The organism is Pseudoneobacillus rhizosphaerae (assembly GCF_917563885.1).
Classification (GTDB): Bacteria; Bacillota; Bacilli; order Bacillales; family Cytobacillaceae; genus Pseudoneobacillus; species Pseudoneobacillus rhizosphaerae.
This window is the reverse complement of the sequence record NZ_CAKJTG010000009.1, coordinates 1-57,671: the sequence shown is the minus strand read 5'-3', so window position 1 is coordinate 57,671 and position 57,671 is coordinate 1. Positions and strand designations below refer to the sequence as shown.

General features: G+C 35.5%; 63 protein-coding genes and 1 other annotated feature (1 of these 64 running past the window's edge). Of the genes, 56 read left to right on the top strand and 7 right to left on the bottom strand.

All coding sequences use genetic code 11. The features are described 5' to 3' along the window. The 9 genes from hisG to mntR form a co-directional block, all read left to right on the top strand. Positions 1-563 carry the 3' portion of an ATP phosphoribosyltransferase gene (gene hisG, locus LRP83_RS09515; RefSeq protein ID WP_230496463.1) on the top strand. It extends 82 nt beyond the left edge of the window, so only the last 563 of its 645 coding nucleotides appear in the window; the start codon falls outside the window, past its left edge; the stop codon is at positions 561-563. Positions 564-587: 24 nt separating this feature from the next. After that, entirely contained in the window at positions 588-1,853 is a 1,266-nt protein-coding gene (hisD, locus tag LRP83_RS09510; protein ID WP_230496462.1) for a histidinol dehydrogenase, read from the top strand. 43 nt (positions 1,854-1,896) lie between these two features. Continuing rightward, positions 1,897-2,484 (top strand): imidazoleglycerol-phosphate dehydratase HisB, encoded by a 588-nt coding sequence (gene hisB, locus LRP83_RS09505; protein ID WP_230496461.1) that lies wholly within the window; start codon positions 1,897-1,899, stop codon positions 2,482-2,484. Beyond that, entirely contained in the window at positions 2,485-3,123 is a 639-nt protein-coding gene (gene hisH, locus LRP83_RS09500; RefSeq protein ID WP_230496460.1) for an imidazole glycerol phosphate synthase subunit HisH, read from the top strand. Continuing rightward, positions 3,120-3,851: a 1-(5-phosphoribosyl)-5-[(5-phosphoribosylamino)methylideneamino]imidazole-4-carboxamide isomerase gene (gene hisA / locus LRP83_RS09495; RefSeq protein WP_230496459.1), complete on the top strand. Its 732-nt coding sequence runs from the start codon at positions 3,120-3,122 to the stop codon at positions 3,849-3,851. The genes hisH and hisA overlap by 4 nt, the downstream gene beginning before the upstream one ends. A 1-nt stretch (position 3,852) precedes the next feature. Continuing rightward, positions 3,853-4,611, top strand: coding sequence for an imidazole glycerol phosphate synthase subunit HisF (gene hisF, locus LRP83_RS09490; RefSeq protein ID WP_230496458.1), 759 nt, complete (start codon positions 3,853-3,855; stop codon positions 4,609-4,611). Further along, a complete protein-coding gene (hisIE, locus tag LRP83_RS09485; RefSeq protein ID WP_230496457.1) occupies positions 4,608-5,258 on the top strand; it encodes a bifunctional phosphoribosyl-AMP cyclohydrolase/phosphoribosyl-ATP diphosphatase HisIE in 651 nt (216 codons plus the stop codon). The genes hisF and hisIE overlap by 4 nt, the downstream gene beginning before the upstream one ends. Before the next feature lie 97 nt (positions 5,259-5,355). Then, the gene (locus LRP83_RS09480) at positions 5,356-7,524 is read left to right on the top strand and encodes a DNA topoisomerase III (RefSeq protein ID WP_230496456.1); all 2,169 of its coding nucleotides are present in this window, start codon (positions 5,356-5,358) and stop codon (positions 7,522-7,524) included. A 91-nt stretch (positions 7,525-7,615) separates the two neighbouring features. Further along, a complete protein-coding gene (gene mntR, locus LRP83_RS09475; RefSeq protein ID WP_230496455.1) occupies positions 7,616-8,035 on the top strand; it encodes a transcriptional regulator MntR in 420 nt (139 codons plus the stop codon). 32 nt (positions 8,036-8,067) lie between these two features. On the opposite strand, the gene LRP83_RS09470 is transcribed toward mntR, so the two are convergent. Then, complete coding sequence (locus tag LRP83_RS09470) at positions 8,068-8,280, bottom strand: DUF3892 domain-containing protein (protein ID WP_230496454.1); 213 nt, start codon at positions 8,278-8,280, stop codon at positions 8,068-8,070. A 93-nt stretch (positions 8,281-8,373) separates the two neighbouring features. On the opposite strand from LRP83_RS09470, the gene LRP83_RS09465 reads away from it, so the two are divergent. After that, positions 8,374-9,063, top strand: coding sequence for a class I SAM-dependent methyltransferase (locus LRP83_RS09465; RefSeq protein ID WP_230496453.1), 690 nt, complete (start codon positions 8,374-8,376; stop codon positions 9,061-9,063). Between the two features lie 517 nt (positions 9,064-9,580). On the opposite strand, the gene metA is transcribed toward LRP83_RS09465, so the two are convergent. Continuing rightward, positions 9,581-10,489: a homoserine O-acetyltransferase MetA gene (metA, locus tag LRP83_RS09460; protein WP_230496452.1), complete on the bottom strand. Its 909-nt coding sequence runs from the start codon at positions 10,487-10,489 to the stop codon at positions 9,581-9,583. A gap of 170 nt (positions 10,490-10,659) precedes the next feature. Between metA and LRP83_RS09455 the strand changes: the two genes are divergently transcribed. From LRP83_RS09455 to LRP83_RS09395, 13 genes are all read left to right on the top strand, one after another. After that, complete coding sequence (locus LRP83_RS09455) at positions 10,660-12,345, top strand: formate--tetrahydrofolate ligase (protein ID WP_230496625.1); 1,686 nt, start codon at positions 10,660-10,662, stop codon at positions 12,343-12,345. A 50-nt stretch (positions 12,346-12,395) separates the two neighbouring features. Then, positions 12,396-12,923, top strand: a complete 528-nt coding sequence (locus LRP83_RS09450) for a hypothetical protein (protein WP_230496451.1) — start codon at positions 12,396-12,398, stop codon at positions 12,921-12,923. Between the two features lie 132 nt (positions 12,924-13,055). Further along, positions 13,056-13,898, top strand: coding sequence for a DegV family protein (locus tag LRP83_RS09445; RefSeq protein WP_230496450.1), 843 nt, complete (start codon positions 13,056-13,058; stop codon positions 13,896-13,898). Between the two features lie 166 nt (positions 13,899-14,064). Next, positions 14,065-14,664: an HD domain-containing protein gene (locus LRP83_RS09440; protein WP_230496624.1), complete on the top strand. Its 600-nt coding sequence runs from the start codon at positions 14,065-14,067 to the stop codon at positions 14,662-14,664. Further along, positions 14,661-16,538: an ABC-F family ATP-binding cassette domain-containing protein gene (locus LRP83_RS09435; protein ID WP_230496623.1), complete on the top strand. Its 1,878-nt coding sequence runs from the start codon at positions 14,661-14,663 to the stop codon at positions 16,536-16,538. The genes LRP83_RS09440 and LRP83_RS09435 overlap by 4 nt, the downstream gene beginning before the upstream one ends. A 4-nt stretch (positions 16,539-16,542) precedes the next feature. After that, positions 16,543-17,676, top strand: a complete 1,134-nt coding sequence (locus LRP83_RS09430; RefSeq protein WP_230496449.1) for a conserved virulence factor C family protein — start codon at positions 16,543-16,545, stop codon at positions 17,674-17,676. 137 nt (positions 17,677-17,813) lie between these two features. Beyond that, positions 17,814-18,251 carry a BrxA/BrxB family bacilliredoxin gene (locus LRP83_RS09425; protein ID WP_230496448.1) on the top strand — a complete coding sequence of 146 codons (438 nt, stop codon included), beginning with the start codon at positions 17,814-17,816 and terminating at the stop codon, positions 18,249-18,251. A gap of 51 nt (positions 18,252-18,302) precedes the next feature. Beyond that, a complete protein-coding gene (locus LRP83_RS09420; protein ID WP_230496447.1) occupies positions 18,303-19,076 on the top strand; it encodes a class I SAM-dependent methyltransferase in 774 nt (257 codons plus the stop codon). A 97-nt stretch (positions 19,077-19,173) separates the two neighbouring features. Then, complete coding sequence (locus LRP83_RS09415) at positions 19,174-19,764, top strand: YpjP family protein (protein WP_230496446.1); 591 nt, start codon at positions 19,174-19,176, stop codon at positions 19,762-19,764. A gap of 139 nt (positions 19,765-19,903) precedes the next feature. Then, positions 19,904-20,638: an anthrax toxin lethal factor-related metalloendopeptidase gene (locus LRP83_RS09410; RefSeq protein WP_230496445.1), complete on the top strand. Its 735-nt coding sequence runs from the start codon at positions 19,904-19,906 to the stop codon at positions 20,636-20,638. Between the two features lie 282 nt (positions 20,639-20,920). Next, complete coding sequence (locus tag LRP83_RS09405) at positions 20,921-21,430, top strand: CarD family transcriptional regulator (protein ID WP_230496444.1); 510 nt, start codon at positions 20,921-20,923, stop codon at positions 21,428-21,430. 113 nt (positions 21,431-21,543) lie between these two features. Next, positions 21,544-22,347: a thymidylate synthase gene (locus LRP83_RS09400; RefSeq protein WP_230496443.1), complete on the top strand. Its 804-nt coding sequence runs from the start codon at positions 21,544-21,546 to the stop codon at positions 22,345-22,347. After that, entirely contained in the window at positions 22,344-22,829 is a 486-nt protein-coding gene (locus LRP83_RS09395) for a dihydrofolate reductase (protein ID WP_230496442.1), read from the top strand. The genes LRP83_RS09400 and LRP83_RS09395 overlap by 4 nt, the downstream gene beginning before the upstream one ends. Before the next feature lie 57 nt (positions 22,830-22,886). Here the strand turns inward: LRP83_RS09395 and LRP83_RS09390 are convergent, their stop codons facing one another. Further along, on the bottom strand, positions 22,887-23,117 hold the full coding sequence (locus tag LRP83_RS09390) for a hypothetical protein (protein ID WP_230496441.1): 231 nt from the start codon (positions 23,115-23,117) through the stop codon (positions 22,887-22,889). Positions 23,118-23,502: 385 nt separating this feature from the next. Here LRP83_RS09390 and LRP83_RS09385 point away from each other — a divergent pair, with 385 nt between their 5' ends. From LRP83_RS09385 to msrB, 10 genes are all read left to right on the top strand, one after another. Then, complete coding sequence (locus LRP83_RS09385) at positions 23,503-23,697, top strand: twin-arginine translocase TatA/TatE family subunit (RefSeq protein ID WP_230496440.1); 195 nt, start codon at positions 23,503-23,505, stop codon at positions 23,695-23,697. 67 nt (positions 23,698-23,764) lie between these two features. Beyond that, complete coding sequence (gene tatC / locus LRP83_RS09380; protein ID WP_230496439.1) at positions 23,765-24,508, top strand: twin-arginine translocase subunit TatC; 744 nt, start codon at positions 23,765-23,767, stop codon at positions 24,506-24,508. A gap of 175 nt (positions 24,509-24,683) precedes the next feature. Continuing rightward, positions 24,684-24,935, top strand: coding sequence for a DUF2535 family protein (locus LRP83_RS09375; protein ID WP_230496438.1), 252 nt, complete (start codon positions 24,684-24,686; stop codon positions 24,933-24,935). A 125-nt stretch (positions 24,936-25,060) separates the two neighbouring features. After that, complete coding sequence (locus LRP83_RS09370; protein WP_230496437.1) at positions 25,061-25,903, top strand: DegV family protein; 843 nt, start codon at positions 25,061-25,063, stop codon at positions 25,901-25,903. A 224-nt stretch (positions 25,904-26,127) separates the two neighbouring features. Then, complete coding sequence (locus tag LRP83_RS09365) at positions 26,128-27,693, top strand: ATP-binding protein (RefSeq protein ID WP_230496436.1); 1,566 nt, start codon at positions 26,128-26,130, stop codon at positions 27,691-27,693. A 147-nt stretch (positions 27,694-27,840) separates the two neighbouring features. Then, positions 27,841-28,398 (top strand): SCO family protein, encoded by a 558-nt coding sequence (locus LRP83_RS09360; RefSeq protein ID WP_435531343.1) that lies wholly within the window; start codon positions 27,841-27,843, stop codon positions 28,396-28,398. 267 nt (positions 28,399-28,665) lie between these two features. Then, the gene (locus tag LRP83_RS09355; RefSeq protein WP_230496434.1) at positions 28,666-29,346 is read left to right on the top strand and encodes an SGNH/GDSL hydrolase family protein; all 681 of its coding nucleotides are present in this window, start codon (positions 28,666-28,668) and stop codon (positions 29,344-29,346) included. Positions 29,347-29,348: 2 nt separating this feature from the next. Beyond that, positions 29,349-29,930 carry a YpmS family protein gene (locus LRP83_RS09350; protein ID WP_230496433.1) on the top strand — a complete coding sequence of 194 codons (582 nt, stop codon included), beginning with the start codon at positions 29,349-29,351 and terminating at the stop codon, positions 29,928-29,930. Between the two features lie 38 nt (positions 29,931-29,968). Continuing rightward, positions 29,969-30,517 (top strand): peptide-methionine (S)-S-oxide reductase MsrA, encoded by a 549-nt coding sequence (gene msrA / locus LRP83_RS09345; RefSeq protein WP_435531342.1) that lies wholly within the window; start codon positions 29,969-29,971, stop codon positions 30,515-30,517. Beyond that, a complete protein-coding gene (msrB, locus tag LRP83_RS09340) occupies positions 30,507-30,941 on the top strand; it encodes a peptide-methionine (R)-S-oxide reductase MsrB (RefSeq protein WP_230496431.1) in 435 nt (144 codons plus the stop codon). Before msrA ends, msrB begins: the two co-directional genes overlap by 11 nt. 43 nt (positions 30,942-30,984) lie before the next feature. Here msrB and LRP83_RS09335 read toward each other — a convergent pair whose 3' ends face one another. Then, positions 30,985-31,557: a DUF502 domain-containing protein gene (locus LRP83_RS09335; RefSeq protein WP_230496430.1), complete on the bottom strand. Its 573-nt coding sequence runs from the start codon at positions 31,555-31,557 to the stop codon at positions 30,985-30,987. A 239-nt stretch (positions 31,558-31,796) separates the two neighbouring features. On the opposite strand from LRP83_RS09335, the gene LRP83_RS09330 reads away from it, so the two are divergent. The 11 genes from LRP83_RS09330 (at position 31,797) to LRP83_RS09280 (ending at position 44,698) form a co-directional block, all read left to right on the top strand. Further along, positions 31,797-33,263 carry an NAD(P)/FAD-dependent oxidoreductase gene (locus tag LRP83_RS09330; RefSeq protein WP_230496429.1) on the top strand — a complete coding sequence of 489 codons (1,467 nt, stop codon included), beginning with the start codon at positions 31,797-31,799 and terminating at the stop codon, positions 33,261-33,263. Between the two features lie 253 nt (positions 33,264-33,516). Next, a complete protein-coding gene (locus LRP83_RS09325; RefSeq protein ID WP_230496622.1) occupies positions 33,517-34,869 on the top strand; it encodes an aspartate aminotransferase family protein in 1,353 nt (450 codons plus the stop codon). 2 nt (positions 34,870-34,871) lie between these two features. Continuing rightward, positions 34,872-35,564 carry a CoA transferase subunit A gene (locus LRP83_RS09320; RefSeq protein WP_230496428.1) on the top strand — a complete coding sequence of 231 codons (693 nt, stop codon included), beginning with the start codon at positions 34,872-34,874 and terminating at the stop codon, positions 35,562-35,564. Next, the gene (locus LRP83_RS09315; protein ID WP_230496427.1) at positions 35,549-36,214 is read left to right on the top strand and encodes a 3-oxoacid CoA-transferase subunit B; all 666 of its coding nucleotides are present in this window, start codon (positions 35,549-35,551) and stop codon (positions 36,212-36,214) included. Before LRP83_RS09320 ends, LRP83_RS09315 begins: the two co-directional genes overlap by 16 nt. An 86-nt stretch (positions 36,215-36,300) precedes the next feature. Continuing rightward, the gene (locus LRP83_RS09310; RefSeq protein ID WP_230496426.1) at positions 36,301-37,566 is read left to right on the top strand and encodes a peptidase; all 1,266 of its coding nucleotides are present in this window, start codon (positions 36,301-36,303) and stop codon (positions 37,564-37,566) included. 18 nt (positions 37,567-37,584) lie between these two features. Then, complete coding sequence (gene gabT, locus LRP83_RS09305; RefSeq protein ID WP_230496425.1) at positions 37,585-38,916, top strand: 4-aminobutyrate--2-oxoglutarate transaminase; 1,332 nt, start codon at positions 37,585-37,587, stop codon at positions 38,914-38,916. Between the two features lie 21 nt (positions 38,917-38,937). Next, entirely contained in the window at positions 38,938-40,356 is a 1,419-nt protein-coding gene (locus LRP83_RS09300) for an aldehyde dehydrogenase family protein (RefSeq protein WP_230496621.1), read from the top strand. A 90-nt stretch (positions 40,357-40,446) separates the two neighbouring features. Then, entirely contained in the window at positions 40,447-41,316 is an 870-nt protein-coding gene (ablB, locus tag LRP83_RS09295; protein WP_230496424.1) for a putative beta-lysine N-acetyltransferase, read from the top strand. Between the two features lie 71 nt (positions 41,317-41,387). Beyond that, complete coding sequence (locus tag LRP83_RS09290; RefSeq protein ID WP_290369526.1) at positions 41,388-42,782, top strand: sigma-54 interaction domain-containing protein; 1,395 nt, start codon at positions 41,388-41,390, stop codon at positions 42,780-42,782. 193 nt (positions 42,783-42,975) lie between these two features. Beyond that, complete coding sequence (kamA, locus tag LRP83_RS09285) at positions 42,976-44,406, top strand: lysine 2,3-aminomutase (protein WP_230496423.1); 1,431 nt, start codon at positions 42,976-42,978, stop codon at positions 44,404-44,406. 10 nt (positions 44,407-44,416) lie between these two features. Further along, on the top strand, positions 44,417-44,698 hold the full coding sequence (locus LRP83_RS09280; protein ID WP_230496422.1) for a YokU family protein: 282 nt from the start codon (positions 44,417-44,419) through the stop codon (positions 44,696-44,698). 531 nt (positions 44,699-45,229) lie between these two features. On the opposite strand, the gene gltX is transcribed toward LRP83_RS09280, so the two are convergent. After that, a complete protein-coding gene (gene gltX, locus LRP83_RS09275) occupies positions 45,230-46,894 on the bottom strand; it encodes a glutamate--tRNA ligase (RefSeq protein WP_230496421.1) in 1,665 nt (554 codons plus the stop codon). Between the two features lie 48 nt (positions 46,895-46,942). Next, positions 46,943-47,182, bottom strand: a binding site (T-box leader). A 318-nt stretch (positions 47,183-47,500) separates the two neighbouring features. Here gltX and LRP83_RS09270 point away from each other — a divergent pair. From LRP83_RS09270 to LRP83_RS23215, 12 genes are all read left to right on the top strand, one after another. Beyond that, positions 47,501-47,923 (top strand): NUDIX hydrolase, encoded by a 423-nt coding sequence (locus LRP83_RS09270; protein WP_230496420.1) that lies wholly within the window; start codon positions 47,501-47,503, stop codon positions 47,921-47,923. Positions 47,924-47,991: 68 nt separating this feature from the next. Beyond that, entirely contained in the window at positions 47,992-48,513 is a 522-nt protein-coding gene (locus LRP83_RS09265; RefSeq protein ID WP_230496419.1) for a GNAT family N-acetyltransferase, read from the top strand. Between the two features lie 27 nt (positions 48,514-48,540). After that, positions 48,541-49,080, top strand: a complete 540-nt coding sequence (locus LRP83_RS09260) for a ribonuclease FAU-1 family protein (RefSeq protein WP_230496418.1) — start codon at positions 48,541-48,543, stop codon at positions 49,078-49,080. Between the two features lie 275 nt (positions 49,081-49,355). After that, positions 49,356-49,958 carry a GNAT family N-acetyltransferase gene (locus LRP83_RS09255; RefSeq protein WP_230496417.1) on the top strand — a complete coding sequence of 201 codons (603 nt, stop codon included), beginning with the start codon at positions 49,356-49,358 and terminating at the stop codon, positions 49,956-49,958. 366 nt (positions 49,959-50,324) lie between these two features. Then, positions 50,325-50,849 carry an NUDIX hydrolase gene (locus LRP83_RS09250; protein WP_354002336.1) on the top strand — a complete coding sequence of 175 codons (525 nt, stop codon included), beginning with the start codon at positions 50,325-50,327 and terminating at the stop codon, positions 50,847-50,849. A 95-nt stretch (positions 50,850-50,944) separates the two neighbouring features. Continuing rightward, on the top strand, positions 50,945-51,589 hold the full coding sequence (locus LRP83_RS09245) for a zinc dependent phospholipase C family protein (RefSeq protein WP_230496416.1): 645 nt from the start codon (positions 50,945-50,947) through the stop codon (positions 51,587-51,589). Between the two features lie 23 nt (positions 51,590-51,612). Then, complete coding sequence (locus LRP83_RS09240) at positions 51,613-52,017, top strand: NUDIX hydrolase (protein WP_230496415.1); 405 nt, start codon at positions 51,613-51,615, stop codon at positions 52,015-52,017. Positions 52,018-52,125: 108 nt separating this feature from the next. Continuing rightward, a complete protein-coding gene (locus tag LRP83_RS09235; protein ID WP_230496414.1) occupies positions 52,126-52,581 on the top strand; it encodes a GNAT family N-acetyltransferase in 456 nt (151 codons plus the stop codon). Positions 52,582-52,700: 119 nt separating this feature from the next. Further along, positions 52,701-53,162 (top strand): GNAT family N-acetyltransferase, encoded by a 462-nt coding sequence (locus tag LRP83_RS09230; protein WP_230496413.1) that lies wholly within the window; start codon positions 52,701-52,703, stop codon positions 53,160-53,162. 91 nt (positions 53,163-53,253) lie between these two features. Then, complete coding sequence (locus LRP83_RS09225; RefSeq protein WP_230496412.1) at positions 53,254-53,682, top strand: GNAT family N-acetyltransferase; 429 nt, start codon at positions 53,254-53,256, stop codon at positions 53,680-53,682. 159 nt (positions 53,683-53,841) lie between these two features. Further along, complete coding sequence (locus LRP83_RS09220; protein ID WP_230496411.1) at positions 53,842-54,015, top strand: hypothetical protein; 174 nt, start codon at positions 53,842-53,844, stop codon at positions 54,013-54,015. Positions 54,016-54,030: 15 nt separating this feature from the next. Then, entirely contained in the window at positions 54,031-54,462 is a 432-nt protein-coding gene (locus tag LRP83_RS23215) for a YdcF family protein (protein WP_290369532.1), read from the top strand. Positions 54,463-54,637: 175 nt separating this feature from the next. Here LRP83_RS23215 and LRP83_RS09205 read toward each other — a convergent pair whose 3' ends face one another. Both LRP83_RS09205 and LRP83_RS09200 read right to left on the bottom strand, forming a co-directional pair. Next, complete coding sequence (locus LRP83_RS09205; protein WP_230496409.1) at positions 54,638-56,200, bottom strand: restriction endonuclease; 1,563 nt, start codon at positions 56,198-56,200, stop codon at positions 54,638-54,640. A gap of 349 nt (positions 56,201-56,549) precedes the next feature. Next, a complete protein-coding gene (locus LRP83_RS09200; RefSeq protein ID WP_230496408.1) occupies positions 56,550-57,533 on the bottom strand; it encodes a site-2 protease family protein in 984 nt (327 codons plus the stop codon). Positions 57,534-57,671 lie beyond the last annotated feature (138 nt).

Genomic DNA, 57,671 nt, shown 5'->3' with positions numbered 1-57,671 from the left:
ATCTCCCACCTGAATTTAAAGATTCAAGAAGATTAATTATTGAAGTTGAAGTCGAGAACTTCCGATTTATTTTGGCAAAACCAATGGACGTACCTACCTATGTTGAGCATGGTGTAGCTGATTTAGGAATAGCAGGAAAAGATGTAATGATTGAGGAAGAAAGAGATGTTTATGAGCTGTTAGATTTAAAAATAAGCCACTGTTATTTAGCGGTAGCAGGTCTCCCTAATACAAAAATGAACAATGTGGCACCGAAAGTGGCAACAAAATACCCAAATGCCGCAGCTGCGTATTTCCGCGAACAAGGTGAGCAAGTAGAGGTTATTAAATTAAATGGGTCGATAGAACTTGCTCCAATTATTGGCTTATCTGACCGGATAGTGGATATTGTATCCTCTGGAAGAACGCTTAAGGAAAATGGGCTAGTAGAATACGAGAGAATTGCCGATATTACCTCTCGTTTAATTGTTAACCCTGTAAGCTATCGAATGCAGGATAAACGAATAAACGATTTAGTAGATAGATTGAATCACGTGATAAATTCTGAAAGCATTAATTCGTAAAATGCTGACAAAAGGGTGGTATAAGTGAAAATTAAACGAGTGAGTGAATCGGTCTCTATTAAACGTTCTATTGAGAGTGGAACACAAGAGCAGTTATTGCAAGTAAAAGCTATCATTGAGGAAGTCAGAATACGAGGAGATGAAGCAGTTAGGGAATTTACTGAAAAATATGATGATAGCTATCTCGAACTCTTTTCCGTTACACAAACGGAATTTGACGAAGCATTTGAAGTAATTGAGGAAAATATGGTGGATGTAATAAAGGAAGCTGCAGAAAATATTCACTCTTACCACATGAAACAGCTTCGCCCTTCATGGATGACAACTGAAGAAAATGGGACTATTCTAGGACAAAAAATAACTCCTCTTGATTCAGTCGGTGTCTATGTACCAGGAGGGACAGCGGCCTATCCTTCATCAGTACTAATGAATGTTATACCTGCGAAGGTGGCAGGAGTTGAGCGAATAGTAATGGTTTCACCACCAGGGGAAAATGGGAAAATACCACCGGCAGTACTAGTTGCTGCAAAAGTAGCGGGAGTTAAAGAGATATATAAAATTGGTGGAGCCCAAGCAATTGCTGCCCTTGCATATGGAACTGAACAGGTTCGACCAGTAGATAAGGTTGTTGGCCCAGGAAATATCTATGTTGCTTTAGCAAAGAAGGAAGTATTTGGTGATATCGATATCGATATGATTGCTGGTCCAAGTGAAATAGTTATTCTTGCTGACCAAACAGCTCGACCAAACGAGGTGGCAGCCGATTTATTATCACAAGCAGAGCATGATGAAAGAGCTTCTAGTGTGTTAGTTACTCCTTCGCAAGAATTAGCAGAAGCGGTAGCCGAGGAAGTGAAAAGACAATTAATTGAACTACCTCGAAAAAAAATTGCTGAAAAATCTATTCAAGATTATGGCGTCATTTATGTGACAGAATCTATGGATGAAGCGATTTCAATCGTAAACGAGTTAGCCCCAGAGCATTTAGAGATTTTAACAGAAAATCCAATGGAGTATCTTGGGCAAATAAAGCATGCAGGAGCCATTTTTTTAGGTAGATTCAGTAGTGAACCAGTGGGGGATTATTTTGCAGGAACAAACCATGTGTTGCCGACTAATGGAACTGCACGATTTTCCAGTCCATTAAATGTAGAAGATTTCCAAAAAAAATCTAGTGTTATTTACTATAGTGAAAAAGCACTGAATCAAAATGTACATAAAATAGCAGCTTTCGCCCGTTTGGAAGGGCTGGAAGCACATGCTAGAGCCGTTGAGGAAAGATTTAAATAGTCAATCAAATACTAGTTAATGGAATAGGTTCGGAGGTAATGAAATGTCTAGAGTTTCTAGTTTTAAAAGACAAACAAATGAAACAAATATTGAACTGACTTTGAATATTGATGGTGAAGGTCAAGCTAACATAAAAACCGGCGTACCTTTTCTCAATCATATGTTAGATTTGTTTGCTAAGCATGGACAGTTTGATTTAACGGTCGATGCATCCGGAGATACCGATGTGGATGATCATCATACAACAGAGGATATTGGTATTTGTTTAGGTCAAGTATTGCGTGAAGCGCTAGGTGATAAAAAGGGAATCAAACGCTATGGAAATGCCTTTGTCCCCATGGACGAAACATTAGCCCAGGTGGTAGTAGATTTAAGTAATCGTCCTCACTTTGAAATGCGTGCCCAATTTCCAAGTCAAAAGGTTGGGACATTTGATACAGAATTAATTCATGAATTCATGTGGAAACTGGCGCTTGAAGCTAAAATGAATCTGCATATCATTGTTCATTACGGTCAAAACACCCACCATATCATTGAAGCTATATTTAAAGCATTATCTAGAGCGCTTGATGAGGCAACAACAATTGACCCAAGAATAAAAGGAGTTCCCTCAACGAAAGGAATGTTATAAATGATAGGCATCATTGATTATGGAATGGGGAACTTGTTTAGTGTAAGTAAAGCACTTGAAAGATTAAATGTTCCATACTTTATTTCAGATAAAAGCGAAAAACTAATGAATGCAAATGGTCTTATACTCCCTGGAGTAGGTTCTTTTAGAGACGCGATGCTTCGACTAAATGAATCTGGTCTTTCAGAGTTAATTAAACGATTTGCCGAAACAAACAAACCGTTATTAGGAATCTGTTTAGGTATGCAGCTACTATTTGAAGAAAGTGAAGAAAATGGGTTTACAAGGGGATTAGGTTTATTATCAGGGCAAGTTGTACGGTTTTCAGGAAAATCAAATGATGGAATAAACTATAAAGTACCTCATATGGGGTGGAATAAACTTACCTACAAACGTTCTTCAAGCATATTAAATAAAATAAGTGAAAGCCATGTCTATTTTGTTCACTCCTATTATGTCAAAACGGATGATAAGGATATTCTAATTGCTAGTAGCGATTATCATATAGAAGTACCTGCTGTAGTTGGAAACCAAAATATATTAGGTATGCAATTCCATCCAGAAAAAAGTAGTAAACTTGGTATGCAGCTCTTTAAAAATTTTGTCGATTTGGTAGAGGAAAGGATGAAGCTGTCTTGAATTTTTCTATATATCCCGCGATAGATATGAGAAACGGTAAATGCGTCCGTCTTCTACAAGGTGATTACGATAAAGAAACGGTATATAGTGATTCACCATTTGATATGGCCAAACAGTTTGCCGAATCAGGAGCTAAATGGATTCATATGGTTGATTTAGATGGGGCTAAGGGTGGGAAAAGAATAAACGATTCATTTGTTATTCAGGTTGCCAAGGAACTGGATATTAACGTTCAAATAGGTGGAGGCATTCGCAGTGAATCGGACGTTATTCACTACTTAGAGCATGGTATTAAACGTGTCATTATCGGAAGTATGGCGGTGGAGAAACCAAGTTTTGCCATAGAGATGATAAAAAAATATGGAAAACACATAGCAGTAGGAATTGATGCAAAAGATGGGTATGTTGCGACACACGGTTGGCTGAATACATCTGAAGTAAAAGCTGTAGATTTAGGAAAAAGATTTGCTTACGCAGGAGTAGACTCGCTTATTTTTACGGATATTGCAAAAGATGGAATGCTATCAGGTCCCAATTTAGAAGCGTTAGCAGAAATGGCAAAGGAAACCGGGAAACAGGTTATTGCATCTGGCGGTGTTAGTCATTTAGCAGACTTATTTGCCTTAAAGGCTTTAAGTGATCAGGGAGTAACCGGAGTGATTGTTGGTAAAGCCCTATATGAAAGGAAATTCACTTTAGAAGAAGCCTTGAAAGAGGTGAAAAGTTAGTATGCTTACCAAACGGATCATTCCTTGCCTGGATGTAAAAGAAGGTCGTGTCGTTAAAGGAATACAATTTCTAGAGCTACGAGATGCAGGTGACCCTGTTGAGTTGGCAAAGTTTTATGATGAACAAGGGGCAGATGAGCTTGTATTTCTAGATATTTCGGCTTCACATGAAGGTCGAAAAACGATGGTAGATGTAATAATGGCGGTAGCTTCGGAGCTAGCGATTCCTTTTACGGTCGGTGGGGGTATTAACACTTTAGAAGATATGAAGAGATTACTAAGAGCTGGGGCAGATAAAGTTTCTCTGAATACTGCAGCAGTAAGTAATCCAGACTTGATCACTGAAGGGGCAAGCTTTTTTGGTTCTCAATGTATTGTGGTAGCGATTGATGCAAAATATGATGCAGAAATGGGCTCTTGGCGAGTTTATACACACGGCGGTCGAAATCCAACAAATTGGAAAGTTGTAGATTGGGCTATGGAAGCAGTGAATCTTGGAGCTGGTGAAATTTTATTAACAAGTATGGATCGAGACGGTGAAAAGGAAGGCTTTGATGAAGAGTTAACTAGGGCCGTAAGTGAAGCGGTGTCGGTACCTGTCATAGCATCAGGCGGAGCAGGAAATGTTGAACATTTCCAAAGTATCTTTGAAGTTGGAAAAGCAGATGCAGCTTTAGCAGCTTCCATTTTTCACTATAAAGAAACCTCAGTTGAAGAAGTAAAATCGTTTTTAAGAAAGGTAGGGGTGGAGGTCAGATGAATATAGAAAGTCTAAAATTTGATGAAAAAGGTCTAATTCCAGCAATTGTCCAAGATGCCTTTTCAAAAGAAGTACTCACATTAGCTTATATGAATATAGATTCGATAAAAAAGTCTATCGAAACAAAAGAAACTTGGTTTTACAGTCGATCTAGAAAGGAGCTTTGGCATAAAGGGGCTACAAGTGGAAATACACAGACTATTCATGATATTAAATTCGATTGTGATCAGGATGCATTAGTAATCTTAGTAGAAACAGCCGGTCCTGCATGTCATAACGGGACCATTAGTTGCTTTAACGAAAGCTTTTTTGATAGAAATCTAGAAACCCTCCAAAACAACTTGAAAGATTTTCAAATTCTATCGGAACTTGAACAGATTATTAAAAAACGTGAAACTGAAAGACCTGATGGAGCCTATACAACCTACTTATTCGAAAAAGGTGTAGACAAAATATTAAAAAAAGTGGGGGAAGAAGCCTCTGAGGTAATTATTGCTGCAAAGAACCGCGATAAAGAGGAATTAAAATGGGAAGCGGCCGATTTAATTTATCATCTACTTGTTTTGTTACAAGAACAAAAACTTCCTTTTAGTGATGTGCTAAAGGTTTTAAATAAAAGAAAAGATGGCAAAATAGACCCGAACTAAACTCCTTATTTTATACAAAGGAGTTTTTTCTTCTTTACGAACGAGCAAGACAAGCCTAAAATGAAGATGAATCCTAAAAGAAATGAAGGCGATTCATTTGAAATTAATAATAGCGGAAAAACCTGATCAAGGTTCCACACTTGCATCCGTGTTTAAATCAAAAAAGCAAACTGGTTATATTGAAATTTCACCCAATGAGATTTTCCCAAACGGTGCCTTTGTAACTTGGGCTATTGGCCATTTATGTGAATTGGCAGCACCAGAGAAATATAATGAATCCTATAAAAAATGGTCATTACAAACATTGCCAATATCTCCTGAACAATATCAGTATGAAGTAGTAAAAAATAAGCAGAAGCAATTTGATGTCATTAATAAACTTGTCCATCATCCTTCCGTAACAGAAATCATCCATGCAGGTGATGCTGGGAGGGAAGGAGAATTGATTGTCCGAAATATCCTTAGACTAACTAAATCACAAAAACCAATGAAAAGACTTTGGATTTCTTCCCTAACAGCCAATTCCATTAAAGAAGGTTTTACAAATCTATTAACAGAACAAGAAACTAGAAATCTTTATTTTGAAGCATATACTAGGGCATGTTCAGATTGGCTTGTTGGTATGAATGCTTCGCGTCTTTATAGCTTGCTTTTACAACAAAAAGGCTTTTCAGATGTGTTTAGTGTCGGAAGAGTTCAAACTCCTACACTTGCATTAATTGTAAAACGGGAACTAGAAATAGAACAATTCGTATCTGATCCATTTTGGGAAGTAGAAGCGAATTTTATTGCAGGGAAAAATAAGTACGTAGGAAAATGGGAAAAAGACGGTAATTCGAGAATCGAATCAAAAGAAATGGCTGAAAAAATTGCAGCCTTTTGTGAAAAGAAAAATTCCGTTATTTCTGATGTTCAAGCTGAAAAAAAGGAGTATTTGCCACCTTATTTATATAATCTCTCAGCACTTCAAACGGAGGCAAATAAACGTTTTAAAATGTCACCGAAAAATACTCTAGATACCCTTCAAAAACTATACCAAAAGGGAAATATCTCCTATCCTCGTTCCGATTCTAGATTTGTGACACCTGAGGAAGCCAAAACATTCCCGTCTATTTTACAAAAATTTAGCAGACTAGAAGACTATGCGGAATACTTTCCACTTCCGATTCAATCCATACAAGGTAATAGTCGTTATGTAAATGAGAAAAAAGTTACAGATCACTATGCCATCATTCCGACTGAACAAATTCCGAATATAGCTAAACTTCAAACGGAAGAAAAACAGTTATATGATTTAATTGTCCGGAGCTTAATAGCTGCACATTATGATAAATCAATATCTGAATATACTACTGTTACAACATTAGTTGATGGAAGAGCCACTTTTATTTCAAAAGGAAAAGTTCAGCTACAAGAAGGTTGGAAAAAGGTTATAGTTTCGAAGGATTCAGAAAAAGAGACAGTACTTCCACATCTTCAAATCGGAGAAGAGGGCCGTGTCGATAAAGTTAAAGTAAAGGAAAGCAAAACACAACCTCCAAAACGGTACACTGAAGGCCAATTAATTAGTGTGATGAAAACCGCGGGTAAGCACTTAGAAGATAAAGAACTGGAAAAGGTGTTAACAAAGACTGAAGGATTGGGTACTGAAGCCACTCGCGCAGGAATTATTACGATGTTGAAGGACCGAAACTATATCCAAGTTCAAAAAAATCTAGTATACGCAACCGCTAAAGCGAAGATTCTGATAACAGCTGTTGGTAATCAAATTTTAGCTTCACCAGAGATGACTGCTAAGTGGGAACAAAGACTTCGTGACATTTCGGAAGGAGCCGCATCCCCATCGCAATTTATGGAACAAACGAAGAAAATGGTGCTGCATTTAATAGATAATTCCCAGCAAGATTCTCTATCCTGGGAGTTCACGACTGATATACAAAATGAATTTGAACCAAGAAAGTTCAAAGGCAGTAAAGGTTCAACCAAACTCGGTAATTGTAAAAAATGTGATGGTTCAGTAGTGGATAAAGGAAGCTTTTATGGCTGTACAAATTATAAGGCGAAAAATTGTTCCTTTACGATTTCCAAAAAAATTCTTGATAAAACAATCACTCAAAAGCATGTAAAGTCATTACTCAATACGGGGATGACAGAAATGATTGAAGGCTTTAAAGGGAAGGATAAAACCTTTAATGCCATGTTATCTTGGGATAGTGGGCAGCAACGGATACTGTTTGCATTCAGCCCACAAGTACCGCAAACGTAATCAAATTATAAACGTGAGAGACCAATTTCCTTGTCTCACCTTTCCAACTATAGTAAAATTTATTCTGATTGAGTGTACAGGGGGTCCGTTAATGCCAACACCTAGTATGGAAGATTATATTGAACAAATCTATATATTGATTGAAGAAAAAGGGTATGCTCGTGTGTCAGATATAGCTGAAGCACTATCCGTACATCCCTCCTCTGTAACGAAGATGGTCCAGAAGTTAGACAAGGATGAATATCTGGTTTATGAAAAATACCGAGGGTTAGTTTTAACACCTAAAGGCAAAAAAATAGGAAAAAGATTAGTTTTTCGTCATGATTTATTAGAACAATTCATGCAGATTATCGGTGTAAAGCAAGAAAATATTTATAATGATGTAGAAGGTATAGAACATCATTTAAGCTGGGATGCCATTGACCGAATAGGCGATTTAATTCAATTTTTCGAGGAAGATTCCAATCGAGTAGAAGTTTTACGTCAAATTCAAAAGAATACTGAAGAATAAAAAAGGGATCTGACAATAAGTCAGATCCTTCTTTAGTAAATAGGGGGGAATTCGTCAAAAGACACTTCTGATGTAGGGGATAAGTACATTTCACCATTTACATCTGTATCTAATTCCACCCCATCAATTAATCCGTTTTCAACATCATGAATAGCTTTTCGATAGGAAATAATTCTACCTGCTGAGGTTTGAAAGCTAATAATATCTCCAAAGTGGTTACGATGTAAGGCAACTATATTTTCCATAGAAAACTCACTTTCTTCTTTTTTATATAGTTTTTGCCTTTTTCCACGATATATAATCAATTTAGGCAATTTTTTATGGAAGGAGAATGTTACATGTCTACTTTTAATTGGGTAAATGAAGCAGAAAAGCAATGGAATGACAGGTCAAAGTTTTGGAATAAAAACAGTAAAGAAATGTGGGAAGTAGGAAGTCGTAAAGGAATTATTCCTTTCTTTCTGAAACATGTGACGACAGCTAAATCAGTTTGTGATCTAGGCTGTGGGGATGGTTATGGTTCCTATAAATTAGCACAATCAGGATATCATGTTTTAGGGATTGATCTTTCAGAAGAAATGATAGAGAAGGCTAAATCACAACGGGACTCTGAAAATCTTCAATTTGAAAAAGGGGATATTTCTAAACTTAATATCGAAAAATCGACTTTTGATGCTGTGATGGCCATTAATTCTCTAGAGTGGACTGAAAGCCCTCTTGAAGTATTGAACGAAATGAAACGTATTGTTAAACCGGATGGTTATGCTTGCGTTGGAATATTAGGGCCAACAGCCATGCCAAGAACAAATAGCTATCGTAGATTATATAGTGAAGAAGTAATTTGCAATACGATGATGCCTTGGGAATTCGAGCAGCTTGCGAAGGAAAACGGCTGGGAAAAACTTGATGAATTACCCGTTTATAAACGAGGGGCAGATGCAATTAATTTACATAACCTTTCAACTGATCTTAAGCAAGCGCTATCCTTTATGTGGGTGTTCATGTTAAAACGAACGTTTGACGAATAAAGATGCCCCCATTAAATCATAAATGGTTGTCTTTTGGAGTGCAAAATGATAAAAACCAGTATAAATAATGGAGTAAAAAGCATGGTGATTAGCAATTTAATCATCATGCTTTTGTGTTTCTTATTATCCGTGGTATTTAAAAATCGTAATATTTGGAATTACGCTATCAGTTTAAGAAAGGCAATCAGATCAACACCCTTCTGATAAATAGACGGAAAATTTCCGCTTATTTAATCAAAAGCATTGAAAATGGCCTAAATAGACGGAGATATTCCACCTATATGCAGTAAAAACATGAAAACAGAGGATTTTGCTTGGCATAAGCGGAAAAACTTCGCTTATTTAGCCCGAAACGTGCTCCATTCTGATTATAACCGGAAAAACTCCGTTTATTTTACTTTCGCTGGTTACTTAATTAAGGACAAGGCTTCTTTCTCTCTGGTGCATCTATTTTTATGTTTGAAAATATGCCATTCCTATCAAATTTAACGAAGTATTAACAACTGTTACGTATCCTTTAGTCCCACTCAAATGGAGTTTGTTGATAGACATAGTAATTTAACCAATTGGAAAATAATAAATGGGCATGTGAACGCCAACGATTATTTGGCTTAAGTTGTGGATCATTATTAGGATAATAGTTTAATGGTACATGAACATCAATGCCTTTAGCTAGGTCCCTTTCATATTCTTGGGCAAGAGTATTCGTTTCATATTCTAAATGGCCAGTAATCATCAGCATTTTTCCATTCGTTGAAGTAATTAATAGTGGTCCAGCCTCTTCAGAGGAAGCTAGTAGTTTCAGATTCGGATGGTTTGAAATTTTTTCAACTGGAACGTCTGTATAGCGGGAAACTGGTGCATAAAAAGTATCATCAAAACCACGCAAAATGGGCTCAGTCCACTCATGCACATTATGAGAATATACCCCCGAACTTTTTTTGGAAAGCTCATATTTATTTATATCAAAATGATAGTAAAGAGCTGCTTGGGCACCCCAACAGATATGTAAGGTGGATGTGACATTATCTTTCGACCACTCCATAATTTCGATTAATTCTTGCCAATATTCAACCTCATTGAAGTGGAGATGTTCTATAGGAGCACCTGTGATAATTAATCCATCAAACCTCTTTGATTTTATGTCAGAAAATTGTTGATAGAATAATTCTAGATGAGTAGAGCTTGTATTTTTAGAAATATAAGAACTAGTTCTTAAAAAAGTAACATTAACTTGGAGAGGCGTATTTCCTAATAGTCTTAATAGTTGCACCTCAGTCTTTTCTTTTTCAGGCATTAAATTTAGAATAATAATATTTAATGGTCGAATATCTTGGCTATTTGCACGTTCTACGTCCATGATAAATATATTTTCTGATTCGAGAATCGTACGGGCAGGGAGTAACTTAGGGATGTTAATGGGCATATTATCTCCTCCTTTTCAAAAACTAAATGTTCAATTTTTTCAATTATATTCGATAATTCGAAACAATACATTAGGAATTCATAAATAGGGTGAAAATTACTCCCAAACCGATTGTGAAAGATGATACAATAGAAACGGTTGTACTAAATAGAAGAATGGTAGGGGATAAAATGGAGAAAACAAAGTATAAATCGGATATTGAAATCGCTCAGGAATCGACAATGAAACCTATTTTTGAAATCGCTTCCAAACTTGGCTTAAGCGAGGACGATCTTGAACTTTATGGTAAATACAAGGCGAAACTTTCTTCAGACGCACTTAAGAAAATTGCAACAAAACAAAGTGGTAAAGTAATTCTTGTTACGGCCATTAATCCAACTGCAGCTGGTGAAGGAAAATCTACTGTAACTGTTGGATTAGGTGATGCTTTTAACCGAATCGGGAAAAAAGCAATGATTGCGATGAGAGAACCATCTTTAGGCCCGACAATGGGAATAAAAGGCGGGGCAACTGGAGGAGGATACGCACAAGTTCTTCCTATGGAAGATATAAACCTTCATTTTACGGGGGATCTTCATGCCATTACCACAGCAAATAACGCGCTTGCAGCTTTTATTGACAACCATTTACAACAAGGAAATGAATTGCAAATTGATCAACGCCGAATTGTATGGAAACGTGCTTTAGACTTAAATGACCGTGCACTTAGGAAGGTAATCATTGGCTTAGGTGGTCCTGCACAAGGTGTTCCACGTGAAGATGGCTTTGATATTACCGTAGCATCGGAAATCATGGCAGTTTTATGTTTATCGACAGACTTACAAGACTTAAAAAATAGATTAGCGAGAATGGTTGTTGCTTATAACTATCAAAAGCAACCCGTTACAGTTGGGGATTTAAAGGTGGAAGGTGCTCTTACTTTACTTTTAAAGGATGCAGTAAAACCAAATCTTGTTCAAACAATTGAAGGTACACCTGCTCTAATTCATGGTGGTCCATTTGCCAATATCGCTCATGGGTGCAATAGTGCAATTGCTACCTTAACTGCCTCAAAACTAGCCGATTATGTTGTAACAGAGGCAGGATTTGGAGCTGATTTAGGAGCTGAAAAATTCTTACATATTAAAACAAGAAGTGCAGGATTCAAACCAGAAGCGGTTGTCATCGTTGCAACCATTCGTGCTCTTAAAATGCATGGCGGAATGCTGAAAACCGAGCTTGTAAATGAGAATGTTCAAGCTTTAATGGCTGGTTTCACTAATCTTAAAAAGCACATTGAAACAGTTCAAAGCTTTGGTTTACCAGCTGTTGTGGCAATTAACAAATTTGTTACCGATTCCGATGCAGAAGTGAAGGCACTTCTAGATTGGTGTTCGGAACAAAATATATCTGTAGCTCTAACAGAAGTATGGGAAAAAGGCGGAGAAGGCGGAATTCCACTTGCTGAGAAGGTTATAGAAGCCATTGAGAATCAAGATAATAAATTTGCACCATTATATGATTTGTCCGATTCGATAGCAGATAAAGTAAGAACTATTGTTCAAAAGGTTTATGGTGGTAAAGATGTTGAATTTTCATCAAAGGCTAAAAAGCAGTTAAAAGATTTTGATAGCTATGGTTGGTCTCATTTACCTGTATGTATGGCTAAAACTCAATATTCTCTTTCAGATGATCCAAGTAAGTTAGGAAGACCAACGGATTTTACTATTACCATTCGTGAGTTTAAGCCATCTATTGGTGCAGGGTTTATTGTTGCATTAACTGGGGATGTCATGACGATGCCAGGACTTCCGAAAAAGCCAGCTGCTTTGAACATGAATGTTGATGAAAAAGGAAATGCTGTTGGACTTTTCTAGACTATTGATTTACATTTTGAATGTAGCTTAATAGTAAGGAAGTGAACAGTTTGTTTGATCCGACCGCCTATGATAACATGAAAGTAGTCATTGATGGCTATTTTTATGATATGGATTTAGAAGGTAAGATAAGTATTATTGATCGAAATGATATCGTTAATCTTTCGAAGCTTTCACGAGAATATACGATTCAATTTCAATTAAGGGACACTCGCAAGGAATATCTTGCTACTTTATGTTTAAAGGCAGATCTTGAAAATTTAGCTGCGGAGCTCTTAAATTTAAAGTCGGTACCAAATAGAATCGGCAGCTTGGTTGAACTAGAATTTGTCGTCTATCACCCAAATGAACCAATCTATTTTAATAAGATTCATGATCAATTCAAGCAAATTTGGGGTGAAAAACGGACTATTCAGCAACAGGTACATTTTAATCCCTTCTCTAACAGTCATGCGATTGAAAATCGAGTTACGATTAATTTTAATCGAATCATCATTGAGGAGCAGATAGATGATTTGTTAGTTATCGGTAACTATATGATCGAAACATTAACCTGGTTAGAAAACGAAATTTACTAAAATCAAGCAGATCAAAGGTTAGTTCCTTTGGTCTGTTTTTATTGCTTTATATTATTCTATAATTCATAATATTAACTATATAAATAATAAATGAATATTATCCTATTGTTTAACTTAAAAGGGGGTTTCTAGTTGAAAAAAATAGCTTGGGTTACAGACAGCACAGCCTTCATAGACGAGGAACTTCATAGCCACCCAGATGTCTATGTCATTCCATTAACAATTGTTCTAGACGGCCAAGAATATCTAGACGGTATTGACTTAACACCACATGAGCTTTATTTACGCTTAAAAACTCTAACCAATCCTCCAAAAACGTCACAACCTGCCGTAGGAGAATTCGTTACTCTTTATGAGGATTTAGCGAAAAAGTATGACATGATTGTTTCAGTTTTATTATCCTCAAAATTAAGTGGAACTGTTTCTTCCAGCCAGCAGGCAGCTCAATTAGTAGATATACCGGTTGTAACAATTGATTCGAAAATTTTAACATATCCATTGTCTGCCCTAGTTAAAATGGGGTTACGTGAACTACAAGCAGATGGTGATGTTGAAAGCGTTATCAAATACTTGGAGGCGCAAACCGATAAAACGGAAACCTATGTTTTAATCGGAAGTTTGGAACAGTTACATCGTAGTGGTCGTATGAATGGAGTCCAATTTTTTCTCGGTAGTATGTTAAATGTTAAACCAATCATTTGTATAAAAGATGGAAAGCTTGAGACGAAGGAAAAGACAAGAAGCGAAAAGAAAGCGAAAGAGAAAATCACCGAATTATTAAGAAGTTCCAATGCGAAGTCTCCAATAAAAGAAGCTTATATTTTATATGGGTTAAATCCGGAAGAAGCGTTAAGATGGAAAAAAGACTTAGAGCAGAGCTTCCCCGAAATTGACTTTTTAACTTGTCCCCTTTGTGCCACTATCGGAGTACATGCTGGTGAAAATACTTTAGGAATCAGTTGGTATAACAACTAAAAAGTGCCCTTTGAGGTGCTTTTTTTATGTTTTGCCAACACATCCTATCAGATTGCAAAACATTTTCTTGCGCTTATGTTAAAATAAGGTTGGTTGAAGGTGAGGGATTTAATTGATAAATACATCATTCATTATAGAAACTACAGTAGAATTTGTAAGAAAACAAATGGGTGAAGACTCAACAGGTCATGATTGGTATCACGTTGACCGGGTTAGGAAAAATGCGTTGCTAATTGCTGAAAGAGAACGACAAGGGGACCTTTTCATTATTGAAATGGCTGCTCTTTTACATGATATTCCAGACGAAAAACTAAATAGTAGTGTACACGAAGGTCAGAATAAACTAAGTAATTTTATTGAGGGGATTCCACTCTCAGCTGACCAGGCTTTGAAAATAATTGAAGTAATTAATAGTATCTCTTTTCGCGGTGGTGAAAAAAAACCATTGTCTTCGATAGAAGCAAAAATTGTTCAGGATGCTGACCGTTTGGATGCATTAGGTGCAATTGGCATAGCTAGAACATTCGCATTTGGTGGCAAAAAGGGACAGCCCATTTACCATCCAGATCTAACTGTACGTGAGAAGATGACTATAGAAGAATATCGACAAGGAAAATCTTCAAGTATCCATCATTTTTATGAAAAGCTATTGTTATTAAAGGATTTGCTAAACACGGATACAGCTAAAATGATGGCCGAAGAAAGGCATCGTTATATGGAAGAATTTTTATTACAATTTTATCAAGAATGGAATGGTCAAGCTTGAAAATGATTTCGATTGAGAACGTTACGAAGACTTATGGAGAGAAAAAGCTGTTTAAGGAAATCTCTTTTACAATAAACGAAAAAGAGCGGGTTGGATTAATCGGGGTAAACGGTACAGGAAAGTCTTCACTGCTTAAAATTGTTGCAGGAATTGATTTTCCTGATTCAGGGGAAATTGTGGCAGGTAAAGACTACTCCATCTCCTATCTTTCACAGCAACCTGAGTTGAATGGTGAATTAACTGTCCTTGAGCAAGTGTTTAAAGGTGATTCTCCTATGTTTAAAATTCTACGGCAGTATGAACATGCACTAGAAGAATTAAATCGTGATTCAAGCAATGCACTACTTCAAGAAAAACTTTTCTCTCTTCAAAAAGACATGGATACATTTAATGCATGGGATGCTAGTGCTAATGCAAAATCAATATTGAATAAGCTCGGGATTGAAAATTATCAACTGAAAATTAGTGAGTTATCAGGTGGACAAAAAAAACGTGTAGCTCTTGCAGAAGTTTTAATCGATTCCCCTGATTTATTAATTTTAGATGAGCCTACAAACCATCTGGACTTTGATTCAGTTAAATGGTTAGAGGAATATTTAAGTCGGTATAATGGTTCAATCCTTTTAGTTACACATGATCGCTATTTTCTCGATCGTGTAACGAATCGAATATTTGAACTAGACAGTGGAAATTTGTATAGCTATAAAGGTAACTATGCTTCTTTCTTAGAATCAAAAGCAATTCGTGAAGAAAATGAAGCTGCTACCTTTGATAAATTGCGAAACCTTTACCGAAATGAGCTTGAATGGATGAGACGAGGGGCTAAAGCTCGAACAACGAAACAAAAAGCAAGAATTCAGAGGTTTGACACTTTAGATACCAAATTAGGTGAGCAAAAATCTACTGAAAAGCTAGATATCACACTAAATGGAAGTCGACTTGGCAAGCAAGTATTCGAACTAAAGAACATAAGCAAACATTTTGGGGAAAAGACTGTCTTAAAGGATTTTGATTATTTAATGAAGCCTGGTGACCGAATTGGAATTATTGGTCGAAATGGAGCGGGTAAATCTACGCTATTAAATTTGTTGGCAGGCAGGATTTCTCCTGATGAAGGTGAATTGATAATCGGACAAACAGTGAAAGTTGCTTATTACACACAAGAAAATGATGATATGGACGAAAATAAGCGGATGATTGAGTACCTGAATGAAACAGCTCAAATGGTCAATACATCTGATGGAAAATATATTACCGCCGCCCAAATGCTCGAGCGTTTTCTTTTTCCTACAAATTCACATGGAACTCCCATACGTAAGCTTTCTGGTGGAGAAAAGCGTCGACTATATTTATTGAAGAAATTAATGGAAGAACCAAATGTCCTTTTACTTGATGAGCCTACCAATGATTTAGACACACAAACATTAACCGTTTTGGAAGATTATTTAGACGAGTTTCCAGGTGTCGTTATTACAGTATCACATGATCGCTATTTCCTTGATAAGGTTGTCGATAACTTACTTGTATTTGAGGGTGAAGGAAAGATTACTTCCTTTTTCGGAAGCTATTCCGACTATTTAGAAAGTCAGCTATCTAAAAAAGAAGTGAAGCCAAAACAAGAGGCAATGAAGCAACAGCCTGAAAAGAAAAAGAAGAAAATGAGTTATAAGGAACAAAAAGAGTGGGAAGGAATCGATAGTAAAATTGCTTCAGTAGAGTTAGAAATTGAAAAGATTTCAGAAGAGTTATCTAAAGTTGGTAGTGATTTTGAAAAAGCACATAGCTTAGCAGAAAAGGAAACAAGCTTAAATGAGGAATTAGAGTTTTTAATAGAGCGTTGGTCCTTTTTATCTGATTTAGCTGAAGGAGAGTAGTTGCATGAAAATTATTTCCATTGAACCAACACCAAGCCCTAATACAATGAAGGTCATCCTTAATCAAGAATTACCGATGGGGAAAAGTAATAACTATAAAAAGGATCAGCATGAAGGTGCACCAGAAGTGATTAAAGCTATTTTAGCAATAGATGGAGTTAAAGGTGTTTACCATGTGGCAGATTTTTTAGCGGTTGAACGTAACGCAAGAATCGATTGGAAGGAAATTTTACCAAAAGTGAGATCTGCTTTTGGCGAAGAAACTTCACTAGAAAAAGCAGAAAACAAAAGTGTAAGCCAGCATTTTGGTGAAGTAAAAGCACAAGTACAAATGTTTAAAGGGATTCCGTTACAAATTAAACTGACGGAAGAGGATTCAGAACAACGATTTGGTCTACCTGATTTTTATAAGAATGCTGCAATGGAAGCCCAATTGCCTGGAGATAATTATATTCTCCTTCGGAAATGGGCAGATTTTGGAATTCGATATGGGAAGATGGAACAAATTGGTCAAGAAATTTTAGAAGAACTTTTGGCTGCCTACCCAGAGGAAAGAGTAAGAAGTTTACTAAACGAAGCACAAAACGGAAATATAGAACAAACAGAAAAGAAAGTTCGAACAAAGAAAAGAATATCTGTTGAAGATTTCATTAATCCGGATTGGCGTATACGCTATCAAATGCTTGAACAAATGGAAGACCCGACAGTCGAAGATTTACCATTGTTAGAAAAAGCTCTTAGCGATGAAAAGATGTCGATTCGTAGACTTGCAACTGTTTATTCTGGGATGGTAGAGGATAAGCAAATTTTGCCTCTTCTTTATAAGGCATTAAAGGATTCTTCAGTTGCTGTAAGAAGGACAGCTGGTGATTGTTTATCGGATTTGGGCTTCGAAGATGCAATCGATGAAATGTGTGCGGCATTGAAGGATTCCAGTAAGCTAGTCCGCTGGCGGGCAGCAATGTACTTATATGAGGTCGGTGACGAAACAGCACTTTCGGCATTAAAAACAGCAGAAAATGACCCCGAATTTGAAGTTAGCCTTCAGGTGAAAATGGCTATTGAACGAATTGAGGGCGGTGAAGAAGCAAAAGGCTCAGTTTGGAAACAAATGACTGAAGCGAGAAAGAATGACTAAATGAAGCGAATACAATAAGTTATTTTATTTTCAGTTTTAGAAAAGCTAAAAGCCAGCCTGAAACGCATTCATTGCATAAGATGGCATGAATATAGTATGCTAACCCTACAATTGTTTATATATGGAGGAATTTTATCATGTCTATGGCTTATGAAGATTATATGAGACAAATGGTTATACCCATGCGTCAAGAATTAACACAAGCAGGTTTTCAAGAATTAATCACAGCTGAAGCAGTTGAAGAATACATGAACAATACCGAAGGAACAACTTTAGTGGTTGTGAACTCCGTTTGTGGATGCGCAGCTGGATTAGCGCGACCTGCTGCAACTCAAGCAGTTTTAAGAAGTGAAAAAAGACCTGACAACTTAGTAACCGTATTTGCAGGTCAAGATAAAGAAGCGACAGCAAAAATGCGCGAATACTTTGGTGGAATTGAACCGTCTTCTCCTTCAATGGCTTTGTTAAAAGGGAAAGAAGTTGTTCACTTCATTCCAAGACATAACATTGAAAGCTATCCAATGGAAGCAATTATGGAGAACCTTTTAACCGCATTTGAAACAAAATTAGATTAAGGGTGCCATTATGGCATCCTTTTTCAATACACTTTATAGGGTGATGACGTAATGTTTATTACAACAGCTGGACGAACAAATGATGAACTGAAGGAACTAGCCAAAGAGATTGCTGCAGAGCTGCGTGTTAATTATATTGATAGAAAAAAGCGCTCAATATCTCAACTACAGCAGCTTCAGCATGACTCTTGTATCGTGGTCTATAAGGAGAGATTGGAATTGTTTCCACTTGGAGAAAGTGAACCGTTTTTTTTTCATCCAAGTTCTGCGATGTTTCGAATCAAGCGATTGTTACGTGGAGAACATGACCCTTTTGTTGAAGTATGTCAATTAACTAAGGGAATGAGTTTTTTGGATTGCACGTTAGGACTAGCATCAGATAGTATTGTTGCTAGTTACCAGGTAGGAGATAAAGGTAAGATCGTTGGTTTAGAGGCAGAAAAATATTTAAGTTATGTAGTTCAAAATGGATTAAAGAAATGGTCAACAGATATACATGAAATCAATGAGGCAATGAGAAGAATAGAAGTTTGTCATGCACATTGCTTTAGTTATTTAAAAATGTTGCCGAATGAAAGCTTTGATGTTGTTTACTTAGACCCCATGTTTGAAGAAACCATTACAGAATCTGTAAGTATACAGCCGTTAACTAAAATCGCTAACTATGAATTATTTCAACCCATTTGGATAGAGGAAGCGTTGCGAGTAGCAAAAAAAAGAGTGGTACTTAAGGACCATTATTTGAGCGATCGCTTTAATCAATTTGGTTTTAAAATCATACCTAGAAAAACCGCTAAATTTCATTTCGGGTATATAGATAAATAAATTGTTAAAATTTTATGAAACTTGATATAAAAACTAGCCTAATTTATTAAAAGTCCAGTATAATAGACTGTAAGAATCATTGGAAGGGTGAATTCAAATGCCAAAATGGCTGAGGAAAAGCCTTGTAGTGATGATTACGGTTTTATCATTTGGAATGGTAACTCCTTCTCAGGCTGCTTGGTTAGAAGAATTAGGACAGGATTCAGGCTTAAAACGGGACTTTGTAGAATCGAAACCACAAAATGATGATCATAATTTAAATAATATTGCTAATATTCCTACAAGAGAACAATTTATAGATGAAATCCTTGTACAAGCAGAGAGTTTTGCCTACCAAAAATTTGGGAGTAAAATTAAGCCTGTTATTGAAGATGAATTTAAAGAGGTCATTTTACCAGAAATTGAAAAGGTAATCGAAGAAGTAACACTTAAAATTCCTGAGCAAAATTTACAATACTTAAACATATCTGAATTTCCGAGTGGGGGAATATCAGAACGAATTTTTCACATTCAAAACGAATTAAATGGTGAGGATATTATTCGCTTCCACGTAAGAAGAGACAATCCTCCACAACAAGGTTATTGGTTTAATTTTCATTATCACACTTACTTAGATGGATTTCAAAACCATCATACAATTGGATCGATATATTGGAATAAAAATACCCCACCTAAATGGATGAGCTAAAACTCGGCAGACATGCCGGGTTTTTTTAGTAGTTATTTCCTCATTTTTGAAACCCCTTTTTCTCGTAGATTCATATGATATAATTCTTATAGAATAGTAAGCAACTAGAGGTATGGTCTCAGGGTAGGGAGTGAGATATGTGAAAAGATGGGCAATTGGTTTCAGTATTTTTATCCTTTCGTTGTCATTCTATAATATATCCCAAGCTTCTGTAGATGGTATGAAGCTTTCTGATTTCAATGATGATTCGATTCTTATCAAATCTTTATTAATTAATCCTAAAAAACAATTAAACGATATCATTTTATTTCCGGAAGATTCTTTCAATCAAAAGGAAGCAGCAAAAGTCGTGAGTCGATTGTCACTTCTACCCAATCAGCTGCTTGACGAGATAGAACAACAAGGTATTACAATTAAGCTATTTGAAGGTAAGTTAACAGATAATCCTACAGCAAGACATCTGAGCGGCGTGATTCCTAGGGGGTATCAATCCGAAACCACATGGGACGATGTTCCAGGAATTGGTGGAGGTAAGACTGTGCTTGTAAAGCTTGGGCATAGTGAAAAAGGTAAGGGTCATGGTTCTGTGAACTTAGAATTACACGAACTTGCCCATTCCATTGATCGATATATATTGAATGACCTGAAATATAATCGTTTGTTTTTGGATTCATGGGAAAAGGAAAGGTCGATCTTATTTCCAAACAATTCGTACCTATTATTGTTTCCTGAAGAATATTTTGCAGAAAGCTTTGCTATGTACTATCTATCGGAAGAAACGAAGACAATTTTATACCAAAGAGCCCCGCAAACATATGAATTTATTAGGAATATAAATGAAAAGAGCGAACCGAACCCTATTATTAATTTCTAATTGGGGTCGGTTCGCTCTTTTAATACCTTTAACTTGTGTGCCTCTAGTCTTAGTCCACTAACATAGTGATTCAAATACTTATGGCAGGTGTTTTGAACATTTCTTAAATCATATTTGAGAGCATTTACATAGTATTTTATGGGTAAAAACCTCTCGGGAAAATTATCTAAAAATTTCAGCCGAAAATGAGAAAAATATTATTGACAGTATATAAAAGTGCATGGTATTATAATTAATTTGACAATAATATTTTATTGTGATAATCTATATAAGTAAGCAAATTTGGAGGTGGATTACTTGTATCAAATTGGTGATAACATTGTTTATCCAATGCATGGGGCAGGAGTTATTGAGGCCATAGAAGAAAAAGAAATACAAGGACAAAAGCATCGATACTTTGTAATAAAAATGCCAAGCAGTAATATGCAAGTTATGATTCCTATAGATAAAGTATTAAAATCAGGTATACGTTCGGTTGCCGATTTACCCACTTTAAAAGCGGTTTTACTTATGTTTGATCAAGGTGAAGTAGACAAATCACTTTCTTGGAAACAACGTTACCAGATGAATATGGAGAAAATGAGAACGGGTAAAATCAAGGATGGCGCAGAAGTTATTCGTGATTTAACTAAGATCAATAAAGAAAAAACGCTAAATTCTAGTGAAAAACAAATGCTAGATAGTGCCAAGAAAATTTTTATCAGTGAGTTAGGGTTAATTAAACGCATGAATGAAAATCAATCCTTTGACCTATTAAATGATACGATTGAACGGTTTGAAATTTCTGGCTGATATATAAATATTTAACTAAAATAAATAATAAAAAAAGAAAATGGCCTAAAAGCTTTTTTTTTTTGCAAAAAAGTAATAAAGTTGAAATAAAATGACATAAAGAAAATAAGGATGTGGCCTGCTTGAAGCAATACTTGGATTTGTGTAAGTATGTTCTAGAGAATGGAACCATAAAAGAGGACAGAACTGGGACTGGAACGATTAGTACCTTCGGATATCAAATGCGCTTTGATTTATCAAAGGGATTACCTCTATTGACTACAAAAAAACTACATATAAAATCTATTATCCATGAACTTCTTTGGTTTTTAAATGGGGATACAAATATTAAATATTTACAAGAAAATGGAGTTCGAATATGGAATGAATGGGCAGACGAGGAAGGGAATCTTGGGCCAGTTTATGGACATCAGTGGCGGTCCTGGACAGGTGCTAATGGAGAGACTATTGACCAAATTGCTGTATTGATTGATCAAATAAAGACTAATCCTGATTCAAGAAGACTGCTAGTTAATGCTTGGAATGTAGGAGATATAGACAAAATGGCCTTACCACCATGCCATTGTCTGTTTCAGTTTTATATAGCGGATGGTAAATTGTCATGTCAATTATACCAAAGATCTGCAGATCTATTTCTTGGTGTACCATTTAATATTGCTTCATACGCTATTTTGACTTATATGATTGCTCATGTTTGTGATTTGGAGCCTGGTGAATTTATCCATACTTTTGGTGATGTACATATTTATAAAAATCATTTAGATCAAGTGAAGCTTCAAATGGAAAGAGATGTACGTCCAATACCGAAATTAGTAATCAATCCAGATGCCAAAGATATTTTCAATTTTAAATTCGAAGATTTTTCGCTTGAAAACTATGACCCACACCCTCATATAAAAGGAGTGGTAAGTGTATGATTTCTTTCATTTGGGCAATGGATGAAAATCGGGTAATTGGTAAAAATAATCAACTGCCTTGGCGTTTACCAGAGGATTTAAAGTTTTTCAAAAGAGTAACTATGGGGCATCCTGTAGCGATGGGGAGAAAAACTCATGAATCGATTGGACGCACTCTCCCTGGACGCGAAAATATTGTTATTACTAAAAATCGGGATTTTATTTGTGAAGGCTGCACGGTTATTTATTCGATTGAGGAGTTTATTGCCTATTGCCGGGAAAAAAATGAAGAAGTTTTTGTTATTGGTGGGGCAGAAATTTTTCGTGAATTATTACCGATTGTAGATCGATTATATTTAACGATGATATATGAGAAATTTGATGGGGATACCTATTTTCCGGAATTTTCACTAAAGGATTTTGAACTTGTCTTACAAGAACCTGGAATTCGTGATGAAAAAAATCCATACGAATATGAATTTTTCATATATCAACGACGTTAAGTTCTAAAAATATCAGGTGTATTAGAAAACGTCTGGGAAAGATCCCAGACGTAATTTCTATGAAGCGTTTTCATATTCCGATAGCTGTGAAATCATTGCCTTAAATTCTTGAGGATCACAAAAATCATCTTCCTGGAAATGGGCTTTTACCCAAGCAATCAATTCAAATGGACTATTAAAAAATTCCCCACTTGTATCACTTTTTCTAATCATGTATCGTCCATTATCCTCATCAATTGTTACTTCTACTGGCAAGGCACCATCAAAACTACATAATGAAAATTCCATCTTTTCACCCCTCAAGAACTTTTTTAGTAGTATATGTTGCTTGATATTATTTTAGCAAGGAAAACCCCCATAAAGAAGTTTATTTTTTAAAAATTCAAAAAATAAATAATACTTAAGAATTATTATTATTACATAAGTTGGAAATAATAGTAGAAGTGCTACAATTCATTTATTCAGCCAAAAAAATAAAATCATTAGACAAAAAAACTTGAATATATGTTAGAATAGATGGGCTGTAGATATACTAATGAGTAGTAAACGGTCATAAAGGTTTAATAATATATGTGAAATTCTTATGAACTTTTGCATAGCTCTACCCAAATGGTGCCTTAAAGTACTATAATCATAGTAGTTTGAACTATTCATTTTAAGGGGATGTTTAATTATGTTGTCAAATATCGGTGTTCCTGGATTAATATTAATTTTAGTTTTAGCTTTAATTATCTTTGGACCTAAGAAGCTTCCTGAAATTGGTAGAGCATTTGGTCAAACACTTCGTGAATTCAAAAAATCTACACGTGAGTTAACAAGTGATGTAATGGAAGAGTTCGAAGAAGAAAAGAAAAATGTTACAAAATAAGTGTAAGAGATTTTATCTTACACTTTTTTTTTCAAAAAATGCGCTCATGGGTTGGTAGGGGAAATCTATGGAAGATAAAGAGTTAAATTTAGTTGATCATTTAGATGAGTTACGAAAGCGATTAATCATTTCAGCAGTAGCTTTTGTAGCTTTTTTTATCGTAGGATTTATGTACGTTGAAGAAATATATGCATGGTTTGTCCGGGACTTAGATGTTAAATTAATCGTATTAGGGCCAAGTGATATTGTTTGGATCTATTTTATGATAGCCACATTAATTGCCATTGCTGGAACAATTCCGATTATTGCCTTACAAATATGGTTATTTGTTAAGCCAGCACTTAAACCAATCGAAAGAAAAATTTCGTTATCCTATGTCCCGGCCTTATTTATATTATTTATTGTAGGATTAGCATTCGGATATTTTGTTATTTTCCCAACAGTATTGAATTTTCTCGTTGAACTTAGTGGTGATATGCTCGTCACAAACTTTACAGCTGATAAATATTTCCGTTTTATCATGAATATGACGTTACCATTCGGTGTTTTATTCGAGCTACCAGTTGTTGTAATGTTCCTAACATCTTTAGGCGTGATTAATCCATACGTGTTGACAAAAATCCGAAAATACGCATACTTTGTTCTTATTGTTATTTCAGTTGTTATATCTCCACCAGATTTCATGTCAGACGTGTTGGTTACAATTCCACTATTAGTCTTATACGAAATCAGTATCAATTTGTCCAAAATCGTGTATCGTCGTAAGTTGAAAAAAGAGAAAGAATGGGAAGAAAATCTCGAGCGGGTTTAACCATTACACCATTATAGATATAGAATTTGATAATCCCACTTTTCAGTTTGAAAGGTGGGATTATTTTTTATATTAAAAGTCATAAATAATTTTTATAACATCGCATAATCAGACACATTTCGAGTTAGTTATAGGGTATAATATAATCAAACGGGTGAAAAAGAGGATTGATAATTTGTTGTTCAAAAGCCTAGAGTTCAAAAATGTTGTTGGACAGAAGGTAAAAGTCATTGATATTCCTGTATTGGAGGAAGATAACCGCTATTGTTTTATGATCCAAGTCCGTTTGCAAACATTTATTACTGCGCTTTACAAGGAGAAGAAAGCAAAAAAATGCTATTCCTTTAGAGATTATTTAAAGCGTACACTAAAATGGCCAGATTATGAAGAATTGTTTAAAATTGGAGAATTAAAGAATAATGCATGATTTATTTTGAGAATCGGTATTCCGGTTCTCTTTTTATTTTGATAAAGACCGTAAATTTTCCTTGTGAAAAGTAAAAAGGTATAATATAAAAAGGTATCATTAGTTCTATATAAGGAAGTGTGAAAATGAATAAAATCAAAATTATTACTGATTCAACTGCAGATTTAAGGGATGAACAAATAAAGAAATATAGTATAGAAGTCGTACCTTTAACGATTACGATTGATGACAAATCATATACAGATAGAGTGGATATCTCACCTGTTGAATTTTTGGAGAAAATGGGACAATCGAAAGAACTGCCTAAAACCTCTCAACCTTCAACGGGTACCTTTTTGGAACTGTATGACCGTTATGCTGATGAAGGTTATGATATCATTTCTATTCATATGACTGGAGGAATGAGCGGGACTGTTCGTTCAGCAGAAAGTGCTGCTCAAATGACAAAAGGAAATGTGACTGTCATTGATTCAAGATACATATCTAAGGCTCTTTCCTTTCAAGTATTAGAGGCTGCAGATTTAGTTTCTAAAGGTAAAACACTTCAAGAAATTGTAAAGCATCTTGAGAAAGTAAGAGAGCAAACAAGACTCTTTTTAATGGTAGATACTCTGGAAAATTTGGTTAAAGGCGGACGAATTGGCAAAGGGAGAGCCTTTTTAGGTTCCTTGCTAAACATCAAACCCATTGCATCGCTTGAAGGTGGGGAATATACACCTGCTTCAAAGGCCAGAAGTTATTCCCAAGTGATAAAATACTTAGTAAAGCAATTTTCCGAGGATGTAAAAGGGAAAAATGTTAAACGTATTGGTATTGTCCATTCTGAAGCTAAAGATCTCGTATCCCAGTTGTTGAATGCGATTAATGGAACAACGGATTTTCAAAATATAGAAATTGACTATACTACTCCTGTAATAGCTACCCATACTGGTAAAGGTACAATCGCCTTGATGTATTATTTTGACTAACCAAAAACCTAAGCGTCTTGCTTAGGTTTTTTTTCCTAAATTTGTCTGAAATATGAAAATAAAAAAGGATTAATAAGAACTACGTCGAATTTCCTATTTTAGTAGACAGAAAAAGTTTACGAAAAACTCCTTATAGTAACCAGGAAGGGAAATTTTGAATGAAGGTTAAAGGTACTTTCAGAAACTTATCATTATATAAAAAGATTTTGTTCTTTTCATTTACTATGACTTTTTTAGTAGTCGTTTCTACTGCTGGGATAAGTTTTATTTACCAATCGAATCAATTAAAAGAACAATTAACGGAAAGAGTAGTCGGCGTTGCAGATTTATGGAGTGCGACAATATCGCAAGATGATGTTATGACTTCTAAAAGGCAAAAAAGCACTGACCATCCTGCTGTACAACGAATTAACAGGATTGTATCAATGATTAATGAGAGAAACTCGAATTACATAGATGGCTACATTTTTGATGCAAAGGTTTATCAACAAAATAAACTATATTTTTTATCTGTTTCAAAGACTAGTGAAAAAATGGGCTTGAAAAATTTCACCTATTATCACGCCAAGAAAGAATACCTAGATGGATTCAAAAAGACAATTAACGAAAAAAAAGTGAACTTTAGTAAAATTCATCGAGACAAATTTGGTCTTTGGATAACCGCATTTGCCCCTATTTTGGATAGAGAGGGGCATGTAATTGCTGTATTAGGAGTTGACGTGGACGCTTCTGTCATTGAAGTAAACCAAAAAAGGATAGCTCTATACTTATTTGGGTCATTTCTGTTTATCACTCTTCTCGTCTTTGTTTCATTAAGATGGGGATTAAAAAAAGTCACAGAACCTATTAATGAGATAATTTCGGGAATCAACCAAGTTAGTGCTGGTAATTTTGATGTTAAACTTCAAATTCATGATAAATCTGATTTAGGAAGACTTAGTGAAAAATTTAACCAAATGACCATTCAACTGTCAGTATTATTTGAGCAACTTTCTGAGACTTATAAAGAACTTGGACACCACAAAAAAGATACTGGTCTAATGTATAGGTTTGAGGATGCCATAGATGAAATGGAACAAATAATTGAGAAAACAAAACTCCAAAAAGAATTGCAACGAGCGGAGAAGATGAATGCAATTGGACAGCTTGCAGCTTCGGTTGCTCATGAAATCAGAAATCCAATGACAGTCGTAAAAGGTTTCTTGCAAATTTTTTTAGGGAAACAACATATGTCTGGAGAAGAGCAAAGCTATATTCAATTAATGATAGACGAAATGAATCGAGCGGAAGTTATTATTAATGATTATTTATCATTAGCAAAGCCTGACTTTAATCAAGAAACAGAATTAATTGATGCAAACGAGCTTATCTTAAAGGTTATGGATTTAATGAATTCGTATGCTATGCTTTCTAAAAACATTCAACTGGAGTGTAGTTTACCTATTGATATTTTGATTAAGGGAAATCAAAGTGAGCTCAAACAAGTGTTAATCAATATATTGAAAAATGGAATTGAAGCAATGAAAGATGGCGGTCAATTGAGTATTAGTACTAGAGTAATAAACCAATTTGGAGTTATTGAAATACGTGACACAGGGATCGGAATGACCGAGGAAGAGCTTTCTCGACTCGGCACAGCTTTTTACTCTCTAAAAGAAAAAGGTACAGGTATTGGTCTAATGGTTTGTTATCAAATTATTGAACGGATGAAAGGGAGAATTGAAGTGGAAAGTCAACAGGGAAGTGGCACCACCTTTAAAATTTATTTACCTTTATATGAAAAAAAATAAATGAATGAATCTTAATTTAAATGCTCAAAGCACCTTTCTTTTCTAATGTATTAAGTTTTGTTAAAATAATTTTAGGGAGTCTTTAAGTAAAGAAAAGATGATTATTATGAAATGAAGGTGTATGTAGTGAAATTGAAATGGACAGCTATGTTGTTAGTATTAATTTTATTCTTAACAGCATGTGGAAAAAATGAGATTCAGAATGCAGTTAATTGGCCAGTTGAAGATTTTAATTATACAAATCAAAACGGGGATTCTTTTGGTTTAAAAGATTTAAAAGGTAAGGTTTGGGTAGCTGATTTTATCTTTACAAACTGTGAGGATGTATGTTTACCAATGACCTATAATATGGAAAAATTACAGCAAATGACTAAAAAAGAAGGAATAGAGAATATTCAATTCGTATCTTTTAGTGTTGACCCGAATGTAGATACTCCAGATGTGCTAAAGAAGTATGGAGAGAACTTTAATGCTGATTTTGCAAATTGGAGTTTTCTTACTGGTTATAAAGATGAAGAAATTGCAAAGCTTGCAATGGAAAGCTTTAAGACATTAGTGATAAAACCACAGGAGGGTAACCAAGTAGGTCATGGAACTGATTTCTATTTAGTTGGCCCTGAAGGAAATATTTTAAAGGCTTATACAGGTTTAAATGATATACCGTTTGAAGAAATCGTCAAAGATATTAAAACCTTACAAGATTGATTGTAAGGTTTTTTCTTTCTTTCTTTTTACTTTGTAGACTTAGAACTTAAGAATTAGGTTTGATAGCCTTAATTGGTGATATAATATCTATAGAAAATCTTAAATGGGGTGAAGCATTTGAAAAGAGCTTTCATCTTCTCCTTTGTATCTATATTCATTCTTTCCTCATGTACTTTAGGAATGGGGACTTCTGTCAAAGGAGAATTCCATGCAAATAAAAATGTTACGTTTCTAACTAAAGAACAAATACCTCAAGGTTTTTTTCCTATGAATTATAGAATAATGTCTATAGGAGATTCCTTAACAAAAGGGGTAGGAGACAGTACGATGAGGGGTGGATATATCCCCAATCTTAAAAAGAAACTTCAAGGAGAAAAAGGGATTAACAACATTGAGTTTTTAAATTATGGAGTAAAAGGAAATAAAACTCAGGACTTACTCAAAAGGTTAGAAACGAATGAAGTACAGAATGCTATTAAGGGTTCAGACATCGTGATTTTAACGATTGGTGGAAATGATATTATGAAAGTAGTTAGAGATAATATCTCGCACTTAGAGAAAAATGACTTTCATTCTGCCAAAGTCCAATATGAAAAAAACCTATACAGAATAATTGATAGTATTAGAATAGTACATCCGCGTATACCCATCATTCTAATCAGCCTTTACAATCCTTTTTATACTTGGTTTGCAGATGTGAAGGAAATTGATGAAATTTTAATAGAATGGAATACGATTGGTCAAAAGGTAATTGATAACTATAAGGGTACTTATTTTGTTCATATTGAAGATATTTTTAAAAATGCGCATGTACTACATAGTGATTACTTTCATCCTAATAATAAAGGGTATAACTTGATAGCCAATCGTGTATTTGAGGAATTAACAGAAAATGTATTGAAAAAATATCCAACAAAACATTATTCTGTTAATAACAGGGAGAACTAATTATGCAGGTGAAAAATTGGAAAAAAGCGTTTTTTATTTTGTTGGCCGTAAACCTCGGTATTTTGATATTTCTTTTCGTCTCCATTTCCATACCGATTAAAGATAAAATGATTAAACAAGAAGAAAATCCACTTCAAGGTTATGTGCCATTTCTAATTCATACGCAAAAGGACAATCTAAATAGATTGATCAATCACTATATTGAAAAGGAAGCAACTGCTGGCCCAATTAATTACCAAGTGGTTTTGAAAGATGAAGTAGAACTTTATGGTACGATGCCAATCTTTTCTGAAGAAATTCAAATGAAATTAACATTTGAACCAGAGGCTTTAAATAATGGAGATTTAATATTAAAGCAAAAATCTATGGTTATTGGAAAAATGCAATTGCCTGTCACATATGTATTAAAGTTTATAGCGGATCGATATCACCTGCCAAAAGGTGTTACCATTCAACCAAATGATAAGCTCGTATACATTTCGATGCAAAAGCTTAAATTAAAAAGCGACTTTAAGGTTAGAGTAAAGGAATTTGACTTGAAAAGCGATGATATTTCTTTTCAATTATATGTACCTACTAAGTAAGATGACCTCCAAACGAGTCACCTTAAAACAAAGGAATGATGGATATCAATAAACTATATGATCTAGCAACATTTGCTGGAGGTTGTTTTTGGTGTATGGTAAAACCATTTGATGAACAGCCTGGAATAATTAAAGTCACCTCAGGATATACAGGAGGAGAAACAGAAAATCCGACTTATCAGGAGGTATGTTCAGAGCGTACCGGTCATTATGAAGCCGTTCAAATCACGTTTGATTCGTCTATTTATCCATATGAAAAGCTTCTCGAACTTTATTGGCAACAGATAGACCCAACAGATCCAGGTGGTCAATTTTATGATCGAGGAAAATCGTATCAAACCGCTATTTTTTATCACAGTGAAGAACAAAAGAAGGTAGCTGTGCAATCAAAACAAGCCTTACAACAAAGTGGAAAATTTTTAAAACCAATAGTGACAGAAATTCTGCCAGCTAAAGTGTTTTATGAGGCAGAGGATTACCATCAACACTATTACAAAAAGAACCCACAGCATTATAACCGATACCAGGTTGGGTCAGGAAGGGCAGCATTTATAGATAATCATTGGGGGAGAGAGAATGACAAATAAAGATCTAAACACTTTAAAAAAACAGCTAACACCTATTCAATATGAGGTAACGCAAAATAATGGTACTGAACCTCCATTTCGTAACGAGTACTGGAACGAAACTCGAGAAGGGATTTATGTGGAGATTGTTTCAGGAAAACCTTTATTCAGTTCAAAGGATAAATTTGATGCTGGTTGTGGCTGGCCAAGTTTCACAAAGCCATTGGAGGAAGAAGAAATTATTGAAAAAACTGATTTAACCCATATGATGGTTCGTACGGAAGTTAGAAGTACTTCAGCAGATTCACACCTTGGTCATGTCTTTAATGATGGCCCAGATCCAACGGGCTTACGTTATTGCATTAATTCAGCAGCACTTCGATTTATTCCAGTAGATAAGCTCGAGGCTGAGGGATATGGTAAATGGGTTAAGCTCTTTAAGTAAGACATATAGAAAAAACCGGTCGTTTGTTCACGACCGGTTTTTTCTATTTACTCGTCATACCTCCAGAAAGAATGAATTTCATTGCTTCTTCTGGTTTGACGTCAATAATTTCAACACTTTCTTTTGGCACAAGCACAGTAAAACCTGCCACTTGAAAGGTTTGTGGTATGTAGACAGCTACACAATGTCCTAGTGGCTCATAAAAATGCTGTAAATCCTCTGAGGTTAAAAATCCTACGCTCTTCATATCGGACCCAGGATGAGAGATTAGTACGACCTTGGAGAAGGATTTTTTTTCACCGAGAAAGGAATGTACTGTATCTTTGATAACTGAATAAATCGTTTTAACACCTGGAATTTTTTCTAATAATCGATCAATGAGTTTGAATAAGGTTCCCGTGATGAATTTTGTGGAAAGCCATCCAAGAACAGTAATGAGTATTAAGGTTAGAAGAAGACCAATGCCAGGAATGTAGGATTCTTTTAAATAAGGTTTTAATGTGTTTCCAAGAATTCCATCCAAAAACATGAAAATTTTATATACTACATAAATAACAAGTAAAATCGGGACAATGGTTAATATTCCATTAATAAAATTTTTGATTAACCTTTTCATATATTTCACACCTTTAGATTTTTTTAGCTATCTATTTATTGTAGCTTAAAAGGGTTGGCTCTTAAAGGATAATACTAAATGAATAGAAAATATATATTACTGAAAATGTAAGTTGAAATTAAAATATCGAACGATTAGTAAGATTCCGTTCATAATGTTCGTATTTTTATTGACCCCTTTGCTATTTTCTGATATATTTACCAATGGAAATAGCGGAATGCAATTAAGGGGGAATTTCAATGAATACAAATTATGATGTTATTGTAGTAGGTGCTGGTCCAGCCGGTATTTTTACTTGCTATGAATTAACCTTAAAAATGCCTAAAGCGAAGGTGCTATTAATAGATAAGGGTCATGACATTTATAAAAGAAATTGCCCAATTCTTCAAAAAAAAATTGATAAATGTCCTCCTGCAGCTGGACGAAAGGAATTTGCAGGTTGTTTACCTGCTTGTTCAATTACTAATGGGTTTGGTGGAGCAGGGGCATATTCTGATGGTAAATTTAATATTACAAGTGAATTTGGAGGTTGGATGACAGATTATTTATCCAATTCCGAAGTCATTGAACTTATAAAATATGTTGATCAAATTAATTTGGATCATGGAGCAACCAAAAGTATTACAGATCCCTTAACGGATGAAGTAAAAGATATTGAACGAAGAGGGTATGCAGCAGGATTAAAGCTTTTACGTGCGCAAGTGAGACATTTAGGAACAGAACAAAATCTACAAATTTTACAAAGTATCTTTGAATATTTAAAAGATAAAGTAGATATGGTTTTCAAAAAAGAAGTAGAAGATATTATTACAGAAAAATCATCTGACGGTTTACAAATAAAAGGAATCTTATTAAAAAATGATCAAAAGGTATTTGCTGAAAAGGTCGTGATTACTCCTGGTCGTGATGGCTCGAAATGGTTGGGTGATTTGTTTAGATCACGTCGTTTACGTATGCAAAACAATCAAGTCGACATCGGTGTAAGGGTCGAAACCTCAAATGTGGTCATGCAGGAAATTAACGAGCATTTATATGAAGGTAAATTTGTCTTTAATACTTCAGTCGGGACGCGTGTTAGAACGTTCTGTAGTAATCCTTCAGGGCATGTAGTAGTAGAGAACCATTCTGGTATTATGCTAGCTAATGGACATGCCTATAAAGATCCGAAATTAGGTAGCCCGAATACCAATTTCGCCTTGCTCGTATCACATACCTTCTCGGAACCGTTTGATCGTCCAAATGAGTATGCACATGAGATTTCTAGATTAGCAAATAGCTTGTCTAATGGAGGACTTATTGTGCAAAAATATGGTGATATACTAAAAGGTAGAAGGTCAACTGTCAACCGAATTAAGGAAGGCTTTATCGAGCCAACGATGAAGGAAGCGGTACCAGGAGATTTAGGGTTAGTTTTACCATATAATACTTTAAAAAGTTTAATTGAGATGACGGAGGCATTAAATCATGTAACCCCTGGAATAGCATCCGAACACACATTATTTTATGGTGTAGAGGCAAAATTCTATTCGGCTAGACCAATCTTAAATGATCGTTTTGAATCAGAAATCGATGGATTGTATGTTGGTGGAGATGGTGCGGGTATTACAAGAGGACTTGCTCAAGCAGGTGCTTGTGGTGTCTGGATTGCTCGAGATATTGTTCGAAAATCTGCAGAAGAAGTGCAAAAAGAGGAAGTTTATATTTAATCATTTACTACTGAATCAACATTTTGTTGGTTCGGTTTTTTTGTGCCCGTGAGCAGAAAAAAATGTGGAAAGCGGTACCAAAAGAGCTCCATTTGAACCCATCAGCGCTCATATTCCAAGCAAGTGGTCTCAAGAAAGTAGCCAAAGCTTCTACTTAATGAGAACTTTCACTTATTTCTAACCTTTCGAGAAAGTATTATCACTATAATTCATATAATCTACTATATTGTCCATTTTGAGATGGGGTGTAATAGTGGAGGAATCCTATTTAATAAAACCGATGTTAGATGCGAATTATCCTGTTATTGACTACGGGAAAGGGGTCTATTTGTACGACCTTGATGGAAAAAAATATTTAGATGCCTCCTCAGGTGCAGTCACGGCCAATATTGGCCATGGGGTAGAGGAGATTATTGAAGCAATGAATGCCCAGGCAAAACGAGTATCATTTGTCTATCGTTCTCAATTTACGAGTGAAGCAGCTGAAAAACTTGCTGCTAAAATAGCTGAAATGACAATGGGTGACTTAAATTGGAGTTTTTTCGTGAATAGTGGCTCGGAAGCAACCGAGACCGCCATGAAAATTGCCATCCAATATTGGCAAGAGAAAGGGATAAAAACGAAAACGAAGGTGCTCTCACGTTGGGTAAGTTACCACGGGATTACATTAGGAGCTCTGTCCTTATCAGGGCATGCGGGGCGACGGGCAAGATTTATCCCCCTTCTTCAGGATTTTCCGGTTATCCATCCACCTTATTGTTACCGTTGCCCTTACAATCTCGAGGCTCCGGGATGCGAATACTTATGTGCAGGAGAATTAGAAACAGTCATCAATCGGGTTGGAGCCAATAATATTGCTGCTTTTATTGCTGAACCAGTAATTGGAGCCGCGGGTGCAGCAATAGCCCCTCCTCAAGGTTATTTTCATAAAATTAAAGAAATATGTGAACGAAATGAAATCCTTTTTATAGCAGATGAAGTTATGACAGGCTTTGGTCGTACCGGTAAAGTACTATCCATGGAACATTGGGGAGTTATTCCAGATATTGTTGCTTTAGGTAAAGGGATGGGGGCTGGTTATGCATCTATTGCTGCAGCCTTAGTTAGTGATCATGTGATGGAGCCCATTCTTAATGGTTCAAAGATCGTGATGAGTGGTCACACCTTAAGTGCCAATCCGCAAACCTGCGCCGTGTCACTGGCTGTTTTAGAATACTTAGAAAAAAATGAGATTATCAAGGAAGTAGAGTCAAAGGGGTATTATCTACGTAATCAGCTAGAAAAGTTAAAAAATGAATTTGAAATAATCGGAGACATCCGTGGGAAAGGTCTTCTTCTCGGAATAGAATTTGTCCAAAATCGGGAGCGAAAAGTACCATTTCCACGGAACATGCAGCTCACCAAAGAATTAGTTGAATTAGCACAAAGGAATGGCTTATTAATTTATCCTGCCGGTGCAGGTATAGATGGGATTCATGGGGATGCAGTAATTATTTCACCACCATTGACAATTACAAAACGAGAAATGGAAGAATTAACACGACTGTTAAGAAAGACATTACAAGATTTTATTGAGGCCAATCTGACAAACCAAGGCGAGGTATAGGAATGGAAAAGTTGTTTGGAAAATTAACCAATTTAGAAAAGGTAATGCCCTTTTTCCATGATGGAATGTCCCTTATGTTTGGAGGTTTTGGGGGTGTTGGATCTCCTCCATCGCTAATCGATGCCATCATTGAAAAAAATGTGAAAGAGTTAGTATTAATTGGAAATGATACTGGTTTTCCTCATATTGGAATAGGGAAGATCGTTAGTCTAGGTCGTGCCAAAAAGGTGATCGCCTCCCATATTGGATCCAATCCTGTAGCTGGAAAATTAATGAATGAGGGGAAAATGGAAGTAGAATTTTCACCTCAAGGCATCTTAGCTGAAAGAATTCGAGCTGGTGGGGTAGGACTTGGAGCTATCTTAGCCGATATAGGCATGGACAATGAAATGGTGTCAGCTGGCAAACCACGTTTCATCTTAAATAATAAGGAATATTTAATTGAAACAGCATTAACTGCAGAAGTTTCCATCGTATTTGCAAAAAAAGCAGACCCGTATGGAAATTTAATTTATGACAAAAGTGCTAGAAATACGAATCCATTAGTAGCGATGGCAGGAGATATTACGATTGCAGAAGTAGAAGAAATCGTTCCATTAGGAAGTTTGAATCCGGATGAAATCATGACACCAGGGGTATTTGTCGATTATGTCATTCCATCTAAAGGAGTGAATTGGAAATGGGCATGGGAATAGATATTCGCAATCGAATGGCAAAAAGGGCTTCAGAAGAGATTCAAAATGGGATGGTGGTGAATCTAGGGATTGGTATTCCATCCCTAGTACCTAATCATCTTCCAAGTCATCTAAATGTGATGTTCCATGCTGAAAACGGAATTGTGGGCATGGGCCAAAGTCCGGAGCTGGGGGAAGAGGATGAAAATTTGTGTAACGCAGGTGGATTCCCTGTGACTATACGAGATGGGGCCTCATACTGTGACAGTGCAGTCGCCTTCGGGATGATTAGGCGTGGAAGAATTGATGTCACGATTCTAGGAGCACTACAAGTTAGTCAGTATGGTGATTTAGCCAATTGGATTGTCCCAGGAAAAAAAGTTCCTGGAATGGGTGGTGCGATGGAGCTCGCCCAAAAAGCTAAAAAGGTCATTGTCGTGATGAACCATTTTGATAAAAATGGAAGCTCGAAAATTGTATCCAGGTGTACGCTACCCTTAACATCTGCTAAATGTGTAGACATGATTATTACTGAATTAGGGGTGTTTGAGGTGACTACCACTGGGTTAGTACTAACCGAAGTATTTCTACCCAACACCATCCAAGAGGTTACAAAACTGACCGGATGTGAAGTTAAAGTCACCGAATCCATCAGAAAAATAGAATACTAGCTGATACTCTTTAACCCTTTAAAGCAACCGGGGACAGTCCCGCTGCGCTTTAGAGTGCTAAAGAATCCATAAGGAGTGGGGCGCCTATGATGCAAAAGTTATTGGTGAGGGAATGGTTGAAGGATAATCGTGCTCGAGGGGCGAGGTTGCTTCAAAAGCTTGTTCAAGAGGATAGTACAAGAGGGAAAGAGAGTATTGCACAGGCGATTGTAATTGAAAAATGTCGTCAACTAGGTTTAGAGCTTGATATTTGGGAGATTGGTCAAGCTTCCCTATTTGAGCATCCAGCTTTTTTTTCAGATCGAAAGGACTTTAAAGGAAATCCGAATCTGGTTGCCGTTTTAAAAGGGGAAGGTGGCGGTAAATCGATAATATTAAACGGGCATATTGATGTCGTCCCACCAGGCGACTATCAAACATGGAAGGATGATCCGTTTAGTGGACATATCCAAGGTGGAAGGCTGTTCGGAAGAGGAACAACGGATATGAAGGGTGGAAATGTTGCCTTATTATTTGCGATGGAATCGTTGATCGCCAATAAAATCAAATTAAAGGGCGATGTCATTTTTCAAAGTGTCATTGAAGAAGAAAGTGGCGGAGCAGGAACACTTGCAGCAGTCCTTAGGGGGTATAAGGCAGATGGTGCCATCATTCCCGAACCTACTAATATGAAATTGTTTCCGAAGCAACAGGGATCGATGTGGTTCCGGATCTCTGTCAAAGGAAAAGGGGCACATGGTGGTACGAGATATGAAGGAGTAAGTGCCATTGAAAAAATGATGCTAGTCATTCAGAGTTTACTTCAATTAGAGAAAGATAGAAATGCTCGAATATCGGATCCCTTATATAAATCGATTCCTATCCCCATTCCTATCAATATAGGTAAAATTCAAAGTGGTGAATGGCCTTCCTCTGTCCCAGATATTGCTACAATAGAAGGAAGAATGGGCGTGGCACCTGATGAAATTATGGAAAATGCTCAAAAGGATATGGAAGATTGTCTTAAAGCTCTATGCCAACAAGATAGCTGGTTTAAGGAGCATTCACCAACCATCGAATGGTTTGGTGGAAGATGGCTGCCTGGTAGTGTAGAAAATGACCATCCATTAATGGAATGTCTCACTCAAGGTTTCATAGAAGTTAAACATCAGCCACCTATTATTGAAGCATCTCCATGGGGTACAGATGGAGGTATATTATCCAGTGTAAGTAATACCCCAGTAGTCGTATTTGGTCCGGGTGTGACCGAGGTAGCCCATCACTCGAATGAATATATCGTGTTAGAGGATATGTTTGCAGCAGCTGAAATTATTGCCTATTGTCTTCTAGATTGGTGCGGAGTAGCGGAATAGACGAAAGGGTGTTGTTAAATGGCATATATACAACTGAAAACTGAAATTCCTGGCCCGAAAGCAAAGGAACTATTGGAACGGAAAGAAATGAGTGTTCCGAGAGGTCCGTTTAATACAATCAAAACATTTGCTGTAAAAGGGGATGGAGCCCTTCTCACAGATGTTGATGGCAATACATTTCTTGATTTCGCGGGGGCTATTGGTTCATTAAATACCGGTCATTGCCCAAAACGTGTGGTTGATGCACTGCATAAGCAAATTGATAGCTATTTACACCCTTGCTTCCATGTAATGATGTATGAGCCTTATGTTCAGCTTGCAGAGAAATTAAATGAGATCACACCAGGGGACCATCCTAAAAAGACGTTTTTCTTAAATAGTGGCGCAGAGGCTGTAGAAAATGCTGTTAAAATTGCAAGAAAGTATACAGGTAGGAAGGCGATTATATCTTTTGAAAGAGGTTTTCACGGAAGAACGTATATGGCAATGAGCTTAACAAGTAAGGTTAAGCCCTATAAATATGAATTTGGACCATTTGTTCCTGATACGTATAAATGGCCATTTCCTTACTATTACCGAGGTGATGGCTTAACAGCTGAACAGCAAGATCATCAATTGCTAAAAAAATTCGAGACATTCTTCCTTAGTGAAGTACCTCCAGAAGAAGTTGCTGCCATTATTATGGAGCCAGTCCAAGGGGAAGGTGGCTTCGTCATTCCATCTAAACGATTTGTTCAAGGGGTAAAGGCACTTTGTGAGCAACACGGGATTCTTTTTATTGCGGATGAAGTACAAACAGGATTTGGTCGTACGGGTAAAATGTTTGCTTCAGAACATTTTGATGTGATACCAGATTTAATGACAATGTCCAAATCAATCGGAGCAGGTTTACCAATTAGTGCAGTAACTGGTCGAGCGGACATAATGGATTCAGCTAACATTGGTGAAATTGGTGGTACCTATGGTGGCAGCCCACTAGGCTGTGTGGCGGCTCTCGAGGTAATAAGAACGATTGAGGAAGAAGATTTAATAGAAAGAGCTAAGAGAATTGGAGAGATGTTTTTAGAAAAATTTCAGCCACTTCAAGCAAAATATGAGGAAATTGGCGATGTGCGTTCACTTGGTGCCATGTGTGCGATTGAATTCGTTGAAGATTCCTCTAGAAGGAATCCAAATAAAGCGTTAGTACAAGAAATTATTCAAGCAGCACATCAAAATGGATTAATCATTATGAGCGCCGGACTGTATGGAAACATTATTCGTTTGTTAACACCTTTAGTTGTTACAGATGAGCAACTGTCTGAAGGGTTAAATGTGTTAGAAAAGGTTATTTCTGAAAGCTGTAAGTAAATTTGTATAGGAGGGGTCAATCTGAAACAGCATTTATGGATTGATGGAAAAACAATAGAAACTAACTCATATTATGAGCTGAAAAGTCCTTATTCTGGAGAGAATCTTGCAGAAGTCTCTTTAGCTGAAGCAGAACACGTTCAATTGGCCATTTTAGCTGCAGAAAGAGCATTCATAAAATGGAAAGAAGCCCCTGCTTATTTTCGTGCAGAAATTTTAGAAAATGTAGTTTCTCTTTTAAAACAACAAAAGGAAGAATGTGCACGTATCATCGCCAAGGAAGCGGCTAAACCAATTAAAACAGCTAGAGCTGAGGTAGAAAGAACCATCATGACGTATTTATTTGCTGCCCAAGAAGCGAGAAGAATTCATGGCGAAACGATTCCCTTAGACGCTGCCCCAGGCGGGGAAAATCGCGTCACCTATACAATCAGAGAACCGATTGGGGTTATTGCAGCAATCACCCCGTTTAACTTTCCAATGAATTTAGTGGCACATAAAGTAGGACCTGCACTTGCAGCAGGAAATACGGTTGTCTTAAAACCTGCCAGTCAAACTCCCCTTTCTGCTTATAAAATGGCGGAGTTGTTTCACGAAGCAGGTTTGCCTTCTGGAGTGCTCAATGTAGTAACTGGCAGTGGCCAAATAGTTGGTGATGTGGTAATGAAAAACGACCGTATCAAAATGATTACTTTTACTGGTAGTCCGTCTGTAGGTAAATATATAAAAGAAAACGCAGGATTAAAGCGTGTTACACTTGAGTTAGGGTCCAATTCTGCTCTTATTATAGATGAAAAGACAAAGATAGACGCGATAATTCCTCGAGTCGTAACGGGGGCATTTAGCTTCCAAGGTCAAGTGTGTATTTCCATACAAAGAATCTATGTTCATCAATCACTTTTTCAATCATTTGTGGAAGCATTTGTACAAGAGACAGAGAAACTTAAAATCGGTGACCCGTTGGATGAAGAAACAGATCTTTCTGCTATGATTTCAAAAATGGATGTAAAGCGGGCAAAATCATGGGTTGAAGAAGCGGTTGCTAATGGGGCGAAAGTGGCATATGGTTCACAAGCTGGCGCAAGAATGATGAAACCTACTATTCTCTTAAATGTTCCACGAGAGGAAAAAATCTCCTGTCAGGAGGCATTTGCGCCAGTGGTGCATGTCAATTCGTTTGAGCAGTTCGAGGATGCAATTGATGAAGTTAATAATTCGGATTTTGGTTTACAAGCAGGTGTTTATACATCTAATCTTCCACATGCCTTTCAGGCGATTAAGCAATTAAACGTAGGGGGAGTTATGATTAATGATATTCCAACCTTCCGTGTAGACCATATGCCATACGGTGGAGTAAAGTTGAGCGGTATGGGACGTGAAGGAATTAAATATGCAATTGAAGAAATGACAGAAGTAAAGCTTGTAAGCTTTAAGTTATAATGTAATAAAGTAGAGGAGGGTATGACCATTAACAGGTCACCCTCTTTTTTAAAAGACGATAAGTTTACTAGAAATTAGAGGTGACAAAGAATGAACGAATCTGCAACACTGCTGGAAATAAATGAAGTGAATTTTTGGTTATTGGTTTATGATGACCCATTTAATAAACGAATTCGTATTGATGATTATTATGGGGGAATTGCACCCGTCATTGATTATGTAGAGAATCTTATGAAAGAAAAAAAGCGTGAAAAGCTTATTATCAAAGTTCGTAGTGAACACTTTAAGGAGTTTTTAGAGCGTGGATTTACTTGCGAAGCGATAATAGACCATTATTATCTCGGATCAACGATGTATTTTTTTACAAAGTATTTTGACCAAAAGAGAAATCAAAATGACCACTGGATTACGGAAGATCAAATATTAGGAAGCATAAATGGTATGGAAATTTCAACAGATACGTTACAGCCTCCAAATGAATATCATTTGAAAAAGGTTGATGCTACTGATGCTGAGAAGCTTGCCCTTTTATATCAAACGGTTTTCAAAATTTATCCAACCCCATTACATGATTCAGAATATATTAAAGAAACAATCGAGGATGGTACGATTTATTACGCTTTTTATTGCAATGGTGCCATTGTAAGTGCAGCCTCTGCAGAGGTCAACAGAATGTATCGAAATGCTGAATTAACCGATTGTGCAACCCTTACTGAACATCGAAAGCATGGCTTAATGAAAATATTGCTAAAAAAGTTAGAATTGGAGCTTTTTGATCAAGGAATCTATTGTTCCTATTCTATAGCACGCTCCTTATCATTTGGGATGAATGCGGTTTTGCATCAATTAGGGTATAGATATCGAGGTAGACTAAAAAACAATGTCTTTATTTACGATAAGCTTGAAAATATGAATGTTTGGGTAAAAAATTTAGCTGATACGCCAAATTTTCGGCAGTAAGATGACAATATTTCGGCACTTTCTCATATAAATAATATGGGTAGGTGATACTTTTGATAGTTCTTTCTGAAATGACAAACGAAGTGCTAGCTGCAATCCTAAAAAGTATTGATGAGGGGATTCACGTTATTAATACAGATGGAATCACGATTTTTTATAATGATGTTGCTGCAAAGCATGACGGCTTACAGCAAGATGAGGTATTGGGGAAGCCTTTGTTAGAGGTATATCCTTCCTTAAGTGAAGAAACAAGTACTTTGTATAAGGTTTTATTAAACAAAAAACCAATATTTAATCAACCTCAGACTTATTTGAACAAGTATAGCGTTAAGATTGAAACGATTAATACAACCTTACCAATCTTTGTGAAAAATGAATTCATTGGTGCTGTCGAAATAGCTAAGGATTATTCGAAAATGAAAATGCTAACAGAACGCCTTCTAGAGCTACAAAAGGGGCTAATTCAAAATCAAAATAAGAAGTCAAATCCTCAAAACACACAATACACGTTAGATGATTTGATTACTGAGGATGAAAATTTTATTAATCTTATCAAAAAAGCAAAAAAACTAGCAAAATCAAATTCTCCCATTCTCGTATATGGCGAAAGTGGGACAGGGAAAGAATTATTGATTCAAGGTATTCATCACGAATCCAAACGATCAAACGGCCCCTTTATCGCACAAAACTGTGCTGCTATCCCGGAGGCATTGTTAGAAAGCATTCTGTTCGGTACCGCAAAAGGTAGCTATACAGGTGCAGTAGATCGTCCAGGATTATTTGAACTAGCTCATGGAGGGACCCTTTTCTTAGATGAATTGCATACGATGCCAATTGAGTTGCAAGCAAAGCTATTAAGAGTGCTTGAAGATGGCATCGTCCGCAGAATCGGTGGTTCAAAAAGTGTTTCGGTGGATGTCCGGATTGTTGCTGCCATGAACGAGCATCCTAATGACGCATTGGAAGGTCAAAAATTAAGATTGGATTTATTTTATCGATTAAATGTATTAATGTTTGAGCTCTTACCTTTAAGGATTAGAAAAGTAGATATTTTACTTTTATCCAAACATTTCATCCAATACTTTAATACTCAATTGGGGAAAAAAATACAAGAAATGACAAGTGAAGTGGAAGAGTTGTTTTTACAATATCCTTGGCCAGGAAACGTCCGAGAACTTAAGCACAGTATTGAATATATGATGAATATGTGTGATGGTAATTTGCTTACACCGCAAGAATTACCGATATTATTTAAACAAACAATAGAGAAACATAAACTAGTTAATCAGAAGGTTGAAAGTCTATCTTTACGAAAAAATGTCCAAGAACTCGAGTCCAACTTAATTTCAAAAGCATTAACGATAAGTTCAGGAAATATTAATCAAGCCGCAAAACTGCTAGATATTCCAAGACAAACCTTACAATATAAACTTCAAAAATTTATCTCTCCTCCAACTGCCGAATAATTGGCAGTTTTTTTTTATCAGAGTGAATGTTTAGCTGAATTACCATCTTTCCCCCATATAGTTGCACAGGATTGAATCAAAATTCATACATTATCACAGCATTTTCTTATGAATTAGAGGATATTATGTTGTGGTTTGAATTTTGGCATAATTCTTGCAATAGAGAAAAGTAAAGTACAGGGAGGAATGTAATATGAAACAATCATTATATAAACCTGATCGCCAATGGAAGGACATAGAGCTGTGGAAGGATGTAACCGAAGAACAATGGAACGATTGGCTTTGGCAATTAACGAATACGATTCGAACAGTAGATGATTTGAAAAAAGTCATTAATCTTACTCCTGACGAGGAAGAAGGGGTAAGAATTTCAACGAAGACCATTCCGCTAAATATTACTCCTTATTATGCGTCATTGATGAATCCTGATGATCCGCGTTGTCCGATTCGGATGCAGTCTGTTCCCATTTCAAAAGAAATATATAAAACTAAATATGATTTAGAAGATCCCTTACATGAGGACGAGGATTCACCAGTCCCAGGCTTAACTCATCGCTATCCAGATCGTGTATTATTCCTAGTTACGAATCAATGTTCCATGTATTGTCGCTATTGCACTAGAAGACGCTTCTCTGGACAAATTGGCATGGGCGTTCCGAAGAAACAGCTTGATGCCGCAATCGAATACATTCGAAATACACCTGAAGTACGTGATGTGTTAATTTCAGGCGGGGATGGATTATTAATAAATGATAATATTTTAGAATATATCATAAAAAATCTTCGTGCCATCGATCATGTGGAAATTATTCGTATTGGAACAAGGGCACCAGTTGTGTTTCCACAACGAATTACGGAAAATCTTTGTAACATTCTAAAAAAATATCACCCAGTTTGGCTAAATACCCATTTTAATACATCAATTGAGATAACCGAGGATTCCAAAAAAGCATGTGAAATGTTAGCCAATGCAGGCGTACCAGTTGGGAATCAATCCGTTATATTAGCAGGAATAAATGACAGTGTTCCTATCATGAAGAAACTAATGCACGACTTAGTGAAGATAAGAGTAAGACCATACTATATTTATCAGTGCGATCTTTCTGAAGGAATTGGTCATTTCCGGGCACCTGTCTCAAAAGGACTTGAAATTATTGAGGGATTAAGAGGTCATACCTCAGGCTATGCCGTCCCAACCTTCGTTTGCGACGCTCCTGGTGGGGGTGGGAAGATAGCTCTACAACCTAATTATCTCATTTCACAGAGTCCTGAAAAAGTGGTACTGCGAAACTTTGAAGGGGTGATTACATCCTATCCTGAACCAGAGAATTACGTCCCTGGCCGTGCGGATGACTATTTCAAAGGAATCTACAATGATCATGAAAAGTATCAATCAAATGTAGGTATAGCTGCAGTTATGAACGACAGTAAATTCAACCTTATCCCAGAAGACCTGAACCGCTTAAATCGTAGACAGAAATATCAGGAGGATCAGTCACATTCCTCTTTGAAGGATAAACGGGAAAAGCGCGACGAGTTGAAGGAAAAGAAGTTCCAGGCACAGCAAAATAAAACTGTCGATAGCCAGGAAGTCCAAAAAGAAGGTTCAACTACCGTTGAATAGGAGTGTGAATATGGATTTAAACTGCGAATGGTGCGGAGGAAAAGCCTTCGAAGGGGAAGGGACGGTTTATTGGGAGTTGCCGGATGGTTCGAGGGCTATTGAGATTACGGCAACACCTACCGTTATATGTAAGGAATGTGAGATGGCGTACCAGTCTGATAATGTTACTAAGGAAATTGAGGATCAATTGTTTTTAGTTGATAAAAAAAAGATTGGTAGTTCGATAAGTTTTAAGGAACTAATGGAACTGCCTAGATTGTTGAAGAGAAATTATTTTGATTTTTCTTCTTAATAGTTTGCTCAGGGCTAAATGGCACTCAGTAATGGGTGCCTTTGTCATGGGATAAATTTAGTTTTGTATCAATTCGTGAAATAAAGGGATATGTGGTATAAGAAAATCTTCATTTGTTTAATACGTAGTAGACTAAATACTGTGCAGCTAGTAATTAACCCAACTACGCATAGTTTTGATACGTATTGTTTACATTGATAAACGTATACTCTACCCGCAAATATGTTACTTAAACGAACAAATTAACGCAATACGAATTGTATTAGAAGAAGTGGGAATAAAGTGAATATTATTACATTAATCCCTTATGAAACGGAGCATTTTATTGAAGAGTGCTTTTTCACTTTTTTCAGCAATCGAGGTAGATAGTTAAGGATTAATTTAGCATCAATAACCGTGTACAATATCACAAATAGTGGTAAAGCATAGGATGACGGTAGTGGTTAATCAGAAAAATGTGGCTATGTAATTAAAGTTAAAGTGACCGAAAAAGTGATGTTCGGTCATTTTTTTGATATGCTTTTAAATTGGCTAAATGGAATCACTGAAAAATCTCTGCATTCTTGAGAAAACCCTTTTTTCACCCATTACTTTCATGATATCAAACAAATCAGGTGTATTGGTTCTGTTAGTTAGAGCTACCCTAATTATCATTGCTACATCACCAACATGCCCTTTGTAATTGTTAGGATTGGCTTTATATTGCTTCATATCCTTTGCAAATCCGAGTTCCCCAGCAAGTTCTTTTATTTCATTGAACCAAGCGTCTCTTTCATAATGAAACTTATAAGTTTTGCTGAATCCTATTACAATTTCTTTCGCAACATCCAAACTTACATTTGTAGGTAACTTATAGCAACTCAGCACATCCTTTTCAAACCATTCGTCATAAAAGAAAGCAATCATTGACTTCACATCTGACCACTTTGAAAAATCTTTTCTTGGTTTCTGTATGGTTCTACCTATATTTAGGATGTTTACAGTATAAACCTTATTCTTGTCAATTAAACTATAAAGCTCAGAATCGAATTCCTTTGACCAAGTGTATAAATGGTCATAAACTTGTTGACCTGTGAGCCTAGAGATAACATCCTTGCTGATATCATCCAGTTTATTCATGTCAAATAAAGCACCACTGGCATTCATTTTATCCGTATAGATAAAAAAGTCTCTAAATGATTGAAGAGGGTTTGCCATCCTCCATTCTTCAAAGTTTGAATTAATGAGATTCATAAAGTATTCACTTATAGCGATTCCAGGGTATCCTTGTTCTTTGTAATACTCAGCCGTACCATCAAGATCCTTACGTTTACTAAATTTCCGTTTAGAAGCTCCGACTTGCTTCATGATGGGAGCAATATGCCCGAATTCTGGTATTCTAAAACCTAAGGTTTCAAACAATTGAATATGGACCGGCACTGAAGAAAGCCATTCATCGCCCCTAATGACATGGGTTGTACCCATCAGAAAGTCATCGATGGCATGAGCGAAGTGATAGGTTGGTAAGCCATCAGTTTTCATAATCACAATATCTTGGTCATTTTCCGGCATTTCAATCGGACCTTTCACCAAATCATGGTACTTTATTCTCCTATCTGGTGACCCTGATGATTTAAGTCTAATTACAAACGGTTTACCATCTGAAATTTCTTCCTTGGCTTGTTCAAAAGTAATATCTCGATGTTTCGCCCACCTACCATAATAACCTGTTGTTACTTTTAGATCCTGTTGGCTTTTTCTTATCTTTTTTAAATCGTCTGCATCACAGAAGCAAGGATACGCCAATCCATTTCGCACTAGATGCTTAATAAAAACCTGATAGATTTGGATTCGTGAGCTTTGTTTATAGGGTCCGTAAGCCCCCTGATCGTCGCCTGAAAGCTGAGGTCCCTCATCAAAATGAATCCCGAAGTATGACAAGGAATTAATGATGTTTTCGACGCTGCCTTCTATTTCACGCTTTTTATCTGTGTCTTCGATACGCAGAAAAAATACACCATTACTTTGATGGGCTAATCTTTCCGAGATTAAAGTGGCATAAAGTCCGCCAATATTCAATGAACCCGTTGGGCTCGGTGCAAAACGTGTGACCAAAGCAGATGAAGGTAAATTTCTTGGCGGATATAGTGAATAAATATCTGCAGGTACTTGCCTGACATCAGGAAATAACAGTTCTGCCATGTTCTCATTTAACACAATCTTTTCCTCCTTAAGTACAAAATAAAAAAAAGCCCTTCATCCTTTATAAAGGACGAAAGGCTAGCTTCCGCGTTACCACCTAAATTGGTTAAAAACCCGCTCATTATGCAGCAATTTATTTTCTTGCTACACACTTCTTTAACGGGAAATTCCCGGTAGACTTACTCCCATTTTTCGGTCTACTACTCCAAGGCTTCTTTCATTAAGCTCGAATACCCAGTCTCACCGTATCTGGGCTCTCTAAGATTCGAGTGATTAATTACTCTTCCTCTTCATTGCACTTTACAATATGTGGATATAATTAGTGATACGATAATACACTTTAACCAAATTGTCAACAATCTATTTTGGCTTTAAGGTTGGCGTTCTTTTAGATACTTCCGTTGAGTATGCGTTAACTTACCAGAGCCAGGAAAATCTGACATATACCCTACCTTCCAAGAAAAACGCCATTATTACCCGGATTTTTTAACCTTTCATCCTTGATTACCATTCTATATATTTGTCTAGATATCCTTCATTCACCGTCCATTAACGTAATTTGAAGGAATTTCCATAAAAAAAGAGAATAGTTTCATTAATGAAAATGAATAGGGTGATACTTTGAAAACTTGGTATGGTTCAGCAGGAATCTGTATAAATGACAAATCAGAGATATTAATGGTTCTGCAAGGTACACCAGAAGAAATCAAAACTTGGTCCATTCCATCTGGAGGTCTAGAAAAGGGCGAGACGTTTGAAGAATGTTGTAAAAGAGAAATAGAAGAGGAAACAGGTTATATTGTTAACATTGTTCAGGAGTTACAAATAAAAAAAGGATTTTACGAAGAGCATGATCTAAATTATGAGGTCCATTATTTTTTAGTTAAGGTTGTTGGTGGCGGCAGAAAAATCCAGGACCCCGATCAGCTTATTTATGATATTCGTTGGATATCATTAGACTCTCTTAAAACATTAGAATTATCATTTCCGGAAGACAGGGAATATTTAATTAGCTTAATCCATGAAAATGAATTCGTAATATAAAATTCTTTTAGAACAGGGAGGAGTTGTTTAACAGCTTCCTTTCTACTCTTAGTAGGAGGAGAATACAAATGATCAATAGAAAAGCAAAATTATCGGATGCACAAGGAATTGCAAAGGTTCATGTAGACTGTTGGAGAACAACATATAAAAACATTATCCCAAACGAGTTTTTAGATAACCTGTCCTATGACCAGAGGACAGACATATGGATAAAGAATATATCTAATGAACAGAACTATGTTTTAGTAGCTGAAAATGATGAGGGGCATATAATTGGATTTGCAGATGGCGGAAAAAGGGAAACAAATAAAATCGATCAGTCAGGCGACTTGACCTCTATCTATATTCTTCAAGAATATCAAGGTTTGGGAATAGGAAAAAAACTTGTTCAGCAACTATTCTCAAAGTTAGATGAGTTGGGGTATAAAACTATTTTTGTAGAAGTTTTAGAAGATAATAAATCTCGATTTTTTTATGAATCGCTTGGTGCAGAATGGCTTAGAACTGAAAAAATTAAAATTGCTGGTGTTGAATTGAATCTATTAGTTTATGAGTGGAAGGATATTAAATCAGCATTTTTATTAGGATAAACAATAATTGTGTCTGGAGATGAGGAGTTGGAAAGGAAGTTCGGGGATCGGTCAGAGTGGAAACGGATTATTCAGCGGAAATATGCGCAGTCATTTATTGATACAAAAGAGTTTAAGGGATATATAACACTTTTAAATACAATAAAGGTTGCAAAGCCATCATGGGTTAATTATGGAGAAAAAAGTGTTTGTATTGTCGATGATGGTTATTTGTGGCTACAACAATTCCCATTGGAGAAAAACCATTCGGTAACCACGATGTTTGATGCTAATGGGGAAATTGTTCAATGGTATATAGATATTTGTTATAAAAATTCAATTGAAAACAATGTTCCATATTTGGATGATTTATATCTAGATATTGTTTTGTTACCAACTGGCGAAGTAATTGTAAAAGATACCGATGAACTAGAAGAGGCATATTCTAATGGAATGATCAACAAGTCACTTTACGATTTGGCATGGGAAGAACTAAACCATCTTAAAGCCCTAATAACCAATAATCATTTCGAATTGATAAAGTTATCCAATCAACATAAGGATATTTTGATTGATAAATTAAATTAGCTTTATTATGGGAAGATCAAGATTAAAATTGGGGGTTATCCATTGCATACCACTACTAAGAATAATGGCTTTAAATTTCTTGATTTTATTAGTGTAAAAGAAGAAGAAATAGATGATATTAAGGAAACCGGTGAAAGCATAATAACTCAATAAATAACAGTCAAATTCACAATATCATTATAAAGATAGTGTTCGATATTTTACGAACGCTTCTTTTTCTTTATTTTTTGAAAATTCCATATATAATGGTAATAACTAACAATGGAGAGATTTATATGGATATTGAAAAAATATATGGAAATTTACCTATGTTAGAAACCGAACGTTTGATATTAAGGAAAATAACGTTAGAAGATGTTGAAGATATGTATTCCTATGCGTCAAATGAAGAAGTATCTAAATACGTTACTTGGGAAACGCATAAGACATTATCTGATACTAAAGAATTTGTTGAATATGTACTAGCCCAATACGAGAATAAGAAAGTCGCTCTTTGGGGGATAGAGTATAAAGAAAACGGAAAGTTTATCGGAACTATTGATTTTGTTTCGTGGTCAGTAAAACATCATGTAGCCGAAATCGGATATGTACTTTCTCAAGATTATTGTGGAAGAGGAAACGTGACAGAAGCTGCAAAGGAAGTGATAAAATTTGGCTTTAATAATATGGATTTAGTTCGTATTCAAGCAAGATGTTTTGTAGAAAATATAGGTTCAGCACGAGTGATGGAAAAAACGGGAATGTCCTTTGAAGGGATAATCAGAAAAGGCTGGATGTTAGAAAACGGAAAACATCAAGATATAAAAATGTACTCGATACTAAATGAAGAGTTTGCATCTCTTTATAATTCAAAAATAGTAAATGTAAACACTTTATAAGCAGCTTGATAATTTCAAGCTGCTTATCTTTTGGTATTAGAATTAACATAGTAATTAACACAAATGTTACCATCCCAATTTTCAAGGTGACAATGGTTATTGGCACCTTGTTATTAATAGTGATTTTAAATGCTATTTATATGTTTTTTTATTCAAAACATTGATATATCAACAAAGTAATAGACCAATTCACTGTGCGATTTCGTCATTATAAATGATACGTAATTTCATGTGTTTTTCCACAAAAACTGAACTATGTAGCAATTATAGCAGTCGCTTTTTTTTATTTGGATTACTACCATAATGACATAAAAAGAAGGTATTTTAATATTTTCACAGAATAATCCATTAGAAAAAATTTTCCAAGTGAAGTACAACATTATTGCTTTTAAATTTGGAGGAAAAAAGTATGGCAATGCCAATGCATATTGTAGCAGTGGGCGGTATCGTAGAAAACGAACACGGGAGGTCCTTTTAGTAAAAACTCATCATGGTGGATGGGTCTTTCCTGGTGGGCAAGTGGAGATAGGAGAAAATTTAGAAGACGCATTAATTAGAGAGGTTAAAGAAGAAAGTGGAATAGATATATCTGTGGTTAGTCTGATAGGTGTTTACTCTAATACAGGAGTTCACAAATGGTATGACGGAGTAATAGATGTCCCTACCAAATTAATGCTAGACTTTGTTTGTAAAACATTGGGTGGAGAATTGGCTACTTCGGATGAAACTTCAGAAAGTAAGTGGGTTGAAAAAGAAAAAGTGCTCGATTTAGTTACAGCAATAGCTATCCGTACCCGTTATCAAGCGTATCTGTATTTTGATGGAAATGTTAATTATATGGAATATGTTACTAAACCCCAGTTTGAACTTAAATTAAACAGAACTATCTAGATCTCCAAAAAGGAAATTGGAAAAAACATAGCGATTTATTAGTTACTCATTTAATGAGGAATAGGAGTAAATATTATTGAAGGGTGAGGGGAAAGATGGGTTCAAGAATAATGCACTTGATTATTGGGAATAAAATTGCCAATCTTTTATCGTTAGAAGATAAAAAATCGTTCTTGCTTGGTAGTGTTGCTCCAGACGCTGTTTTTTCATATGAAGAAAAAAACTTATCCCATTTCTTTATTGGTGACGTACAAGATTATTCAAGGAACGTTGATTATAACGGGTTTTTACATAAATATAGATCGGAATTAGAACATAAAAATCAACATTTTATAATGGGATACTATACACATTTAATTGCTGATGAAATATGGCTAAGAGGTTTTTATCTTTCTTGGTTAAAGAACAGAATGGATGCAGATGAAGGATTATATAAGCTATATCATAATGATTTCCGGTTACTAAATGGAAAATTACTAGAATACTATGGTTTTACAGATGAATTGAGAAAAATACTTAGTAGTCATTTTCCTGCAATTATAGATTTGGAAGAGGTTAATTCCAAAGATGTTGAAAAATTCGTTCCTTATGTATTAGGTGATATGGTGTATGATCAGAAAGTTTTAAATGAAGAACTTAATGTTTTTACGTTTAATCAAATAGTTGGTTATATAGAGACATCAGTTGATGTAGGGTTATTAAATATAAAACCTGTTCTTTCTCAGGTTAATATGAAATAAATGGAAAAGCAGAGGTGCTAAAATTGGCTTTTAATGATACTTATAGTTTCGGAGCTCACGCCATTATTTTTAATTCTGTAGGTCATGTACTTCTCTTAAAGCTGACCTACGGAAATAAGGGATGGAGTACACCTGGTGGTAGTATCGAGCCTGGTGAAACTATCCACGAAGCTTTACTGCGTGAATGTCGTGAAGAGCTTGGTGTGGAAGTACAGAATGTAGTATTAACAGGATTTTATTATCACAGCATAGTCAATTCACAAGTTGCAATGTTTCGGTGTTCCCTTCCTGAGAATGAGGAAATCAAACTTAGTGTTGAGCATTCTGAATATCAATGGTTTCCATTGGAAGAATTGGCAGAGGTACAGCGAATAAGGGCTATTGATGCAATGGAATACCAAGGACAGGTAATAAGCAGGTCCTTTTAAAGATTGTTGAGGAATTTAAACAATGAAATATTGAAATTTTAGTAAGGATAATTAATATAAAATCGATTCAACTTTGTTACATTTAGGGTGAAAAAAGGGGACGAGGGTATGTATCAGTATTTTAATGGCTTAGTAATCAGGAAAGGAACAGAAGGAGTTCCAGCTGATGCTGTAGAGGCCCTATTTGAAGATGCTGGATGGGCGAAGAATACTCCAACTTGGCAGAAGGAAAAGTTCACGTTAATATTCAAAAACTCAACCTGGGCGTTTACTGTATGGGATCGTAACAAGATGATAGGTATGGTTAGGGTTATATCAGACCAAATAATGGCTGCTAATATTATGGATTTGGTTATTTTATCAGAATATCGCGGAAAAGGGATAGGCAAAAAACTTGTAGAACTTTGTGTTCAAAAGTTACCACACGGTGATTGGTTTGCACACACATCTTCTAGCAATTTCAATTTCTATGAAAAATGTGGTTTTGAAGTAAAGGATTTATCTAAAAATGGAACCTGTGCTTATTACGGTTATATTCAAGCACGAAAAGAAGGGCATAGGTAAGTTTTGTAAAAATAGAGGAGAGCGTTAACTAAGAAGAGTAAACGCTTTTTATGTAGAACTTATTGCTAGGGGATCAAGTTATGTGACAAAAATAATAATTTTATAGAGAGGAAATATATATGAAAATAAGACTGGCTGAAGCAAAAGACATAGAGCAATTAATAAAAATGAGATGGGATTTTACCATTGAATATGATGAAAGTAAAAAAAACGAATCCTTCGATGATTTCGAAAGAGAATGCCACTCATTTTTAGAAAACGCTCTGAAAAGTAATCAATGGTTTATTTGGGTTGTTGAGGAAAATGGAAATATTGCATCACATATATACATAGAATTAATTCAAAAAGTACCACGACCTGGTAGAATAACATACCCATTTGCTTATATGACAAACGTATATACAGTTCCTGAATATAGAAATAAGGGAGTTGGGAGTAAATTACTTAGTTCAATTAATAAGTGGATTAAAGATAACCATTATGAATTTGTTATTGTCTGGCCAAGTGATGAAGCTATTAATTATTATAAGAAGAATGGTTACGTTCATAGTAAGGAGCCTATGGAATACTTCCCTTCTTAAAAAGTAAAAATTGGGCTTTGTAAAGGATTTTATTTCAAGAAATTGAAATAAAAATCAGCCTAATAAACGTCAAAAGGAAGTTGAATGTTAAATGATTCGTGAAGCTGAAAGAACAGATAAAGATCAAATATATGAACTTTATAAAATGTTAGTACCAAATAGTAAGAAAATGAACGTTCAGGAAGAACAAATTGATAAACTTAGAATGGACCCATACAATTTTTTGCTTGTATTTGAGGAAGAAGGAGAAATATTAGGAACATTAACTTTAAATATATGTTTACAGGCATTACATGGCACAAGACCATATGGAGCTATCGAGAATGTAATTGTCCATGAAAAACATCGAAATAAGAAAATTGGACAAAAACTTTTACACTACGTTGAGGAATATTGTAAATCAATAAATTGCCATAGAATTATGCTATTAAGTAACTCAAAACGTCAAAGTGCACATCAATTCTTTGCAAGGGAAGGATATGACAGATCAGTAAGTAAAGGATTCAAAAAATATTTGTAGTAAAGTTTTGGACAGATGCCCATTTTTATGATTCTTGTCCTTGTAGAAATATACTTCTTCAACAAAATTAGATTTGAGCTGAAATCAAAATTGATTATCGGCCTTTTTGTACAAATGGACCAGTTAGTAAAAGAGGATAAAATGTTATCGAGGTGAAAAATGTTAATAAAAATATCACAATTAAATCCTGATAAACTTTCTGATTTACAAATGACAGAACTACTTTATAAAAATTTAGAAGATAATAATGAAACTGGTGATGTAATATTCGTACCTGGCAGTAATAAGGCTGTCGATTATAGGTTACCAAAAGCTATAGAATTGTATAATTAAGGTAGAGCAAAGAAGATTTTATTTTCAGGTGGAGTAATTTGGGAAGGGATTCGTTTAACCGAAGCACAATTACTAAAAGAAAAAGCACTTGAGCAAGGGGTTCATGAAAAGGACATCTTAATTGAAAACATATCACTACATACAAAAGAAAATGTTCTCGCTTCCTTACTCGTATTAGACAGAGCTTTCTACCTACACAATATTAAAAGATTACTAGTTGTGACCACAAATTTCCATATGCGTAGATTTTATTTAACACTAAAAACATTCATGCCCGATTGGATTGAATATTCTTTGTGTGCGGTTAATGACCAAACAACTAAAGAGGATAACTGGATTAATTACCCATACGGTAGAAAAAGGGTTGAATTGGAATCGAAAAAACTAATTAACTACGTTAAACAAGGCATCATTGTAGATGATATGGTTGATATCTCTTTAGAATAGTTAAGATTATTAATAAATCCCCTTCCTCAATTTTCTTTTTAATAAAATTCCTGATTCAGGTTCCATCTACAAAAAATTGGTTTTTTCTCGAAAAGAGGAAATAGCTGAGAGATTTCAATGAAAAGCTGAATATTTACAGGTTTTCGCTATCAGTATATATCCAGCTTTTGAAAAACTATTCTGTTGTAATTTTTACGGTATAGCCATGCTCTTGGAAGAGATGTACTAAAAATGATCCATCGATTAAAGATATAGGCTTATCTTGTGCGAACTTATGGGTATCACTGCCGAAATAACTTGTCGTAACAAGGTAGCCTTTGGTTGCCCCTTCGTTGATCATCGTACCATATAAATCTCTGACAGCAGATACTGGTACAACAATATTGTATCGTTTTGCTTGGATAACAAATTTTCCTCCGTGAATAGGATCGGGATTATATATAACTATGTCAATTCCACCATCTCTGCTGGCCTTGGTAACCTTAACTTCACCGGAATGGACATTAAACATCTTCTCAAATAACCCCCCAACTAAGTGTTCAAAGTCTTCCCAAGGCATTTTAGCAATATTGGGGATGTTTTCTACGTTCGTAATTATATCTCTTGATTCAACGAACCTATTTTCATTTTTTGTGAATTGAAGATAAGGTTTTACAGGAGACAAATTTTTTAGCGCTCCAATGGATAGGCCTTTTAAATTTCGAAAACATTCCTTTGGATCAACACGCTCTAAGTTTAACCTTAATACATCATCCTTAGTAACACTTAATGAGACGATACATGAAGTAAAATCATTGCCTGTTGCTAAGCTTGTCCCATGAACGTATCCATTGAAAACAAGTGTAGCAATTGAATTATTTATATCCGCGCTTAATATTTCATGTATAGTTTTTAAAGCGAGTTGATAAATAATGGAATCATAAAATGCATCAAATTCCTTCTGAGACATTTGCTTTTCCGTTATTTCTTTTCGAGTTTTTACAAATGAATAAGAAACAGTTCTAGGTAAAGCATTTTGGTTTGGCAACATGTAATCAATAATTAGGGCACAAGATTCAGGAATATAATTAATTTCAACATCAAGACTTATCCCTTTTGGGAGAGGGGAGTTTTCAAGCACTAATAAAAAGTAATCACAAATAGATTCAGTATCGTGAGATAAATAACCATCTCTTATCCTTATAAATAGTTGATTATGATTATTTTTATTTTTTTCAAAGCTCGCCTTTGATTCAAGGTACTGTCGATATTCCAGTTCCTTTTTGGATCGATACTGTTCATAGGACGTATTATAATCATCTCTTGCCGCATCTTCTTTTTTTATTCTTGTACTTTTTATAAAGGGAAGAAGGTCCTCCCAAAATGATGGACTTGGTACATTGTGTTTCCGAATATAGTCTTCTAACAGAGGTGCAGATTCGTTATAAATAAACGGTGGATATTCATTACTGATAAGAAGACTGTCAAAGTTAATTACGTGGTTAGTTTGGGCTGAGGTCATGAGTATATTTTTATAACTTTCGAGAATGTACTCTGTTTCTTTTGTTAGTTCTTCAGCTCTTTTAGATTCATTTTCAATTTTTGCTTGTATGTTTAGCTTATCTATTTGGGCTTTCCATTTCTCCTTTTGGTCAGCTATTTTCTTATTTAACTCATATTGAGTCTGGGCTTTTAGGGTTTTGCTAGCATTAAGTCTTGGGTTAGAAATGGTTTTAACAAATTGGTATTTAGTAGCCAAGAAAAGATACCTCCACTTCTGTATTATTTGTAGAATATGGTAATATAAATGAAATTTAAATACAAATTTTAGAAAATTACAAAAGTATTCTTAAAACAAACTGCCAATATACTTTCACTAGGGTGGAGGAACACAAAGGCTTATTTTTTTGAGTTAATTTAGATGGCGAGAGAGGGATTTAGAGCCTGCCTTAGTAATCGGAAAAATGGGGGATTTTGGAATGTTTGTTGTGTATGTTGGAGGTTTTTGAAACTTAGTTTAATCCTAAGAAATAAAGACCCAAGACTATAAGACCTTATGCCGTTAGGTAAGGTTTTACAAGTATCTTGGGTTACTATTTATCATTAATTTATATTTCTTTTTTCTTATTTTGAATAAATACCATGATATTAATGAAAAATGTAGCAACTAACGCACTCCATAAAAACAATTCAAAAACTGTCATGTTAATCATTTGTGCATAATTTATGGTGAAATTAATAACCATTGGTCCCTTTAATAAAAGAAGGCCAAAAACTGTTATGGTAATTAAAATGCCAGAAAGAATCTTTTTAGAAACCTTCATTTTGCGCAAGGGTTTTTCAATTAATTCCCACATGATTTTCCCGCCGTCCAATGGAGGTATCGGTAATAAATTACTAATAGCAATTGTGAGACTCAGTAGAAAAAAGATAAATAGAAGTGAATTGAAATCAGTTACAAAGAAACGGAATAGATATAGCCCTTCTCTTCCATCTAAGTTTGGATTAATAATGAGATCCTTGAATGAATTGATTTCTAAAGCCGTAAACAGCTTTTCAAGGGCAATGGCGCTATTATTTATGATTTTAATAGTTTGTTCTTTAGTGAAAAATATGAATTGGGCAATAAGTGCAAGTATACCTGTAAATAAATTTAATATTACCCCTCCTGAATAAAATAAGATTTTCTTATATGTTGGTTCGTTCTCCAATTGATTAGGGTCTATTTTTACATAACCGCTGGTTGGGAAAAGTTTAAACTGATACTTAATGTGATTTTGAGTAGTTTCATATAAAACTATTCCTTGTCCTACTACAAACTCCTTAATATCCAAACCAACTAACTTTGCAGTAAGGAAATGCCCAATTTCATGAAGAGCTTTTATTAGGTAAATAAGGCCAATACATAATATTGAAAAAATAACAGATCTTATACTCTCGAACGGATGTTTTAAAATTAAATCTGATAACCAAACGGCAACAATTGTTATAAATGCAAACTGGATTCCCTTAAATGGATCAAGATTTGTTGGGTTTGTTATGCCCTTAATTAATATTAAAAAGGTTTTTATTAAACAAAAGATTGCTACCAATATAAGGAAACCTAGTATGATTACGGCCATAGGAATGTACCACTAATGACATGTTTTGTACCAAAGAATGACAAGAAATTTACCACTAATCGACAGCTTATTTACCACCCAATACCTTCTATATAATTAGTGAGCATA

Excerpts from the sequence above, each read along its gene's own strand:
- hisB (WP_230496461.1), top strand. The coding sequence starts at position 1,897 with ATGTCTAGAGTTTCTAGTTTTAAAAGACAAACAAATGAAACAAATATT.
- hisH (WP_230496460.1), top strand. The coding sequence starts at position 2,485 with ATGATAGGCATCATTGATTATGGAATGGGGAACTTGTTTAGTGTAAGT.
- hisF (WP_230496458.1), top strand. The coding sequence starts at position 3,853 with ATGCTTACCAAACGGATCATTCCTTGCCTGGATGTAAAAGAAGGTCGT.
- hisIE (WP_230496457.1), top strand. The coding sequence starts at position 4,608 with ATGAATATAGAAAGTCTAAAATTTGATGAAAAAGGTCTAATTCCAGCA.
- mntR (WP_230496455.1), top strand. The coding sequence starts at position 7,616 with ATGCCAACACCTAGTATGGAAGATTATATTGAACAAATCTATATATTG.
- LRP83_RS09470 (WP_230496454.1), bottom strand. The coding sequence starts at position 8,280 with ATGGAAAATATAGTTGCCTTACATCGTAACCACTTTGGAGATATTATT.
- LRP83_RS09465 (WP_230496453.1), top strand. The coding sequence starts at position 8,374 with ATGTCTACTTTTAATTGGGTAAATGAAGCAGAAAAGCAATGGAATGAC.
- metA (WP_230496452.1), bottom strand. The coding sequence starts at position 10,489 with ATGCCCATTAACATCCCTAAGTTACTCCCTGCCCGTACGATTCTCGAA.
- LRP83_RS09455 (WP_230496625.1), top strand. The coding sequence starts at position 10,660 with ATGGAGAAAACAAAGTATAAATCGGATATTGAAATCGCTCAGGAATCG.
- LRP83_RS09440 (WP_230496624.1), top strand. The coding sequence starts at position 14,065 with ATGGGTGAAGACTCAACAGGTCATGATTGGTATCACGTTGACCGGGTT.
- LRP83_RS09430 (WP_230496449.1), top strand. The coding sequence starts at position 16,543 with ATGAAAATTATTTCCATTGAACCAACACCAAGCCCTAATACAATGAAG.
- LRP83_RS09425 (WP_230496448.1), top strand. The coding sequence starts at position 17,814 with ATGTCTATGGCTTATGAAGATTATATGAGACAAATGGTTATACCCATG.
- LRP83_RS09420 (WP_230496447.1), top strand. The coding sequence starts at position 18,303 with ATGTTTATTACAACAGCTGGACGAACAAATGATGAACTGAAGGAACTA.
- LRP83_RS09415 (WP_230496446.1), top strand. The coding sequence starts at position 19,174 with ATGCCAAAATGGCTGAGGAAAAGCCTTGTAGTGATGATTACGGTTTTA.
- LRP83_RS09395 (WP_230496442.1), top strand. The coding sequence starts at position 22,344 with ATGATTTCTTTCATTTGGGCAATGGATGAAAATCGGGTAATTGGTAAA.
- LRP83_RS09390 (WP_230496441.1), bottom strand. The coding sequence starts at position 23,117 with ATGGAATTTTCATTATGTAGTTTTGATGGTGCCTTGCCAGTAGAAGTA.
- LRP83_RS09385 (WP_230496440.1), top strand. The coding sequence starts at position 23,503 with ATGTTGTCAAATATCGGTGTTCCTGGATTAATATTAATTTTAGTTTTA.
- tatC (WP_230496439.1), top strand. The coding sequence starts at position 23,765 with ATGGAAGATAAAGAGTTAAATTTAGTTGATCATTTAGATGAGTTACGA.
- LRP83_RS09370 (WP_230496437.1), top strand. The coding sequence starts at position 25,061 with ATGAATAAAATCAAAATTATTACTGATTCAACTGCAGATTTAAGGGAT.
- LRP83_RS09365 (WP_230496436.1), top strand. The coding sequence starts at position 26,128 with ATGACTTTTTTAGTAGTCGTTTCTACTGCTGGGATAAGTTTTATTTAC.
- LRP83_RS09360 (WP_435531343.1), top strand. The coding sequence starts at position 27,841 with ATGTTGTTAGTATTAATTTTATTCTTAACAGCATGTGGAAAAAATGAG.
- LRP83_RS09355 (WP_230496434.1), top strand. The coding sequence starts at position 28,666 with ATGAATTATAGAATAATGTCTATAGGAGATTCCTTAACAAAAGGGGTA.
- LRP83_RS09350 (WP_230496433.1), top strand. The coding sequence starts at position 29,349 with ATGCAGGTGAAAAATTGGAAAAAAGCGTTTTTTATTTTGTTGGCCGTA.
- msrA (WP_435531342.1), top strand. The coding sequence starts at position 29,969 with ATGGATATCAATAAACTATATGATCTAGCAACATTTGCTGGAGGTTGT.
- msrB (WP_230496431.1), top strand. The coding sequence starts at position 30,507 with ATGACAAATAAAGATCTAAACACTTTAAAAAAACAGCTAACACCTATT.
- LRP83_RS09335 (WP_230496430.1), bottom strand. The coding sequence starts at position 31,557 with ATGAAAAGGTTAATCAAAAATTTTATTAATGGAATATTAACCATTGTC.
- LRP83_RS09330 (WP_230496429.1), top strand. The coding sequence starts at position 31,797 with ATGAATACAAATTATGATGTTATTGTAGTAGGTGCTGGTCCAGCCGGT.
- LRP83_RS09320 (WP_230496428.1), top strand. The coding sequence starts at position 34,872 with ATGGAAAAGTTGTTTGGAAAATTAACCAATTTAGAAAAGGTAATGCCC.
- LRP83_RS09315 (WP_230496427.1), top strand. The coding sequence starts at position 35,549 with ATGGGCATGGGAATAGATATTCGCAATCGAATGGCAAAAAGGGCTTCA.
- LRP83_RS09310 (WP_230496426.1), top strand. The coding sequence starts at position 36,301 with ATGATGCAAAAGTTATTGGTGAGGGAATGGTTGAAGGATAATCGTGCT.
- gabT (WP_230496425.1), top strand. The coding sequence starts at position 37,585 with ATGGCATATATACAACTGAAAACTGAAATTCCTGGCCCGAAAGCAAAG.
- ablB (WP_230496424.1), top strand. The coding sequence starts at position 40,447 with ATGAACGAATCTGCAACACTGCTGGAAATAAATGAAGTGAATTTTTGG.
- LRP83_RS09290 (WP_290369526.1), top strand. The coding sequence starts at position 41,388 with ATGACAAACGAAGTGCTAGCTGCAATCCTAAAAAGTATTGATGAGGGG.
- kamA (WP_230496423.1), top strand. The coding sequence starts at position 42,976 with ATGAAACAATCATTATATAAACCTGATCGCCAATGGAAGGACATAGAG.
- LRP83_RS09280 (WP_230496422.1), top strand. The coding sequence starts at position 44,417 with ATGGATTTAAACTGCGAATGGTGCGGAGGAAAAGCCTTCGAAGGGGAA.
- LRP83_RS09265 (WP_230496419.1), top strand. The coding sequence starts at position 47,992 with ATGATCAATAGAAAAGCAAAATTATCGGATGCACAAGGAATTGCAAAG.
- LRP83_RS09255 (WP_230496417.1), top strand. The coding sequence starts at position 49,356 with ATGGATATTGAAAAAATATATGGAAATTTACCTATGTTAGAAACCGAA.
- LRP83_RS09245 (WP_230496416.1), top strand. The coding sequence starts at position 50,945 with ATGGGTTCAAGAATAATGCACTTGATTATTGGGAATAAAATTGCCAAT.
- LRP83_RS09235 (WP_230496414.1), top strand. The coding sequence starts at position 52,126 with ATGTATCAGTATTTTAATGGCTTAGTAATCAGGAAAGGAACAGAAGGA.
- LRP83_RS09230 (WP_230496413.1), top strand. The coding sequence starts at position 52,701 with ATGAAAATAAGACTGGCTGAAGCAAAAGACATAGAGCAATTAATAAAA.
- LRP83_RS09225 (WP_230496412.1), top strand. The coding sequence starts at position 53,254 with ATGATTCGTGAAGCTGAAAGAACAGATAAAGATCAAATATATGAACTT.
- LRP83_RS09220 (WP_230496411.1), top strand. The coding sequence starts at position 53,842 with ATGTTAATAAAAATATCACAATTAAATCCTGATAAACTTTCTGATTTA.